A 55,323-nucleotide genomic window follows, 5' to 3' on the forward strand; every position below is an offset into this window, starting at 1 on the left:
GGAAACGGCCCATGCGCTGAAGGAAATCGGCGAGCGGCTGAACGTCGGCATCATCTACAAGACCAGTTTCGACAAGGCGAACCGCACCAGCGCCAGCGCCGCCCGCGGCATCGGCCTGAAGGACGCCATGCCGATCTTCGCCGAGATCCGCGAAACCGTCGGCCTGCCGACCCTGACCGACGTCCACTCCGAGGCCCAGTGCGGCCCGGTGGGCGAGGTGGTCGACGTGCTGCAGATCCCGGCCTTCCTGAGCCGCCAGACCGACCTGTTGCTGGCCGCCGCCGCGACCGGCAAGGCGATCAATATCAAGAAGGGTCAGTTCCTGGCCCCCTGGGACATGAAGAACGTCATCGCCAAGGTGGTCGGGGCCGGCAATCCGAACGTCATGGCCTGCGAGCGTGGCGCCAGCTTCGGCTACAACACCCTGGTCAGTGATATGCGCGCCCTGCCGGTGCTGCGCGAGATCGGCTGCCCGGTCGTGTTCGACGCGACCCACAGCGTGCAGCAGCCGGGCGGGCAGGGCACGTCATCGGGCGGTCAGCGCGAGTTCGTGCCGGTTCTGGCCCGCGCCGCCGTCTCGGTCGGCGTGGATGCGGTCTTCATGGAGACCCACCCGGACCCCGACAACGCCCCGTCGGACGGCCCGAACATGGTGCCTCTGGACCAGTTCGAGGCCCTGGCCGCGCAGCTGATCGCCTTCGACGACCTGGCCATCAAGATCGGGGCCAAGGCGCCGGTGGCGCAGGCGGCCTGAATCCTCTAGGTCGGGCGCATGTCTGACACCCTCGATCTGGGCGCCCTGCAGAAGCTGCTGGAGCGCGTGCGCGGCCTGAAGACGGCCTGCGTCGGCGACCTGATGCTGGACCGCTACGTCTATGGCGAGGTCAACCGTATCTCGCCCGAGGCGCCGATCCCGGTGCTGCGCACCCGCCGCACGACCGCCATGCCCGGCGGCGTGGGCAATGTGGCGCGCAATGTCGCGGCCCTGGGCGGGGTGGCGCATCTGGGCGCCGTGACGGGCGAGGATGCGGCCGGAGCGGAATTGCGCGACCTGATCGCCGCAGAGGACCGGGTCGTCGACTTCATCGCCAGGCCGGCCGGCGCCGCAACCATCGTCAAGACGCGGTTCGTGGCCGCGGGGCAGCAGCTGCTTCGCCTGGACGAGGAGGCGGCTGCTGCACCTCTAGATGAAAGTGACGCGTTTTCCGACGTCTCCGCCATTCTTCTATCTGACTACGCCAAAGGCGTGGTCGGCGACGCCCTGATCGCCTCGGCCCTGAAAGCCGCGCGCGAGACCGGCGCGCCGGTCATTGTCGATCCCAAGGGGCGGGATTTCGCCCGCTATGGTGCGGTGGACGTCATCAAGCCGAACGCGTCGGAACTGGCCGGGGCCACGGGCCTGCCGGTCGAGACCGACGCCGAGGTCGAGGCGGCGCTGGCGGCCCTGCTGGCGGCGACGACGGCGAAGGCCATCATCGTCACCCGCGCCGGCAAGGGCATGAGCCTGGCGCGGCGCGACGGGCCGGTGCGGCATTTTCCCGGCCGGGCCCGCGAAGTGTTCGACGTGTCCGGGGCCGGGGACACGGTGCTGGCTTCGCTGGGCCTGGCCCTGGGCGCCGGGGCCTCGCTGGAGACGGCGGTGCAGTTCGCCATCCTGGCTTCGGGCGTGGTGGTCGGAAAGGCCGGGACGGCCGTGGTCACGCCCGCCGAGCTGATCGAGGCGGAGCTGAGCCAGCACGCCGTCGCGGCCCAGGCCAAGGTGACGCCGCTGGACGAACTGGCGACCGAGGTCGAGGCCTGGCGGCGGCAGGGTCTGAAGGTCGGCTTCACCAACGGCTGTTTCGACATCCTGCACCGGGGCCATGTCGCCTATCTGGCCCAGGCGCGGTCGTGGTGCGACCGGCTGGTGGTGGCGCTGAACACCGACGCCTCGGTCAGGCGGCTGAAGGGCGAGGGGCGGCCGGTCAATGACCTGGACAGCCGCGCCGTCGTGATCGGCGGCCTGAGCAGCGTGGATCGGGTGACCAGTTTCGACGATCCCACCCCCATCGCCCTGATCGAGCGGCTGCGGCCCGACGTGCTGATCAAGGGCTCGGACTATACCCGCGAGGGCGTGGTGGGCGGCGACCTGGTGGAGAGCTGGGGCGGCGTGGTCCGTCTGGCGGAATTCAAGGATGGGTATTCGACGACCCGGACGATCGAAAAGATGACGGGAAGCACGCAATGACGCCCAGAATGATTGTTGTGACGGGCGGGGCCGGCTTCATCGGCTCCAATATCGTGGCGCGGCTGACGGCCGAGACGGCCTATGACGTGGTGGTCTGCGACCGGCTGGAGACCGCCGACCTGGCCAAGTGGAAGAACCTGGCCAAACATTCCATCGCCGACTTCTGGGCGCCGGAAGAACTGTTCGAACAGCTGGAGCGTCATGCGGAGCGGATCGAGGCGGTGGTGCACATGGGCGCCATTTCGTCCACGACCGAGCCGGATGCGGACCTGATCCTGCGCACCAACTTCACCCTGTCGCGCGACCTGTGGGACTGGTGCGCGATCCGGGACGCCCGGATGATCTACGCCTCGTCGGCGGCGACCTACGGCGACGGCGAGACGGGGTTCAAGGACGACGATGATGCGGAGTCGCTATCGAAGCTGAGGCCGCTAAACGCCTATGGCTATTCGAAAATGCTGTTCGACCAGTATGCGGTGCGCCAGTCGGATCGCGGCCAGGCGCCGCCCCAGTGGGCGGGGCTGAAGTTCTTCAACGTCTATGGGCCGAACGAGGGGCACAAGGGCGGGATGAAGTCGGTCGTGGCCCAGATCTGGCCCAAGGTCGCGGCGGGCGAGACCGTCAGCCTGTTCCGGTCGCACAATCCCAACTATGCCGACGGCGGCCAGTTGCGCGACTTCGTCTATGTGGACGATGTGGTCGATATCATCGAATTCCTTCTGCAGTCGCCGGAGGTCTCGGGGATCTTCAACGCCGGGTCCGGCCAGGCGCGGTCGTTCGACGATCTGGCCAAGGCCACCTTCGCCGCGGCCGGCAAGGCGCCGTCGATCGAGTATGTCGACATGCCCGAGGCGATCCGCGACCGGTACCAGTATTTCACCCAGGCCCGGATGGACCGGATCCGCGCCGCCGGGTTCGAGGGCCAGTCCACGCCTTTGGAAGAGGGCGTGCGTCGCTACGTCCAGAACTTCCTGGCCCAGCCAGATAAGTACAGATGAGAGGCCTGACGACCCGGCAATGGATCGGCTACATCGGGTTCGTCCTGGTGTTCCTGCTGACCGCTGCGGTCGCGGTTTGGCGCGGGGACATTCTGCGCGCCGGTCTGGATCCCCAGGTGCCGTTCCAGACCTACAAGCCCCCGCCGGCGCCCGATTACGCCGATCCGCGCGCCTGGGCTCTGCTGGACGCGCGGGCGCCGGGGGCGGGCGGGGCCAACGTCTTCTTCGTTCATTCGACCACCTTCAACGGCGGGCGCGACTGGAACGGGGCCATCGGCGACCCCAAGGCCGACGCCTATCTGTACCGGGTGGTCCTGCCCAACTACGCCGGACCCTTCGCACGGGCGGGCGCGGTCAGCGCGCCGCGCTATCGGCAGGCCAGCCTTTATACGCGCCTGACCCTGCGCGACGATGCGCGTGAGGCCCGGGCCTTCGCCTATGGGGACGTCCTGGCGGCCTTTGACGCCTGGCTGGCGCGCCATCCCACAGGCCCCATCGTCCTGGCGGGGGTGGAGCAGGGCGCCGATCTGCTGGACCGGCTGATCCGCGAACGGATCGCACGGGATGCGGCGGTCCGGGACCGTCTGGTGGCGGCCTATCTGATGGACACGATCATCGCCGCCGAGAATCTGCCGGACTCCATTCCGGCCTGCGCCGATCGGCGCCAGATCCATTGCGTGATCGCCTGGTCGCAGGTCGGCGACCGCGACGACTCGGCCGCCCGTCGGCGACTGCGGCGGGCGACCGTCTGGGATGCGCGGGGGCATCTGGTCGATCTGGCGGGGCGGCCGGCGGTCTGTGTGAACCCGGTGACGGGGGGCACGGGCGAAGAGCCCGTTCCCGCGCGCCTGCACCGGGGCGCCACCAATGCGACGGGGCTGGAATGGGGGGCGCGTCCGGCGCTGATGGCGCGCGAGGTTGCGACCCAGTGCCGCGAAGGTCTGCTGCGCCACACCTGGCCCGATCTTGAATCCTTCCGGGAGACCGGCAACTGGGCCGACCGGAGAAAAGCGCGGCCTTACAACCTGTTCTACGGCGATCTGGAAGCAGATGTGGCGGAACGGCTTGCAACCTACGCTCGGCAGACCGGTTGAAAATCGGACGAAGGTCGTCCGGTTTCGGTGGCGCGGCTCGCGTCCCGCGCGTAACCTCCTCGCATACGGAGGATACACATGGACGTTCTCACCATCTTCGCCGGCGTTCTGCTGCTGCTTGCGATCGCGCTCCTGTTCAGCGTCATCAAGATCGTGCCGCAAGGCCGTGAATTCACGGTCGAACGGTTCGGCAAATACACCAAGACCCTGAGCCCCGGCATCGGCTTCCTGACCCCGTTCGTGGAACGGGTCGGCAAGCGGATGAACATGATGGAGCAGGTTCTTGATGTTCCGACTCAGGAAGTCATCACCAAGGACAACGCCATGGTCCGGGTGGACGGCATCGTCTTCATCCAGGTGATGGACGCCGCCCGCGCCGCCTATCGGGTCGATGATCTGCCCTACGCCATTTCGCAACTGTGCATGACCAATCTGCGGACCGTGGTCGGCTCCATGGAGCTGGACGAGGTGCTGAGCCAGCGCGACAGCATCAACACCCGCCTGCTGCACGTCATCGACGCGGCGACCGAGCCCTGGGGCGTCAAGGTCAACCGCATCGAGATCAAGGACCTGACCCCGCCGACCGACGTCACCAACGCCATGGCCCGCCAGATGAAGGCCGAACGCGAACGCCGCGCCGTGGTCACCGAGGCGGACGGCGAGAAACAGGCCGCCATCACCCGCGCCGAGGGCGCCAAACAGGCGGCCATCCTGGAATCCGAAGGCCGCAAGGAGGCCGCCTTCCGCGACGCCGAGGCGCGCGAGCGGGAAGCCGAGGCCGAGGCCCGCGCCACCACCATGGTGTCGGAAGCCATCGCCCGGGGCGACGTCAACGCCATCAACTATTTCGTGGCGCAGAAATATGTCGAGGCCTTCGCCGAACTGGCCCGCAGCCCGCAGCAACGGACCGTCATCGTGCCCGCTGAAATGGGGGCCCTGGTCGGCACCATCGCCGGCATCGGCGAGATGGTGAACCTGGCCAAGGGGCAGCAGCAGCAGGCGACCCCGGTCAAGCCCGCCGCCGCCCCGCGTCGTCCCTCCGTTCCGCCCACCGCCTGATCCGGGAGCCCAGGTCATGACCGTCGTCGCCGATCTGTACGCCGCCCAGCCGTTCTGGATCTGGCTGGCCGTCGGGGTGTTGTTGCTGGCCGTCGAGTCGATGTTCTCGACCGAATGGCTGTTGTGGCCGGCGGTTTCGGCCGGGCTGGTGGCGGTCATGACGGCGGTCGGGGTGCGGTTGGGCCTGCCCGGCGAAGTGGCGGTCTTCGCCGTGCTGACGGTCGTCGCCACCCTGTTGTCGCGACGCCTGATCCAGAAGGCCAATCCGGACGGGGTCGACATCAACGACCGGAACAGTCGTCTGATCGACCAGCGCGCCCGGGTGGTGGAGGCCTTCGTCGGCGGTCGAGGCCGGGTGTTCGTCTCCGGCGCCGAATGGTCGGCCGTCATCGACGGGGCCGCGCCCGAAACGGGGCAGCCTGAGGTCGGGCAGGATGTCGTGGTGAACGGGGTCAGCGGCTCGCTGCTGACGGTGCGCGCCGCGACCTGAGCCGTCCCGCGCAACCTTTGCCGTGGGACGACGTTCGACGCTGATGTCAGACAGCCGTATCGCCTCCGTCGTCCCGGCCCAGGATGGACTGCCGGTTCCGAGGCGCTACTGGGCCATCGTCTCCATCGGCCTGGGCATCACCCTCGCCGTGCTGGACGGCGCCATCGCCAATGTCGCGCTTCCGTCCATCGCCCGGGATCTGCAGGCGTCGGAGGCTGCGTCCATCTGGATCGTCAACGCCTATCAGATCGCCATCGTCGTCGCGCTTCTGCCGCTGGCGTCGCTGGGCGAGATCGTCGGCTATCGTCGGGTGTCGCAGGTGGGGCTGGCGGTCTTCACCCTGGCCTCCCTGGCCTGCGCCCTGTCCGATTCGATCCTGACCCTGAGCCTAGCGCGGGTGCTGCAGGGGTTCGGGGCGGCGGGGATCATGAGCGTCAACGGCGCCCTGGTGCGCTTCACCTATCCGCAGCGGATGCTGGGCCGGGCGGTCGGGATCAACGCGGTGATTGTCTCCATGGCCGCCGCCGCCGGCCCGACCATCGCCAGCGCCGTGCTGAGCCTCGGCGAATGGCGCTGGCTGTTCGCCCTGAACATTCCGCTGGGGGTTCTGGCGGTGTCGATGGCGGGCTTCACCCTGCCGCACAACCCGTTGCAGAAGCGCAGGCTGAACCTGACCGGGGCGGCGCTGAGCGCGGCGGCCTTCGGCCTCGTCATCACCGGCATGCAGGCCCTGGCCCACGGCGAGGCTTCGATCCTGGGCTTCGGCCTGACGGGGCTCGGGCTGGCGGCCGGGGTGCTGCTGGTGCGGCATGAGAGGCCCAGCAAGACGCCGCTGATCCCGCTGGACCTGCTGGCGCGGCCGATGTTCGCCCTGTCGGTCGCCACCTCCATCATCTCCTTCACCGCCCAGATGATGGCCTTCATCTCCCTGCCGTTCTTCCTGCAGGGCTCGCTGGGGCTGAGCGCGGTGGAGACCGGGCTGCTGATGACGCCCTGGCCGCTGGCGACCATGTTCGCCGCCCCGCTGGCCGGGTGGTTGTCGGACCGGTACTCGGCCGGGATACTGGGCGCCGTCGGCTTGAGCCTGTTCGCCTGCGGTCTGATGGCGCTGAGCTTCCTCGACGGGGATTCGTCGCGGTTCGACATCATCTGGCGCATGGCCCTGTGCGGGGCCGGGTTCGGCTTCTTCCAGTCGCCCAACAATCGCGCCCTGCTGTCCGAAGCCCCGCGCGAGCGGGCCGGGGCGGCGGGCGGGGCCCTGGGCACGGCGCGGGTGCTGGGTCAGTCGATGGGGGCGGTCGTGGTCGCCTTCCTGCTGTCGGCGGCCCCGGTCACGGGCGTGCGTCACGGCTTCGAGCTGGCCGCCGTCGCGGCCCTGTTCGGCGCGGTGATGAGCGGAGCGCGCATCCGACGCCGCATCGCCGAGCCGGAGAAGGAGGTCGAGGCGGTCTAGACGCGCCTGAGGTCGGCGACACCGCGATTCGCCAGCTGGTCGGCGCGTTCGTTCAGTTCGTGCCCGGCGTGGCCCTTGACCCAGCGCCATTTGACGTCGTGCTTCAGCCGGGCGGCGTCCAGACGCTGCCACAGGTCGGCGTTCTTGACCGGCTTCTTGTCGGCCGTCAGCCAGCCGCGCGCCTTCCAGCCGCGCATCCATTCGGTGATGCCCTGCATGACGTATTTGCTGTCGGTGTGAAGCTCGACCCTGCACGGCCGTTTCAGCGCCTCCAGCGCCATGATGGCGGCCATCAGTTCCATGCGGTTGTTGGTCGTGTTGGGCTCGCCGCCCCACAATTCCTTTTCGTGGCCCCCCCCGGTCTGGAGCAGGGCGCCCCAGCCGCCGGGGCCGGGATTGCCCTTGCAGGCGCCGTCGGTGTGGATGATGACGTGATCGGTGGGACTCATGGTCGCGAAGACCTACAGCCTCCCTTGGCGCGGGGCCATCACTGCGCCTATATGCGCTGAAGATAAGTGACGGGATCGATGATCGGTCCGCGTGAGGAGAACGAGCCATGGGCTCCATGAGCATCTGGCACTGGGCCATCGTCATTGTCGTCGTCGCCGTCCTGTTCGGTGGACGCGGCAAGCTGTCCGGCATCATGGGCGACGCCGCCAAGGGCATCCGCGCCTTCAAGGACGGCCTGAAGGACGACGACAAGAAGGACGGCCCGCACGACGGCGTCAGCTCGCTGCCCCGCACCGATGCGGAAAAGGAAGAGCTGAAGCGCTAGTCGTCGTCTGTAAGGGCTGACGCATGGGCGGGCTCGGCCCCGGTATCGGGGGCTTCGAATTAGTGGTGATCGGCCTGGTGGCCCTGCTTGTGGTGGGGCCAAAGGATCTGCCTGTTCTGATGCGTCGCGTCGGCCAGATGGTCGCCAAGGCGCGCGCCATGGCCAACGAGTTCCGCTCCAGTTTCGACGAGATGGCGCGTCAGTCCGAACTGGACGACCTGCGCAAGGAGGTCGAGGCGCTGCGGAGCGGGCAGGGGGCCATGTATCCCCTGGGCGCAGACGCCGATGCGGCCTTCAAGGACATCAACGCCGGCCTGACCGGGCCGGGCGCGCCGGCCGCCCTGCCGGCGCCGACCGCCGAGGCGCCGATCATGACGCCCGCAGCCGACGAATGGCCCGATGCCCCGCCGCTCGTTGAGCCGACGCCGACGATTGAGTCCAAGACGAAGCGCGCGACGGCGAAGACCGCCGCCAAGTCCGCCGGATCGGCAACGGCCGAGACTAAGCCCAAGCCGCGACCGAAGGCGAAGCCGAAGGCCGCGTCCACGGCCACGATCCCCGCGACCAAGACGCCCGCCAAGCCCCGGACCCCGCGCAAGAAGGCCGTCGAGCTTTGACTTTTTCCGATCGTGACGAGGCCGAGATCGAGGCGTCGCGCGCGCCGCTGATGGACCACCTGATCGAGCTCCGCAGCCGGTTGCTGATCTGCGTGATCGCCTTCGGCCTGGGCTTCATCCTGTGTTTCGCCTTCGCCAACCAGATCCAGATCGCCCTGATCAAACCCTATCAGGCGGCGGCGGCCATTCATGCGGCGGCCCTGGCGTCCGGCGGACACGCCAACCCGCTCGAGCTGATCGCGACCATGACCGGTCTGCGCCCCTATCCGCCCGGCAGCGCCGCCGTGGTGCAGCTGATCGCCACCGCGCCGCTGGAGCAGCTGTTCACCAAGATGAAGATCGCGGCCTTCGGCGCGGCGGTCCTGACCTTCCCGGTCATCGCCTGGCAGATGTACCGGTTCGTGGCGCCGGGCCTGTACCGAAACGAGCGGGGCGCCTTCCTGCCGTTCCTGATCGCGGCGCCGGTGATGTTCTGCCTGGGCGGGGCGTTGGTCTATTATGTCATGCTGCCCTTCGTCATGCTGTTCTCGCTGGGTCAGCAGGTGGTCAGCGACGGGATTTCCGTGGCCCAGACAACGAAGATTTCGGACTATCTGAGCCTGGTGACCTCGCTGCTGCTCGCCTTTGGCCTGTGCTTCCAGTTGCCGGTCGTGACGACCCTGCTGGGTCTCGCCGGCATGATCAGTTCCAAGGCCATGGCGGCCGGGCGGCGCTATGCGATCGTCGCCGTGGTGGTGGTCGCCGCCGTGGTGACGCCGCCGGACCCCATCAGCCAACTGATGCTCGCCGTGCCCCTGGTCATCCTCTACGAGGTCTCGATCTGGTGCGTGCGGCTGATCGAACTGCGCCGCAGGAAGGCGGATGACGAGGACGGGCTGGCCTCGGCCTGAGCCCCGTCGCTCTAGCCCCGCTTCTTGCCGTCCGCGTGATCGACGGGGCAGACCCGTCGTGAGCCGGTCTGGCGGAAGGGCGACAGTCTGAGCTTGGACTCATGGTCGGCCGGCCCGGCATGGCCCTCCGGATGCAGTCCGCGATAGTAGAGTTTCTGCCATTGATCGGCGGGGGCCGTGGGCTTGGTCTTCTTGACCCACTCCTGGAAGGCCAGCCGCGAGGCTCGCCAGGCGTCGAAGGTCTGCAGCATCTCGGGCTGGTCCTCCATCGGCCGCAACTCCGGCTTCAGCCTGTCCAGCACGCCGCGCGGGGTGGGGAAGAAGAAGCAGAAGGGCTCGTTTTCCTCGAACCGGATCCAGACGTCGGGGCGGGTGAAGCGCCAGTTCATGGTGAAGGTGTAGGGCGACCAGTCCGTCTCGATCACCCCGCCCATCGGGGCGATGCCGTCCTTCATGGCGTTGGGCGGGCCGCCGACCCACAGGTTCCAGCCTTCCGAGGTGCGCATGATGCCGTCGACGTGGAAGGTCAGGGTCCCGCTGCCGAACAGGGAGACCGGACCCCGCTGCGGGTCCGAGCCGGGATCAAGCACGATCTCGACCGAGCTGGCGTCGACGCCGCCATGCCAGCGGGCCTTGAAGCCGCAGGGGCTGAGCATCTCCCAGCCGTGGGTGTTGGCGATGGCGAGGGGCAGGCAGCGATAGGCGAAACTGTCGGGCGTTTCGGTCATCCAGTCGCGCCTGGGCGAGGCCGGCGCCACACGCGGGGCCCAGCCCTCGCGCACATAGCAGACCAGTTCGGTTTCGGCCGCGCGGACCGGGGCGCCCTTGGGACGCGCGGGAACAGACCCCTTGAGACGCTTGACCATTTCGAGCCTCGTATGCCGCCGATGCGGCCTTATGGCATGGGCGCCGGCGGCGTGTAAGCCGGCCGCGTCTGGGCCGGCCGCGTGACGCACGGAAAAGAAAAGCCCCGGACGGCGGACCGTCCGGGGCTTTCCTGAAGTCAGACTGCTGAAGGGATCAGCAGCTGTAGTACATGTCGAATTCGACGGGGTGCGGGTGCAGTTGCAGGCGCATCACCTCTTCCATCTTCAGCTCGATATAGCTGTCGATGAAGTCGTCATCCATGACGCCGCCCTTCTTGAGGAAGGCGCGGTCCTTGTCGAGGTTCTCGAGGGCTTCGCGCAGCGAGCCGGAGACCTCGGGGATCGAGCCGCGCTCTTCCGGCGGCAGGTCGTACAGGTTCTTGTCGGCGGGCGCGCCCGGATCGATGCGGTTCTCGATCCCGTCCAGACCCGCCATCAGCAAGGCGACGAAGGTCAGATAGGGGTTGCCCATCGGGTCGGGGAAGCGGGCTTCCAGACGCTTGGCCTTCGGCGACGACACGTGCGGGATGCGGATCGAGGCCGAACGGTTGCGGGCCGAATAGGCCAGTTTCACCGGGGCTTCGTAGCCGGGGACCAGACGCTTGTAGCTGTTGGTGGTCGAGTTGGCGAAGGCGTTGATGGCCTTGGCGTGCTTGATGATGCCGCCGATGTACCACAGGCATTCCTGCGACAGGCCGGCGTATTTGTCGCCGGCGAACTGGGGCTTGCCGTCCTTCCAGATCGACATGTGGACGTGCATGCCCGAACCGTTGTCGGCGAACATCGGCTTGGCCATGAAGGTCGCCGACTTGCCGTAGGCGGCGGCGACGTTGTGGATCACGTACTTATAGAGCTGCAGCCGGTCGGCCATGGTCAGCAGGTCCGAGAATTTCAGACCCAGTTCGTGCTGGGCCGGGGCCACCTCGTGGTGGTGCTTCTCGGGCTGGAGGCCCAGGTCGCGCATGACGCCCAGCATTTCGCCGCGCAGGTCCTGGCCGGAATCGACCGGGTTGACCGGGAAATAGCCGCCCTTGGGCCCAGGGCGGTGGCCCATGTTGCCCTCGGTGTATTCGGCGCCGGTGTTGGCCGGCAGCTCGGTCGAATCATACGAATAGGAGGTGTTGTGCGGCTGGGTCGACCAGCGCACGTCGTCGAAGATGAAGAACTCGGCTTCCGGGCCGAAATAGACCATGTCGCCCACGCCCGAGGACTGGACATAGGACAGGGCCTTCTTGGCCATCGAGCGGCTGTCGCGGTTGTAGGGTTCGCCGGTGTCCGGGTTCAGCACGTCGCAGAACAGGAACATCGTGGTCTGCTGGTAGAACGGGTCGATATAGGCCGTGGTCAGGTCCGGCTTCAGCAGCATGTCGGACTCGTTGATGGCCTTCCAGCCGGCGATGGACGAGCCGTCGAACATCGTGCCTTCGTTCAGGAAGTCCTCATCGACCAGGTCGATGTCGAAGGTGACGTGCTGCAGCTTGCCGCGGGTGTCGGTGAAGCGAACGTCGACATATTTGACGTCCTTCTCCTTGATCTCCTTGAGGATTTTGCTGGCGCTCATTCTCGGAAGTCCTGTTTCTTGGTCGTTGGGGAGGAACCGATCGATCAGCGCATGGACGCGCCGGCCGCCGGAGGAGGGGTACGCGAACTCAGACGGCCTGGGCCCCGGTCTCGCCGGTGCGGATACGGATCACCTCGGCGACGTCGGACACGAAAATCTTGCCGTCGCCGATCTTGCCGGTGCGGGCCGAGGTCTGAATGGCCTCGACGACCGCAGGGGCGAGATCGTCGGCGACGACCACCTCGATCTTGATCTTGGGCAGGAAGTCGATGACGTATTCGGCGCCGCGATACAGCTCCGAATGACCCTTCTGGCGGCCATATCCCTTGGCCTCCAACACAGTCATGCCTTGCACGCCGACGTCCTGGAGCGCCTCTTTGACGTCATCCAGCTTGAAAGGCTTGATGATGGCTTCAATCTTCTTCATGGCGACCCCTGAGCGGCGTGCGGAATGCAGCGGCGCTCGGGCGGGAATGGGACACATCAAGGCCGTTCAAAGCAAGCGGTTTTCGCAGAAAAGTCACGGATATTCGGAGCCCGGATGATAGAAACCAACGACCCGGCGATCTGGCGCAATTTTCTTCCGTGGCCGGGCGCGGAAACGCACAAGCATGCGCGGGGGCGCCTTGGGGTCGTCTCGGGTCGGGCGCACCAGACCGGGGCGGCGCGGCTGGCGGCGCGGGCCGGACTGCGGATCGGGGCCGGGGTGGTGCGTATCTACTGCCCCCCCGACGCGGTCGCTGTGATCGCCCCCGCCATCGAGGCCGTCATGCTGACCCCCTTCGCCTCGGCCGAGGCCCTGGCGCGCGAGGTCGAGGAGATGGACGCGGTCGTGGTGGGCCCGGCGGCGGGTCTGGACGAGGCGACCGTGGCCAATATCCAGGCCCTGGCGTCCAGCGGCGCCGCCCTGGTGATCGACGCCGACGGCCTGTCGGTGTTCAAGGGGCGCAGCGCCGAACTGTTCGCCCTGCTGGACCGCGATGATGTTCTCACCCCGCACGAGGGTGAGTTCGAACGCCTCTTCCCGGGTCTTCTTCACAGGGGGCGAGTGGCCGCCGCAGCCGAGGCGGCGGAGCGCGCCCAGGCCGTCGTGGTGCTAAAGGGCGCCGAGACCGTCATCGCCGCCCCAGACGGTCGTCTTCGCATCAATCGCAACGGGTCGCCCTGGCTGGCCACAGCAGGAACCGGCGACGTCCTGTCCGGGATGATCGGCGGTCTGATGGCCCAGCGCATGGACAGTTTCGACGCCGCCTGCGCCGCCGTGTGGATCCACGCCGACGCCGCCGACCGATTCGGACCGGGCCTGATCGCCGAGGACCTGAGCGAGACCTCGCCGGTCTCGCTCAGGGCGTTGTGGATGGCTGTTCGCCAAGGGTAAGGGCGTCGCGGACGTCCTGCCCCTGACGAATTCTGAAAACCCCTGCGATCCCATTGTGGAACGCGCATCTGGAGCCTGCGCGACCGCCAGGCCTGGACTGCGGGCTGTTTCAAAACGGGACTATCGGAAGACGCCTGCAGCGCCTATTGCAGACCCCCTGAGGTGAAAAGGGTCTGTATTACATATGAGTTTTGCCTCGGGGGCGGTCCTGCGGCCCGGCCAGTCGGCGCTCGCTGCGTCGTCGAAGGTCGGGCTGGGCACAGTGTTGCTTCTGGCGTCTGTGCAGTTCGCGGCCTTTGTGGATCGCGCTGTGCCGTCTGTCGTCGCTGGAGCGCTGAAGGGCGAGTTCGACCTGACGGACCGCCAGATCGGCGCTCTGCAGGGCCCGGCCTTCGCCCTGACCTATGCGGCGGCCATGCTGGCGGCGGGGCACTGGGGGCGGCGGATCGAGCCCTTCCGGCTGATGGCGCTTTGCGTGGCCGTCTGGACGGTCGGCGGCGCGGCCTTCGCTCTGGCGTCGAGTTATGAAGCCCTGATGGCGGCGCGGATGGTGCTGGGGGTCGGCCAGGCCGCCTTTGCACCTGCCGCTCTTATGATCCTTGGGTCGTCGAGCGTCGGCATGGGGCGCGCGCGCGCCGTTTCCATGTTCACGAGCGGGTCGGCCGCCGGACGAAGCGGCAGCTTCTTTCTGATGGGCGCAATTCTGTTGCTGGTCGGAGGGCAGACCGTGGCGGGCCTTTCACCCTGGCGCTCGGCCTCCCTGATTCCGATCCTGCTCAACCTCGGCCTGATCGGCGGCCTTCTCTGGAAGGCGCGGGGGCGTCGGATGGTTTCGGCGGAACCGACGCGGGGCCTGCGCACGGCCGTCAGCTGGCTCGCCGGGGACGGACGAGCGGTGTTCGGGCTTATGGGGGCAAGCGCCGGGTGCGTGCTGTCGATTCAGGCGGCGGGCGCCTGGATGCCGTCCATCCTTGCGCGCGCGCATGACCTCAGCAGCGGTCACGCCGCGATCGCGATCGGCGGCGTGGTGCTGGTCGCGGCCCCTGCGGGCCATTTGACGGCCGGATGGCTGTTGGGGCTCGAACGCATGAAGGCGTCGGGACCTGCGCCGGTCATGGCAGGCGCCTTGGCCGTTTCGGTGCTCGCCGCCTTCGGATTGATGACCACGACCTGGCTGCCGATGACGCTTGCATGCCTGAGTCTGCTGGTCGCGAGCAGCGGCATGGCCGCCGCGTCCGCGCTGATCGGATTGCAGCCGCTGACGCCTGATCCGATCCGCAGCGGGGTGAACGCCATCTTTCTGGCCGCCGTGTCCGTTGTCGGCGTCGGACTGGGGCCGTGGGTCACCGGCGTGGTCAGCGACCGGAATATCGATACGCGGTTCGGTCTTGCGACCAGCCTGGCGTGTGTCGTCATGGTTGTAGCTGCGGTCATGATTCCCCTGGCGCTCTGGCAAGGCCGGCGCTGGATTTCCGGCCCAAATGCCCCTGGTTTCGGGTCTGAACCCCCTCGGATGCCGGCGGCGTTTAATTCCCCAATCAGGCGAAATACATAAAAACCCTGAGGAAAATTATATCGTCCACAGCGATATACCCAAATCTGGCGACGCTTAATGTTTTCTTAACTGCAACAGTCCGGTCAGCGAGACGCCCGAACCTAGGGCGCCGCGGGGGGACGGGCATTGCACGCTATCCAGCACGCGAATGTCGGCGGTGAGCCGACGTGGATGCGCCGCCGTGCGCGACACCTAGCCGGTTACGCCGCCCTCGGTCTGGCGATCCTCGCCGTCCTCGCATCCGCAGCGCCTGCCGCCGCGCAGGACGCCGGCGTCGACATCACCGTCTCAGCCGTCATTCCAGGTCGGTGTGGTTTCAGCCGGATTGCGCCGACGCCTCTGCGCGGCGTCACCCCGGATCTTGAGACGGCCCAGACCTTCAGCGTCTCTCTGCCGCTCGACTGCAACACGCCTTTCGCCGTCGGCGTTCGGGGTGAAAAGGGCCGTCTGGTCAACACCACCGGCGCACCCGACGGGTCGGGATACGCCTTCGACAAGAGCTATGGCGTACGGCTGACGCTGGAAACCAGCGACGGCGACGTGCGCAGCGGTCGCTGCCTGTCCGACCAGATCGTGGCCGGTGGAAACTGCGACTTCGCATCGGACCAGCCGGGCAGGGGGTTGGGCTCAGGCTCAGGCATCGCGGCGCCGGGCGGCGTGACCCTGACCATCGACTGGCCGGACCAGTCCACGCTGAACCAGCGCCTCGCCGCGGGCGACTACAGCGACACCATTACTCTGGTCGTCGGAGCGCGCGCCTGATGCGCACGTCCTCGGCCGGATCGGCGCATCGCGCCCTATCGAATTCGTCGACCGCATACCGCGGGCGACGGAGCCCTCGACGGGCCTTCCGCCCGCTCGAAAACACGCCGGGCTTCTCCGGCGCTCAATCCAAGACGGAGACTACCCTATGAAGCGTATCGTTTTCGCGGCCTCGGCCGCTGCTCTCGCCCTGACCGCCGCCGGCGCCGCCTCGGCTCAAGACAGCCAATCCGTCGCGATCAACGCCTCGGTCGCCGCCAAGTGCGGCGTCTCGGCTCAAGCCACCACCGTGACCCTGGCCGGCGACCTGACCGACTCGGAAGCCAAGGTCCGCAGCGGCGTGACCACTGAAATCGCAGACGCCCTGAACGGCGCCCGCATCATCGCCTTCTGCAACGGCGTGAACAACTCGGTCACCGTCGACCGCGCCGTTCTGGCCCGCACTGGCGCCACCGGCAACGGCCTGACCGAGGGCGGCTTCGCCCAGTTCATCCGCTACAACCTGGACACCACGATCAACGGCCTGGCCCTGGACACCACCAGCACCGCCGGCGCCTCGAACGTGGCCCAGCGCTTCGGCGGCCACGTCAGCCTGAGCGACAGCAACACCCACGTTCGTTTCGCCCAAGCGGCGTCGAACGGCGGCGCTGTGGCGACGTCGGGCGGTTCGAGCGACATCGCGACCAACTGGGGTTCCAACACCGACCGTAGGCTGGCCGCTGGCGCCTACACCGGCTCGGTCAATGTGACCGTTGCTCCGGGCGCCTAAGCCCCAATAAGCGCCGACGTTCCCACGGGGCGTCGGCGTCCGTCGGACCGGTCCCCCCGCACAGGGCCGGTCCGACCCCCTTTGGATCCACCAGGTAGTTTCCCATGATGCCCGCCGCCGCCCGACGCCTCGTCGGAGTCCTTCTAACTGCTGCGGCCTTGCTGGCCTCGGGCATTCCCGCCACGGCGTTGAATGTTCAGCCGGTGATCATTGATCTCCTGTCTTCTGGCCGGCGCACCTCGACGGTGCTGACGCTCCAGAATACTTTTTCCACCACAGTTCCCGTCGAACTGACCGCCCGCCGGTTGGACGTCGTCGACGGCGAATTGCGCGAAACCGATGTCGAGGCCGAAGACCTTCTGGTCTTCCCGGCCCAGGCCACCGTGGAGCCGGGCCAGTCCCAGGCGTTCCGGATTCAGTGGGTCGGCGACCCCGAGATCCAGGCCAGCCAGCACTTCTTCGTCACGGTCGCCCAGTTGCCTGTCGTGCTGCCTGAAAATCAGAACGCGATTCAGGTGCTGTATAATTTCAAGGTTCTGGTCAGCGTCGGCGCGCCCGGAGCCGTGTCCGCCCTCGCAGTCCAATCGGTGGCGATCGAGACCGGCGAGGACGGCGTCGGCCGCCCTGTGCTCATGGTCAGCAACTCCGGCAACACCTATGGCTATGTCGGCAAGAACCGTCTGACCCTGGTGCAGCGCGCGCCGAATGGCGACGAGATCCTGCGCGAATCCTGGGAGCCCGAGCAACTGCAGCAACTGATGGGCCTGGGCCTGGTGCCTTCGGGCGCCACGCGCCGGCTGCCGATCAATATTCGCCTGCCGCAGCCGAATGGCGCGGTGACGGTCGAACTGACGCCGGTTCAGGATCGGTGATCGTGTGATCGACGCTCAACCGCCTTCCTATTATTCCGCCGCGTCAGAGGCGGCGTTCGAGGTGATCCAGACCGCACCCCCGTCGCCGGCGCTGAACCCTTCCGGCCGCGACGTCTACCTGGGCGGACCGCTGAAGGACGGCCCTTTCATCTTGGGCGAGATTTCTTACCTGCTGACCGCCGACGCGCGTATCCAGGTGGACCTCGATCCGCTTCTGGACCTGCTTCAGCCCGTGATTTCGCCCGCCTCCTGGCAGGCGCTGGCCAGCGCCTTGGCGGGCCGGCAGCGGGTCTCGACCGTCGAACTGACGGACCTCGGCTTTCCGATCGCCTATGATCCGGCCACCTTCGGTCTGACGCTGTCGATCAGCCCTGATGTGCGGCCCAGAACCAGCCTGAGCATTTCGGGGGGACGTGAACAGTTTCGCGGGCCCGTGGCCAAGCCCGCAAACCTTTCGGCCTATGTGACCACCTATCTGACGACCGACTATGTGCATGTGGGCGAAGACACCGGCTTCGGCACGCCCAGCCTGCTGATCGACAGCGCGGTCCGATTCCGGGGGGTCGTCCTCGAGAACGAAGCGACCCTGGAGGATTCGTTCATCCGCGAGGGTACGCGTCTGGTCTACGACGACGTCGCACGCACCGGGCGCTGGACGGCCGGTGATCTGAGACCCCAGGCGCGGGGTTTTTCGGGAGCCAGCCCTATCGCGGGCCTGTCGCTGGAGCGGGTCTACGCCGATCTCGATCCCCAACGGAACATCCAGCCGAGGGGCCAGCGGTCCTTCACCCTGGTACGGCCTTCGACGGTGGAGGTGTTCATAAACGGCCGCTCGGTTCAGCAGACGCGGCTGAACCCCGGCTCCTACGACGTCAGCGACTTTCCCTTCGCTCAGGGCGGCAATGACGTGCGGCTGGTGATCCGCGACGATGCGGGCGTCGAGAGCGTGTTCTCATTCTCCATCTTCTTCGACCGAAGCCTGCTTGCGGCCGGTTTGACGGAATTCGGCTTCTACGCGGGCACGCGAACCGACTTCGATCAGGGCGGCCGGAAATACTCGGGGGACGCGGCCGGGTCGGGCTTCTATCGGCGCGGCCTGACCGACGATCTGACGGCGGGCGCCAACTTCCAGGCCAGCGCACGCGGCGGCGTGGTGGGCGGTGAAATCGTCTGGGCGGCGCCGATCGGCACGATCGGCATGAATCTGGCTGGATCGTCCATCGCCGATATCGGCGAAGGCTATGCGTTGAACCTCAGCTTCGAACGCGTCTTCGGCGCCGACCGAAGCAGCGCCCGTTCCTTGAACGCCACGGTCCAAACCATCAGCGAATCCTTCGCCACGCCCGGCGTCGAACTGGCGGACAATCCCTTCGCCTATGAGGCCGGGGTCACCTATTCGCAGTCGATCGGCACGACCCAGTATGTGTCGGCGGACGTCTTCTATTCGGTAGGGCGGGGCGCACGAGAAGACCAGGCGTCGGCCCGCGCAAGCTACGGCTGGCGCGCCAGCGGCCGGCTGCTGTTCAACGCCGAGGCGAATTTCGAGAAGCGTCAGAACCGCACCGAGACCGGCATCCGGTTTGGCCTCACCTATCGCATGGGCTCCTACGCCAGCGCGACGGCGGAGGTCGACAGTCGCCGCAATCGGGCGCGTGTCGGGTACCAGACCTCGCGCGGACGGGGCGTCGGCTCCTGGAGCGCGGCGGCGAACCTGGACACGTCCGAAGACGCGGCCGGGGTCAACGGGTCGTTCACAGCCCTGCTGAACCGCGCCGAAATCGGCGGGTCCCATCTGACGTCGTTCAACGCCGACAGCGGCGAAATCTCGGATCAGCGGACTTCATTCCGGGCCGGGGGCGCGCTGGTCTATGCGGACGGCAAGATGGCCGTGTCGCGTCCGATCTACGACAGTTTCGCCCTGTTCGCGCCTCACGCCAGCCTGAACGATTCCCAAGTCTATGTGGAGCCCCGCGAGGGGAACTACACCGCGCGGTCCGGTCGGCTGGGCGGGGCCGTGACGCCTGAACTCAGCGCCTATTCGCCGCGCACGGTGATGTTCGACGTGCCGGACGCGCCCACCGGCTACGACATCGGCGCCGGCTCGGTGCAACTGCTGCCGCCCTACCGTTCCGGCTATCTGATCACCGTCGGTTCGGACTATTCGGTCTCGGCCACCGGCCAGCTTGTCCAGGCGGACGGCGGGCCGCTGAAGCTCCTGGTCGGCACGGCCTATGAGATGGCGCGACCGGATCAACCCGGCGTGCGCATGTTCACGAACAACTCCGGCCGCTTCGCCGTTCAGGGCCTTCGGCCGGGCCGTTGGCGGATCGAGGCCGGGGTCGACGGCGCGCAGACCTATATGATCGTCATTCCCGCTGGCGCGGACGGCCTGGTCCGTCTGGGCGTCATCACACCGGAGCCCCGCCCATGAAGATCGTTTTGCCGACCGGTCTCGCCGCGCTCGCCCTGATGTTCGCGCCCGCCGCCGCACAGGCCGGATGCGCAGGGTTCGAGTCGCAGGGAACGGGCCTGTCCGTTCGCTACGATCCGTTCTCGGGTGCGCCGATCAATCATGCATTCAACATCCGGGTCAGCCGGACCGATCCCTCCGTGACGGCCGTCCGCTTCATCCTGGTCGACCCTGACCCCCGGGGCGGTCGTTCGCAGTTCGGGGCGGGCGGGCCACAGGGTTACGATGTCGAGTGGGCGCGGGACTCTTCCCGGCCGGTGTTTTTCAGCGGCGCAGAACAGCCCAATGCGACCAATGGCGCCGTGGTCAGCTTCAAGGCCGGGCCTGCGGGCGACGTCGTCAACGAGAGTTTCCGGCTGATGGCGCCGGCCGGCCAGTCTGTGGGATCGGGAGACTATTACGAACCGCTCGAGGTTCGTTACGTCTGCTACTCGGGCGAGGAGCGGCTCGACGCGGCGGAGATTCAGCAGGCCGGCCGGGTCGCGCTGGACCTGGAGACGCCGGACATGATTTCGGCCTTTATCGGATCCGCAGGCATGCGACGGGGCGAGATCGACCTGGGCGTCCTGAATCCCGATCAGTCCTCCAGCGGAACCGTGGTCGTGACCGCGCAGTCGACCTCGCCCTACGAGTTGAGCGTGTCGTCGAAATGGGGCGTGCTGCGTCGTGGCGACGCGGATGCCGCCGGCCTTCGCTATTCGATGCGTCTGGGCGGAATTCCGGTCGAGGCGGGGGCGGCTCTGGTGTGCGACCGCACGCCGGCGCCGTCTGGCCGCAGCCATCCGCTGCAGGTCACGGTCAGCGGCGAGGACGTGTCCGCCCAGCCCGCCGGCGCCTACAGCGACGTTGTGACCCTGACCTTTTCTCCGCGGCTCGGGTTGTCGCCCGGCGCCGGCTGTTCGATCTAGAAGATCATGCCCTTGGCTTCGGCCCGGAGGCTCAGGCTCATGGCGTCCTGAGGCGACGACAGGATGATGCCGAGGTCGCGCTGGCGGAACGCCGGCTGATTGCTGTCGATGATGACCGTCTGGGTGGCCGTCGAGGAAAGCGGCACACGCTGGCCGTCGACCACGGCGAAGGCGTCGACCAGGCCGGCGGGATGGTTGAGGATCAGGCGATAACCCTCGACGTTGTTGCAGAGCTCGGTCATTCGGCCCAGGCCGGTTTCGCCGGTTTCGAAGGCGGGGATGACGGCCGCGCCGACCTCGACCCGGCAGATGGTTCGAGCTGTCGCTCGAATGCCGATCGAAACCCCGCCGGCGAGGGCAGGGGCGACGCCCAGCAGGGAGACGGCCGCTGCAAGCGTGGCCGTTTTCAGAATGTCAGAGCGCGAAACCATCAGGCGTCCTTCCAGGAGCGAGGCTTCACTTTTATCCGCTCCGCCTGAAAGTCACTTTAACCGGCGTGGTCAACGCCTGTTTACCTTACCTCGACCATCCAGGACGCCCAGCGCCGTTTGATCGTCTCCAGGCGACGCGTCGGGTCATCGACCATCTGGCGGTAGGCGGCAGGGGATAGGTCGAAGCGGGCGCGGAAACGGCTGCGCATGTCCGCCTCGTTGCGGAAGGCGTATCGGAGCGCCAGTTCGGCGAGCGGCGTGGTGTCGTCCGAGCGATCCAGCGTGGTGCGAACCGCCGCCAGCCGCCGGCTTTGAATGAAACTGTCGACGCCGCCGTGAGGGGCGAGCAGCCGGTATAGCGTGGCCCGGGAAACGCCGGTCTCCCTGGCGATGACGCCTGCATTGAGCCCGGGATCGCTGAGACCTCGCTCGATGATCCTCTGGATGGCCTCGCGGCGATCAAATTCCATCCGCCGTTTCGAAGCCGTGGCGCCGCCGCCTGTCGGGCCGACGGCGAGCCCCAGCAGATCCACAAAGGTCCGGGACACCGTCGGAAGCGCATCATGCTCGAGCGCGCCGGCCCGGCGACACAAGGAAAGAAGATAGTCCCCCAGCAGACCGGCCTGATCGGGGTCCAACACGCGGCCATGCAGGCCGTTGGCGGCGCCGGCCGCAGCCTCGATCAGATCACGGGCCACGCTGACCGTGATCAGACGTCCATCCGGGATCGTGGTTCGGGTCTGTCGGCGAAGATCCTGAAGCACCAGGTCGCCCGGGTGGGCCTGTTCGAAACCGCTGACCTCGCTGCCGACGAGGACGCCCTCGACCACCAGATGAACGACGAAATGGGAAAAGCCGTTGAGACCGACGCGCTGCGCCGGACGGGCGTGCCCGACGCCCGTCAGCCGGCGATCAAACAGGATGAGACGATCCAGGCGATGAGCCGTGACCTCAGCAGACACGGCCTGTCCGCTTGAGACCACGTCCGCGCCGCCGTCATAGAGGTTGCGATAGGTTTCGGCGGCTTCGGGCGGCGTCAGGCCTTGCGTCGAAAAGCTGAAGCTTTCGATCATGATCCGGCGTTGGCCCGTCGGGGGCTCCGCGTGCGGTCTGTCGAGAGCGATACTGTGCGCCCAACGGGCAAGATGAAAAGCGGGGAAATGAATCCCTGTTTGGTACGCGGCACTGACTATCCTGATCTCGGCGAGATGGTGATGCAGGATTGGCGCCATCCTCAGCAGACGAAGCGAATCCGATCCTCCAGTCTCAATCGTGAGATCAAGGGCGCAATACCCACACTTGGGGATGGGGCGTACTTATAGCCAAGCCAGACTATTAATCTCTGGTAAACCATGTCGCTCCCGATGACTTCTCGGCTCGTTGCGCTGGCAGGCGCCACGGGACGGGAGGATGAGGCTCCCTCTCTTCACCTGTCCCGTTGGTTCGCCAACCACGCCATCGCCTGCCTTTTCCTTTCCGCACAGACCCTGGAGGTGCTGGATGCGAACGCCGCAGCCATCCGCCTCGTCGATGCGTCTGATGAACTCGCGCTCAGCGGCGGCAAACTGGTGGTCCGGGGCAAGGCGGCGGCGGAACAGTTCCGCCGGTTCGTCTGCAGTCTCGACGGAGCCCCCGAGATCCACATGGTCGGCGATCACCACAGGCCGCTTCTCATGCGCGTGGAAAGGGTCGACGAGACCGATGTGATCGCCGTTCAGCTTTTCCCGATCGCCCAGGACGAGGATCAAAGCCTGTGGGCGAACATGGGCGTGATCTTCGGCCTGACGCCGTCGGAGGATCGTCTGATCAAGCTTCTGGTCGGCGGCGCCAATATCAAGACCCTGTCCGAAGATCTCGGCATCAGCGTCGAGACCGCACGGACGCACGTCCGGCGTTCCTATCTGAAGATCGGGGTGAGCAATCGCGAGCAATTGTTCGCCGCCGTCGCGCCCTACCGGCTCAAGGGTTGATCGTCGCGCCGCCTTGGAACTGAACGGCGCATCCTCTTGAGCCGGCGCGTGGTGTTGATTGTCACAGTCGAGTTCTAAGCCCGGCGGAAGCAGCGCTGATGACGGCGCTGTCGTCTTCACGCTCGCCTGAACCGCACGTATTTCAAGCAGGCGGGTTCGACCGTTCCAAGTTAAACGGGGATCACCCATGCCCAAGATCGACCGCCGCGGCCTGTTGGCCGGCCTGACCGCCGCCGCCGCCTTTCCCTCGCTGGCGCGGGCCCTGAGCATCGCGCCGAAGGTGCGGACGGGTACGATCCAGGACGTCGAACATGTGGTCATCCTGATGCAGGAGAACCGCTCCTTCGATCATTATTTCGGCACGATGAACGGGGTGCGGGGCTTCTCCGATCCTCATCCGGCCCCTGCGCCCGGCGTCGACGGCCGCGCGCGCGACGTGCTGCTTCAACATGACGGCGGCGGCGAGGGGCCGGCCTGGCTGGCGCCCTTCCCGTTGAACACGCGTCAGACCTTCGCCCATATGCGGGTCGAGGGCACGCCGCACAGTTGGCCCGACGCCCAGGCGGCCTGGGACGACGGGCGGATGGGCCGCTGGCCCGAGGCCAAGCACGCCCATTCGATGGGCTATTATGAGCGCGCCGACATTCCGTTCCAGTACGCCATGGCCGACGCCTTCACCCTGTGCGACGCCTATTTCTGTTCGCTTCAGACCGGCACCAATCCGAACCGCGTCATGCTGTGGTCGGGTTGTAACGACGGGTCGGGTGAGCGCGGCGGTCCCTGTATCGGCAATTCGCACGACACCCTGCCGGGCGAGGGCGAGGCCATGGAGCCCTATCGCTGGACCACCTATGTCGAGCGGCTGCAGGCGGCGGGCATCGACTGGCGCATCTATCAGGACATGGCCGACAACTTCACCGACAACCCCCTGGTCGGGTTCGAGGCCTTCCAGAAGGCGGTCGCCGGGGCGCCGGGGTCCGATCCGGCCCTGGTCGAGCGGGGCCTGACCACGCGGGCGCTGGACGGGCTGAAGGCCGATGTCCTGGCCGGACGTCTCCCCCAGGTCTCCTATGTCATCGCCACCGCCAGCGGCTCGGAACACCCCGGCCCGTCCAGCCCGGCCCAGGGCGCGGACTATACGGCCCAGGTGATCGACGCCCTGACCGCCGACCCCGAGGTCTGGGCGCGCACGGTCCTGCTGGTCAATTTCGACGAGAACGACGGCTTCTTCGACCATGTGCCGCCGCCGGCGCCGCCGTCGCGCGATGCGGCGGGCGGACTGAAGGGCGGCTCGACCGTCGATCTGGCGGGCGAATATCACCTTCAGCCCAGCCCCGCCGACGCGCGTCTGGACCTGCCGGAATACCGCGGCCGTCCCTACGGTCTGGGGCCGCGGGTGCCCATGTATGTGCTGTCGCCCTGGAGCCGGGGCGGTCGGGTCAATTCCGAGGTGTTCGACCACACCTCGGTGATCCGGTTCCTGGAGGCCCGTTTCGGGGTCATGGAGCCCAATATTTCGCCCTGGCGGCGCGCAGTGTGCGGCGACCTGACGTCCTGCCTCGACTTCTCCGGCGTGGACGCCCGGCCCGTGCCTCTGCCGGCGACCCAGGCGGACGCCGCCCGCGCCGCCGCCCTGGACGGCCGCACCACCCCGCCGACCCCCGCCGAACCGTCGCGCCCGCACCAGGTCGCCGGCTTCCGCCCGGCCTGTCCCAGCGTCTACGCCCTGGAATGCGAGCGGGAGACGTCAGGCGACCGGGTGCGGTTGAGCTTCGTCAACACGGGCAACCGCGCGGCGGTCTTTCATGTCTATGATCGGATGAACCTGGAGGCCGGGCCGCGCCGCTACACGGTCGAAGGCGGCCAACGGCTTCAGGACGACTGGAGCACGGCCGGCGGCGTCGATCTGCAGGTCATGGGGCCGGACGGCTTCCACCGACGGTTCGTCGGCGCGGGGGACGAAGCCGTGTCCGCGCGCCTGGACTGGCGCGGCGCGGCGCCCGTTCTGGTCCTGACAGGCAGGGGCGCGGCGGAGGTGACGACCGGCGCAAGCGTTCGATCCCTCGCCGTCGACGGCGAACACCGGATGGATCTCGCCTGGGACGACGCCAACCATCGCTATGATATTGCGGTCGAAGCTGCGGGTTGGCGAAGCGAGTTCGCCGGGCGCGGGTGATCAATACAAAAGAAAAGGGGCGGCGCGCTGATGCGACGCCGCCCCGACACGGTTTCCGCCCGGATCAGAAGCGGTAGGCGACGCCGACCCGCAGGTTGCGACCGGGCAGAGGCGCGATGTCCTTGAGGAAGGACACGTGTTCGCGGGCTTCCTCGTCGGTCAGGTTGCGCGCCTCGGCGAAGACCGTGACGTTTCGATCCGTCAGCGGACGCCAGGCTGCGGCCAGGTTCAGCAGGGTGTAGTCGTCGGTCGGCAGTTCGTATTCGTTCGCGACCCGGTCCTGTTCCCCGACATGGCGCACCTCGACGCTGGCGTCGAACGGCGTGGAGGTCCAGGCGACGCGGCCGGTCAGGGAATAGGGCGGAATACGCGCCGCCGGACCCAGGTCCGTCTGGGCGTGGACAAAGTCGGCGGCGGCTTCCAGCGACAGTTTGCGGTCGCCGTTCTGCCAGGCCGTGTAGGAGCCTTCGGCTTCGAAACCATAGAAGCGGGCGTCGGTCTGGACGAACTGATAGACTGGGAATTCCTCGTTCTCTTCCTCGAACAGGAAGGTTTCGCCGGTGGCCCGCTCGTCGATGAAGCCGTCGTACCAGGAGTGGTAGACGTGCAGGTCGCCTGTGAACCGGCCGCGATCATAGTGCGCGGTGGCTTCGAGCGTATTGACCTTTTCGCTGTTCAGATTGACGTCGCCGGTCTCGTAGGCGGCGGTGGCGATGTGCACCCCGTCGGCGAATAGCTCCACCTCGCTGGGCGCGCGTTCGTTGTGCGCCAGGCTCAGGCCCAGGAACAGGCCGGGCGCGGGCCGCAGGAAGGCGGCGGCCGAGGCCGACCAGTTGTCGAACGTGCGATCCACCTGGCGGTCTTCGCCGATCGGCGTGGCGCTCAGTTCGCGACGATCATAACGCAGGCCGCCCTCGAAGCCGTAACCCTGGCGGTCCAGACGCTGGACCGTGTAGACGCCCAGTTCGTCGATGTCGGTCGTCGGAACGAAGGCTTCCTCGCCGATGGCCTGGAAGTTGCGCGAAAGGGATTGCACCCCGACCGCGCCGTTCCAGTCGCCGCGCGTGCGTTGCACCAGGTCGGCGCGGCCTTCCCAGCCGTCCGAGTTGAAGACCGTGCCGGGCTCGCCGACATCCTCAAACTCGGTGTGGGTGTAGTCCGCGTGGCCGTAGGATCCGCGCAAGGCCGAGAAGGGGCCGTCGTCGAAGCGATATTCGCCCCGAACATCATAGCGTTCCTGGTTCAGCTTGATGAAGACGGTCTCCTCGGCGACCGTGCCGTATTCACTATCGGTATTCTTGTAGGAGGCGCCCAGGAATCCCTTGTCGCCGATATAGGAACCGCCGACGCCCCAGGCCTCCAGATCCGAATAACTGTTGGGCTGGGATCCGCCTTCGCCCCGTTCCACGCCGTCGGCTGCGGCCTTGCGGGCGGACAGGGCCGGGGCGGGAATGTCGTAATCGTCCGACTTGCGCTTCACGCCATCGATGTTGAAGGCGAAATTGCCGCTGCCGAGGGTGACGCGGCCGAACGCGCTGCGGCCGTCGTCGACGCTGGACGCCTGGGTGGAGACGACGCCTGACATCCCGCCCTCGGGAATGGACGTGGGGATGCGTTCGTCGATGACATTGACCACGCCGCCGATGGCCGATCCGCCATACACCAGCGTCGCCGGCCCGCGGATGATTTCGATGCGGCTGGCCTCGGCCGGGTCGGTGGCTACGGCGTGGTCGGGCGAGACCGAGCTGGCGTCGATCAAGCCGATGCCGTTGGTCAACACCTGCACGCGGGGGCCGGAGAGACCGCGAATGACCGGGCGGCTCGCGCCGGGGGCGAAGTCGGTCGAACGGATGCCGGGGCGAGTGCTGACCAGATCGCCCAGAGACACGGCCGGCGCGGTGGCCAGGGTCTGGGCGTCGATCACGTCTGTGGCGATCGTCGTGGCGCGCTGGCTTATGCCATAGGGCGCGCCGGTGACGATGATGTCGTCAAGATCGACGGGCTTGGGGGCGGTCTGGGTGGGGGCGGTCTGGGCCGAAGCGGCGCCCGCGAGCAAGGCGGAGGCGGCGGCTCCAAGCAGCAAGGAGCGGGAGGAGGAAGTCAGACGCATGAGAAATCTTTCACCGGAGGGTGATGTAGTTATGAGATAACATCACACTTGGTCAAGACTGTCGCAGCCCCGCGCGTTTCATCCTCAAGGCCTGTGGCGGATGGGAGACTGTGATCGGTGACCTGGAACGGTCAGGTCCCATGAAGGGTCAGCCCCGCTCGGCCCACTTCAACAGGGGAATGAGCGGCAGGCCCCAGGCTGTGCCGCCGACGCCGAAGAACAGGAAGTCGATCCAGGGGGAGGCTGGCAGAAGCCCGCGCAGGGCGATCAGGCCCCAGACCCAGAAGATCAAAAAAACCAGCACGCCGACCGCCGCGACGAATCGGCGCGCACGGGGCGGCATCAGCGCTTGTTCCGGAACAGGAAGAAGGCGACCAGGCAGACGCCGGAGCCGATCAGGGCCCAGGGCACCCAGGCCCAGCTGTCCATGGTGCTGACGGCGAAAACCCGCACCGCCAGGAACCAGCCGCAGGCCAGGCCCACGCCGGACACCAGGCTGGTTCCGCCAAAGCCACGGCGGCCGGTGAGCAGATCGGCGATCCAGGCCAGCAGAAGTCCGCCCAGCACGGCGGCGACGATGTCGGCGTATTCCAACCCTGATCTCCTGCGGCGTCAGCGCCGTTAACTCAATCCGACTCGATCTTGTCGCGTCGGGCGGGCATACCGCCACGGTCGCGATTTGGTCACGGTCGAGCGCGACACCATATCCGGGTCAGTGTCGGGCGTCGAATGAACCGTTTCGGAAATCCAGATCGCAATCGCGCCGTCGCCGTGTGGCTGTTCGCCACGGCGGCCGTCGTCTTCCTGATGGTGGTGGTCGGCGGCATCACCCGCCTGACCGGATCGGGTCTGTCGATCACGGAATGGCAGCCCATCATGGGCGCGGTTCCGCCGCTGAACGACGCCCAGTGGGCCGAGGCCTTCGACAAGTACAAACAGATTCCCCAGTACGCCCAGATCAACGCCGGCATGAGCCTGGGCGAATTCCAGGGCATCTTCTGGTGGGAATGGCTGCACCGCCTGATCGGGCGTGTGGTCGGCCTGGTGTTCGCCCTGCCGCTGGTCTTCTTCCTGGCGTGCAGGATGTCGCCGCAGCGTTCGGTCCTGCGGCAATGGGCCATGCCCGACCGGCTGATTTGGCGCTGCGTGTTGCTGCTGGCCCTGGGCGGGCTTCAGGGGCTGATCGGCTGGTGGATGGTGTCCAGCGGCCTGTCGGAGCGGGTCAGCGTCGCGCCCGAGCGTCTGGCGACCCACCTGGGCCTGGCCTTCGTTCTGTTCGCCGCCCTGATCTGGACCGGGCTTGAGGCCTGGAACGGCGAGGATCACGGGCGCGCGCCGGGCGGATGGGCGCGCGGTGCCGGGATTCTGCTGGGCGTGGTCTTCGTCCAGTGTCTGCTGGGCGCCCTGGTCGCGGGCGGTCACGCGGGACTGGTCTATACCGACTGGCCGCTGATGGACGGGGCGATCCTGCCGCCGGCCGACTGGAGCCTGGGCGCCGGGGCCTTCCTGCATGACAAGGCCCTGATTCAGTTCAATCACCGGCTTGTGGCCTATGGGCTGCTGATCGCCGTCAGCATCTACGCCTTCCAGGCCTGGCGCTGGCGCGTGGCCGAAGGAATGGGGCTGGCGGCCTTTGTCCTGGCCGCCGTGGTCTGGCTTCAGGCCGTGCTGGGGATCGTCACCCTGATGCACGCCGTGCCGGTATGGCTGGGCGTGCTGCACCAGGCCGGGGCCGCCGTCGTCCTGGCTGTGGCGACGGCGAACCTTTGGCTGGTGCTGCGGGCTCAGCCCCGGATTTTCATGTCCGGACCGAGGACCATGGGCCTCTGATCGCCAGGGTCATGCCCGGGTACATGATGTTGACGAACAGCACCTCGCCGTCGGGCGAGAAACAGGCGCCCGCGAACTCGGAGTTGCCGGTGAAGACGTTGCGCCCGATCGTATAGACCTTGCCGTCCGGGGTGACGCCCTTCAGGTGGTTGCGGACGTCGGTGGAGTAGTTGTCCTCGCACAGGATCAGATGGCCCCACGGCGCGACGGTGATATTGTCGGCCATGTTCATGGTCTTCAGGTCCGTGCTTTCCACGAACAACTGGAGCCTATCCGCGGCGCCGTTCAGGCCCGGAACCAGCCGCATGACCTGGCCGCGATGGATCGGCCCGCCCGAGGTGGCGGTGAAGTACATTTCATTGTCGCCCCACCACACGCCTTCGCCGCGCGCCACCAGGGCCGCGCCCGCGGCGTGGCCGCGTTTGGCCAGGTCGCCGTTCGGGGATTCGACGTCGTCCAGGTCGATCCATTCGATCTCGCGCCAGTCGCCGACCTCCCACGTGCGGGCGTCATGGTTGCGGGTGTCCGCCGCGGGGACGCCCTTCCAGGCCAGGGCCTGAAGCTTGCCGCCCCGGACCAGTTCGCCGGGCGTGTTGGGAATGAAGCGGTAGAAGAGGCCGGTGTGATCGTCCTCGGTCAGATAGACCATGCCGGTGCGCGGATCGATGCAGACGGCCTCGTGATCGAACCGGCCCATGGCCTTCAGCGGCACGGGATCCACCAGGCCGGTGGCTGTCGCCGGCACTTCGAACACCCAGCCGTGGTTCTTGGCCACGTCCGCGTCGGCCGGCGTTTCAAGGGTTTCCTCGCAGCTGAGCCAGCTGCCCCAGGGCGTCGGGCCGCCGCAGCAGTTGGTCGAGGTGCCGGCCAGGGTCAGGTGCTGGCTGACCTTCTGGCGGGTTTGAAGATCATAGATGATTGTGGAGCATCCGCCGGGCAGGGGGCGGCCGTCCTTGTAGGTGTCATAGGCCTTGGCCGCATCCAGCAGACCGAGACGTTCTTCATGCAGACCGCCTGGGCCCAGATTGCGGTGCAGGCCGGAAGAACCCTTCAGCTCGTGATTGACCACCAGGGCGACCCTAGATCCTTCCAGCGGGAAACAGGCCATGCCGTCGGGTTGACCCGGCACGAACAGTCCGTCGTCCATGGTGTCGCCGCCTTGGACCACCACTTGGTAGGAGAAGCCCTCGGGCAGATCGAGCAGTCGGTTCGGATCGGTGATCAGCGGGCCATAGCCGTGAACCTCGTTGACATAGGTTTCTTCGCCGGCGGTCTGGGCGGAGGCGTGGCGGGCCAGTCCTGCAAAGGCGAGGGCGGCGCTCGAGGCGATCAGGCCGCGACGGTGAAGATTCATAAGGAGGCTCCGAAGGGTTTGGTCCCCGATGACTGCAAATGGCTATGGTTTGATGACGAACGCCGTTAATTTGTAACGGAGAGACGGCTCGTTTCGACGGGTATTTTAATACCGTATATAGAATATCGCTTCAAAACAGTAGTTTGCGCCACATGTCGCGCTTTTCGACGCGTTGACGCGGCGTATCGTCTCCTGTATCAGCGCGCCTTCATTCGGTTCCCTCGGGGGCCGGACCCGATTTTCGTCTCCAGGAACCCCCTCAATGCTGAAGAGCACCACGGCTTCGTTGAAGCCGGCCGAGGTCGAGAAGAAATGGATCCACATCGACGCCGAAGGCGTCGTGGTGGGCCGTCTCGCGACCTTCATCGCCAACCGTCTGCGCGGCAAGCACCGCGGCGACTACACCCCGCACGTTGACTGCGGCGACTATGTCGTCGTCACCAACGTCGACAAGGTGGTGTTCACCGGCAAGAAGTCGACCGACAAGGTCTATTATCGCCACACCGGCCACCCGGGCGGCGTCAAGTCGACGACCCCGGAGAAGGTTCTGGGCGGTCGCTTCCCCGAGCGCGTGCTCGAGAAGGCCGTCGAGCGCATGCTGCCGAAGGAAAGCCCGCTGGCCCGCAAGCAGATGACGCACCTGCGCCTGTTCGCCGGCGGCGCGCACGAACATGAAGCCCAGCAACCGGAAACGATCGACTTCAAGTCGGCGTCGCCCAAGAACACCCGGAGCGTCTGAGCATGACCGACGTGACCAACACCGAAGCCGCCACCGGTTTCGACGCCCTGAAGGGCCTGAGCTCTTCGGTCGAGAACGACGCCCCCGTCTATGTCCAGAAGCTGGACGCCCAGGGCCGCGCCTATTCGACCGGCAAGCGCAAGAACGCCATCGCCCGCGTCTGGGTGAAGCCCGGCACCGGCAAGATCACCATCAACGGCAAGGACCAAGAGCAGTATTTCGCTCGTCCCGTGCTGCGCATGATGATCGCCCAGCCGCTGACCGTCTCGGACCGCGCCACCCAGTATGACGTCGTCTGCACCGTCGAAGGTTCGGGCCTGTCCGGCCAGGCCGGCGCCATCCGCCACGGCCTCTCGCACGCCCTGACGCATTTCGAACCGGAACTGCGCAAGGTCCTGAAGCCGCACGGCTTCCTGACCCGCGACAGCCGCGTCGTCGAGCGCAAGAAGTACGGCCGCGCCAAGGCTCGCCGTTCGTTCCAGTTCTCGAAGCGCTAATCGCGTTCACGCGGTTTGGATTTGGGGCGCTTCGGGGAGACCCGGAGCGCCCTTTTTCTTGTCTATCTTCTCCCGCATGGGGGAAGGGTCAGGAGCAGCCTATGACCCACACCATCTTCATCGACGGCGAAGCCGGCACCACGGGCCTCGAAATCCGCGAGCGGCTGGAGGCGCGCTCGGATCTGGAGCTGATCCTGCTGGGCGACCGTCGGCGCGACGTCGAGGCGCGGCGCGAGGCCCTGAACAGCGCCGATGCGGTGATCCTGTGCCTGCCGGACGACGCGGCGCGCGAGGCGGTGGCCATGGTCGAGAACCCGTCGGTCAAGGTGATCGACGCCTCGACCGCCTATCGGGTCGCGCCGGGCTGGGCCTATGGCTTCCCCGAAATGGACGCAGGCCAGCGCGATCTGATCGCGCGGTCGCAATTCGTGTCCAACCCTGGCTGCTATCCGACCGGCTTCATCGGCCTGATGCGGCCGCTGGTGAAGGCGGGCCTGGTTCCGGCCGGCCATCCGGTCACGGTCAATGCGGTCTCGGGCTATTCCGGCGGCGGCAAGGCCATGATCGCCGAATTCGAAGCGGAAGGCGCTGCAACCGCCTATCGCGCCTATGGTCTGTCGCTGAAGCACAAGCATGTGCCGGAGATGACGAAACACACGGGGCTGAGCCGCGAGGTGCTGTTCGCCCCCGCAGTGGGGAATTACCGCCAGGGCATGCTGGTCGAGGTTCCGCTGCACCTGGCCGCCCTCCCGGAAACCCCGTCGGTCGAGCGGATCCACGGCGCCCTGGTCGAGGCTTATGACGGCCAGTATTTCGTCGAGGTGGCCGATCTGGACGAGACCGAGGCCATGACCGGTCTGGAGCCCGAGGGGCTGAACAGCACCAACCGCCTGCGTCTGCATGTGTTCGGCGACCGATCCGGCGAACAGGCGCGTCTGATCGCTCTGCTGGACAACCTGGGCAAGGGGGCCTCGGGCGCGGCGGTGCAGAACCTCAACATCCTGCTGGGCCTGGATGAGGCGACCGGTCTGATCTGAAACCCTGATCGGGAGAAGAAACGAGGCGAGAAACCTTTCCCCTCGTCCCGTCGTACTGGGTGGCATGACCCAGTCCCCGATCCTCCATCGACGCGGCCTTCTGGCAGGCGCCGGCGCGCTGGCCCTGGCCGCCTGTTCGCCCGAACCGTCCCAGGCGGGGCAGGGGGCCTACGCCGCCTCGCTCTATCGTCGCGTGTCGGACGCCGACTGGCGACGGCGGCTCGGCGACGCGGCCTGGCGCGTGATGCGTCACGAGGACACCGAACGCCCCTACACCAGTCCGCTGAACGACGAACATCGCCGTGGGACCTTCGTCTGCAAGGGGTGCGACCTGGCGCTGTTCCGCTCGAACTGGAAGTTTGACTCCCACACCGGCTGGCCCAGCTTCTATCAGGTCATCGCCGCCAACATCGGCCGCAAGCGCGACCTGGCCATCGGCATTCCCCGCACCGAATACCACTGCGCCCGCTGCCTGGGGCATCAGGGGCATGTGTTCAACGACGGACCGCGGCCCACAGGCCTGCGCTATTGCAACAACGGCGTGGCGCTGAAGTTCGTGGCCGCCTAGCCGCGATTGGCGCGTACAGCCGAATCGACCGTCACCCCGAACCAGACCGCCGCAATGATGATCAGCAGGCCGTAGTCGTGGCCCGGCAGGAAGACCGGGGCGACGGCGGCGGCGATGACCAGCGCGGGAAACAGGCCGGCCCAGGCGGCGGTTCCGGGCGAGGCCGCACGGATGACCGGCTGCGGCGTCGGGCGGTTCATCCGGCGGGCCATCCAGCCGTTCAGGGCGACGAACAGGACCGAACAGACGACGGCGCTGATCATATATTTCGCCGTATTGCCCGGCTCGCCGAAGGTGGCCGCCGTCATGATCAGCAGGATCAGGGCGACGCCCGTGCTGACGGCCAGCAGGATATTGGGTTCGATACGGTTCAAGACTTCACTTTCACATACAGACCCGGCGCCGGCGCCAGGGGCGGGAGCGGACCCTTAGCAGGGTCGCGCGCCGGAATCCTGGACCCCGAACGATCATGCAGCCAGCCGGCCCAGTGGTCCCACCAGCTGCCCGGATGTTCGACGGCCCCGGCCTGCCACTCGGCCAGGGTCCCGGGCAGGGCGGGGTTGGTCCAGTGCTGGTATTTCCGCGCCGCCGGGGCGTTGATCACCCCGGCGATATGGCCGGACCCGGCCAGGGTGAAGGTCACGTCCGGGCTGCCGAACAGACGGGCCGAGCGATAGACCGAGTTCATCGGGGCGATGTGATCCTCGCGGCTGGCCTGGAAATACAGGGGGATGGCGACCTTCGACAGGTCCGCCGTCAGGCCGCCGATCTCGAACACGCCGCGCGCCAGGGCGTTGGCGCCGTACATCTGGCGCAGATAGGCCAGGTGCAGGGTCTTGGGCATCCGGGTCTGGTCGGCGTTCCAGAACAGCAGGTCGAAGGCCGGCGGATCCTTGCCCAGCAGATAGTTGCTGATGAAGAAGGACCAGATCAGGTCGTTGGAGCGCAGGGCGTTGAAGGTGTCGGCCATGGCGGCGCCGGGCAGGACCCCGCCGGCGGCGTCCATCTGGCGTTCGATCTCGGCGATCCAGTGTTCGTCGGTGAACAGCAGCAGATCGCCGGCCTCGGCGAAGTCGTGCTGGGCGGCGAAGAAGGTGGCGGCGGCGACGCGCGTGTCGCCCTTCGCCGCCATATGGGCCAGGGCTGCGCCCAGCAGGGTGCCGCCGATGCAATAGCCGACCGCGTTCAGCCGGTCTGCGCCGGTCTGCTCCAGCGTCTTGTCGATGGCGCGATAGACGCCTTTTTCGAGATAGTCGTCGAAGCCGAGGCCCGCCTTGTCGAGGCCCGGATTGACCCAGGAACAGACGAAGACGGTGAAGCCCTGGGCCGACAGCCAGCGGATCATCGAATTGGTCGGCTGGAGGTCGAGAATATAGAATTTGTTGATCCAGGGCGGGAAGATCAGCAGGGGGATCTGATGCTGGGTCTCGGTCGCCGCATCGTACTGGATCAGTTCGAACAGATCGTCGCGCCACACCACCTGGCCCGGCGCGGTGGCGACGTTCTCGCCGACGACGAACTTGCCGTCGTCGGCCTGGCTGATGCGCAGCGAACCGCCGCCGCGTTCCAGATCGGCGGCGAAATTCTGCATCCCCTTCACCAGGGATTCACCGCTGGTCTCGGCCAGGGCCTTCAGGGCCACCGGGTTGGAGGCCAGGAAGTTGGACGGCGAGAAGGCGTCGGTCAGCAGGCGGGTGAAGAACTGGGCGCGCTGCTTGACCGCCGGATCGACGTCCTCGACCCCCGCGATCAGCCCGTTCATCCAGTCCGAGGTCAGCAGATAGGAGCGGCGCATCATGTCGAACATCGGATTGTCCGACCAGGCGGGATCCTTGAACCGCTTGTCGACGGGGGCGGGCGGCATCGGCTCGCCGGCCGCCTGACGCGCCGTGCCGGTCCACAGGTCCATATAGCGGCTGAACAGGTCGGCCTGGGCCTGGAAGAGCTTTTCGGGACGGGAGGCCAGGCTGCTCATGATCGAGGTCATGGCGGGGGCGACATGGAACGGGTCGGGCGACAGGGCGGCGGGGCGGTCCGCCTGGAACAGGGCGGCCTCGGCGAGCGCGCTCTGGGCCATCATGGCCGCCTTGGCCAGGTTCATCGACAGGGTTTCGAGCAGTTGGGCCTGGTCGGCGCCGGGGAAGGGGGCAGGGGCGGGTTCAGCAGGCGTCTCGGCGGAAGGAGCGGCGTCCGACGAGTCGATCCTGGGATCAGGCGCCGGAGTCCTGGCGCGGGGCGGGCGGGGCTTGGCCGAGGTCGGGCGACCGGGCTTGCGCGGCGTCTTGGCGACCGGGGCGTCGTCAAGCGCCATGGGCCCGGGCGTCTTGGCCGCTGCGGGTTTGGACGCCGCCGACTTGGACACCGCTGACTTGGACGCGCCGGGCTTGGCCTTCCGGGCGTCGCCCTTTGGAGCGGGCTGGGACGTCGGGGTCTTGTTCTTCGGAGCTTGGGCCATGAATTTCCTTCGCCTTCCTGGGTGCGGAGGGCCGGTTCGACGCCTCGCCCTTCCGCACGAAGCGATGATGGCATAAGACCGACCCCGACATGAACGCGCACTTTCGAAAAAGAACGGGGCTGACGGCTTCGTTGCTCTGCCTGGCGACGCTGTCGGCGTCTCTGGGGGCCTGTGCGCGCGCGTTTGCGCCGAGCACCGATCCGACGTCGCCGATCGCGCCGCGGGTTCAGGCCCTGGTTGACGCCAATCGCCATTATCCCAGTTGGGAGAACTTCCCCGCCGCGCCGGCCGATCTGCCGCAGGCGGCCCAGGTGGCCGCCCGGGTCCAGGCTCTGGAAGGCCAGGGCGGGGCCTTGGACGGCGAGGTGGCGCGGATCGACTGGACGCTGGGCGACGCCGAAACCCTGGCCGCCGAGACCCGCGCCCAGGTCGGAGCTGTTCCCGTGTCGCCGGATGCGGCCCGCACCGAGGCCGAGATCGACGCCTTCGCCCAAAGCCTGCGGGATCGCGCCAAGGCCCCGCCGCCGATTGATCGGCGTCCGATTGAATGAGCTTGTCGCCGGGGCTCGAGAATCCCCGGATGATGCGACGATGGCGGACGACGGCGGCTTCAAGATCGATAACGCATTTCTGGGTGTGACCCAGTCCCTGTCCGGTCGGGCCTGGCGTCAGCGCCCGGCCGAGGCCGCGACCATCCGCGCCCATATGCAGGGTCTGGGCCTGGAGGAGCCGCTGGCGCGGGCCCTGGCCTCGCGCGGCGTGCGGGCCGACCAGGGCGCCGACTTCCTGACCCCGACCCTGCGCGCCCTGTTTCCCGATCCGTCCAGCTTCATGGACATGGACGCCGCCGCCGAGGCCTTGCTGGATGCGTTCCAGGCCAAGTCTCAGGTTCACATCTTCGCCGACTATGATGTGGACGGCGCCTCCAGCGCGGCCCTGTTGGTGCGCTGGTTCCGGGCCATGGGGGCGGACCTGCCCATCTATGTTCCTGACCGGCTGACCGAGGGCTATGGCCCCAGCGCCAAGGCCTTCGACACCCTGAAGGCGGCCGGCGCCGACCTGGTGGTGACGGTCGATTGCGGCGCGGCGGCGAACGAGGCCCTGGCCCATGCGGCGGCCATCGACTTGAACGTCGTCGTCATCGACCACCATCTGATGCGCAGCGAACCGCCCAGGGCGCTGGCGGTCGTCAATCCGAATCGGCCGGGCTGCAACTCGGGCCAGGGCAATCTGGCGGCGGCCGGGGTGGTCTTTGTTCTATTGGCCGCCCTGAACCGCGAGGCGCGGCGGCGCGGCCTGTTCGCGGACCGGCCCGAGCCCGATATTCGCCAGTGGCTGGATCTGGCCGCCCTGGGCGCTATCTGCGACGTCACGGCCCTGACCGGGTTCAACCGCGCCCTGACGGGGTTGGGACTGAAGGTCATGAGCGACTGGAAGAACCCGGGCCTGCGCGCCCTGCTGGCCGCCGCCGGCGCCGAACAAGGGCCGGCCAAGAGCAACCACGCCGGCTTTATACTGGGGCCACGCATCAACGCCGGCGGGCGGATCGGCCGATCGGACCTGGGCGCGCGGCTATTGTCGACCGACGATCCTGCAGAGGCCCAGGCCCTGGCGCTGGAGCTGGACGCCCTGAACCTGTCGCGCCGCGAGGTCGAACGCGCCGTGACGGAGGCCGCCGTCCGCCGCGTCGAGGCGACCGGCGCCCACGCCGACGAGACGGCCCTGGTCGTCGTGGCGGGCGAGGACTGGCACCCCGGCGTGGTCGGCATCGTCGCCGGGCGCCTGCGCGAACGCTGGCGCAAGCCGGTGATCGTCATCGGGCTGGATCCGGTGACGGGTCTGGGCAAGGGGTCGGGCCGGTCGCAGCCGGGCATGAACCTGGGCCGCGCCATTCAGGCGGCGTGGGAGGCGGGTGTTCTTTTGGCCGGCGGCGGGCACGCCATGGCGGCCGGTCTGACGATGGACGGCGCACGACTGGCTGAACTGACCGACTTCCTGAACGACCGGCTGGCCGGCGAACGGATCGAGGCGGTGGCGATGGATGCGCTGGAGATCGACGCCCTGATCGATCCAGGCGCAGCGACCCGGGCCCTGTTCGAATCGTTCGAGCAACTGGCCCCCTTCGGCCCCTCCAACCCCGAGCCGGTCTTCGCCCTGAACGGGGTTCAGGCGCGCGAACCGGTGCAGATGAACGGCGGCCATGTCCGCTGTCGCCTGGTCGGGCCGGACGGCGCCTCGGTGCGGGCCGTGGCTTGGCGATGCGCCGATCTGCCGACCGGCCAGGCGCTGCTGAGCGGGCAGGGCGGGCTGAATGTCGTCGGCCGTCTGAAGGCGGACGACTGGAACGGCCGTCGCGGCGTGCAGTTCGAGATCGAGGACGTCGCCGATCCGCGCAGGGTTTGAGCGGCGCGGGCACGCCCTGGACCGTCGCAAAAAACTCGAAATCCGCGCTTGCACCCGTCCGAGGGCGCGGCTATATCGCCGGCTCTCCCGCGCAGCGGTCCCTTCGTCTATCGGTTAGGACGTCAGGTTTTCAACCTGAAAAGAGGGGTTCGACTCCCCTAGGGACTGCCACGCGGGATGAATACGGGCCGTGCCGATAGGCCGCCCGAGCGGCGTTCGCCTCTTCATTTGAGTCCTGCACCAACCCCGTCGTCGCCATGGGCGAAAACCATCACGGGTGGTGTCATTCGTGCGACACAACTGGAAGCTTTCCGCCAGAAGGTGCAAGTTTCGGGCGCCTTTCCCCCATTTTGACCTTTCCAAAGATTCGCGGAACAGTGTTAAACGTAATCGTGTCCGTAAGAGGAGCGGACGGGGGTTTGATAATTTGTCTGACTACGATGAGATGGAGACGGCGGAGACCGTTCGTGTCGTCGGGCGCGTGAAGTGGTTCGATCCGGCGAAGGGCTATGGCTTCATCGTGCCGGATGACCCGACGTTGACCGAGCTACGGGATGTTCTTCTGCACATCAGCAGTCTGCGCGACACCGGCCGCGAAACGGCAGATGAAGGCGCGCCTATTGTCTGCGATTGTGTTCGGCGATCCAAAGGCTGGCAGGCCGTCGAGATCCATGACCTGGGAGCGGGCGAGGCGAGCGTCATCGTGCGTCGTTCGGCGCCCATGGCCGAGGCTATCGCGACGTCGCCCGAAATCGATGCGGTCCTGGAGCCGGCCGTGGTCAAATGGTTCAATCGGACCAAGGGCTATGGATTCGTGGTGCGTGATCGCGAACCGGGCGATATCTTCGTCCACATCGAAACCCTGCGGCGCTGCGGCCTGGACGATCTGGTGCCAGGCGACACGGTGCAGGTGCGATTCGCCAGCGGTCCCAAGGGGCTGGTGGTGGCTGAAATCAGACCGGGCGGCTGATCGGTCGCTCCAGGAGGGGCGCATGATCGACGCGACGAGACGTTTTGTTGTGGCCGGCCTGATGGCGCTCGCCGTCGCCGGATGCGCCGCCAAAGCGCCGGCCGGGCCGAATGGCGAGCCCCTGCAGAAGCTGGCCGTGGTGACGGCGTCCGGCGAGCACCCGTTCTGGGTCGAAATCGCCGACGAAGAGCCTGAACGTCAGCGGGGCCTGATGTTCCGCCCGCCGCTGGGCGATGATCGCGGCATGCTGTTCCAGTGGCCCGGAGAGGCGCCGCGGGAACAGAGCTTCTGGATGCGCAATACGCCCAGTTCTCTGGACATTCTCTATATCGATCCGAAAGGCCGGATCGTCTCGATCGCCTCCCACGCCACGCCCTTTTCCGAGGTTCCGATACCGTCGAACGGGGCCGCGAACGGCGTGCTGGAGCTTCGCGCGGGTCGCGCGGCCGAGATCGGCGCCAAGCCCGGCGACAGGATTTTGCATCCTTATTTCAAGCCTTGATTGCGGATCGCGCGACGAAGTGCCAATAGAGCGCTCCGTTCGGTCCGGGGTGTAGCGCAGCCTGGTAGCGCATCTGGTTTGGGACCAGAGGGTCGGAGGTTCGAATCCTCTCGCCCCGACCAATGGACGGCCGCTGGATTCCGTGTCCCGCGCGCGTTATGGCAGGTCCACTGGACCTGCCGATCACTAGGGATTTCGCCATGCTCGCCCGCATCTACCGCCCAGCCAAGACCGCTATGCAGTCCGGCAAGGCCAAGAGCCGCGACTGGCGTCTGGAGTTTGAACCGGCCTCGGCCCGCAGCCTCGATCCGCTGATGGGCTGGACCAGTTCGTCGGACATGAACGGTCAGGTGCGTCTCGCCTTTGATTCGAAGGAAGAAGCCGTCGCCTATGCCGAACGCCACGGCATTCCGTTCCGCCTGCACGAGCCGAACGAGCCCCCGACGATCCTGAAGGCCTACGCCGACAATTTCGCCCCCAATCGCAAACAGCCCTGGACGCATTGACGCCCGGCTCGCTGCCGAGCGCCCTTAGCTCAACCGGATAGAGCACCCGCCTTCTAAGCGGACGGTTGCAGGTTCGAGTCCTGCAGGGCGCGCCACTCTCGCGACGGCGCCGCTGAAAGCCACGCCATGACCGACTCAAAATCCCTGAACCCCGGCGAGATTCGCGTCGCCGCCCTGTATCGATTCGCCGCGATCAAGGACGTCGAGGCGGTGCAGGCGCGGCTGCATAGCGTGTGCGAAGCCGGCGCGGTCAAAGGCACGCTGCTGGTTGCGACCGAGGGGCTGAACGGCACGATCGCCGGTCCTGAATCGGGTATTGAAGCGGTGTTGGCCGACATCCGCGCCATTCCGGGCTTCGCCGATCTGGAGGTCAAATACGCCTGGACCGGCGACATGCCGTTTCTGCGGCTGAAGGTCCGGATCAAGCGCGAGATCGTGACCATGGGTCAGCCGGACCTGGATCCGGCGCGACAGGCCGGAGTCTATGTCGCGCCTCAGGACTGGAACGCCCTGATCGCCGATCCGACCACCCTGGTGATCGACACCCGCAACGACTACGAGGGCGAAATCGGCTCCTTCGAGCGGGCGGTGCAGCCGAACACCCGCAGCTTCCGCGACTTTCCCGACTGGTTCCGCACGGATGGCCGCGCCTTGATGGACCAGATGAAGCCGCAGCGGGTGGCCATGTACTGCACCGGCGGCATCCGCTGCGAAAAATCGACCGCCTTCCTGAAGGCCGAGGGAGTCGAGAACGTCCACCATCTGGAAGGCGGGATCCTGCGCTATCTGGAAGAGGTCGAACCGGCCGACAGCCTGTGGCGCGGCGACTGTTTCGTCTTCGACGAGCGGGTCTCGGTCGGTCATGGCCTGGTGCAGGGCGATCACACCCTGTGCCGGGGGTGCCGTATGCCCCTGGACGCCGAAGGCCGGGCGTCGCCCCATTTCATCGAGGGCGTCTGCTGCAAACGCTGCCGGGATACGCGCGACGACGCGCAGAGGCTGCGCTACGCCGAACGTCAGAGACAGATCGAGCTCGCCCGTCTGCGCGGGACGGAACATCTGGGGCGACGCGAAGACGGGTGACCGTCAGGCCCAGGCGCGACGATGAGGGGGAGAAGAGAACCGGTCAGGGCGTCGCCAACGAATGGGCGGTCTTTGCTAAACCCGCCGATTTTCAGGCCAAAACAGCGCTGGCGGCGAGATGTCTGATGCCGACAGTCTTAGCCCCGAGTGGCTCCGCGGGTAGGATTCGAACCTACGACCAGCCGATTAACAGTCGGCTGCTCTACCACTGAGCTACCGCGGAACTGCTCGGGAGGCGGGCCTATAGCAGCGGCCATTCGATTCGTGCAATGGGAAAAACGACGAATGCGCACGATCTCCATCAATGACCCCGATGACGCCCGGATCTCCGGCTTTCGCGATATTCGCGAACGCGACCTGACGGGCCGCGAGGGCCTGTTCGTGGCCGAAGGCGAGGTGGTGGTGCGGGTGCTGGCCTCGACCGCCTCACGATGCCGACCCCGCGCCCTGCTGCTGACGGAGAAACGGGTCGCGGCCCTGAGCGACGTCATCGCGGCGCTTGCGCCGTCGGTTCCCGTCTATGTCGCCGGCCAGACCGTTCTGGACCGGATCGCCGGATTTCCGCTGCACCGGGGCATCCTGGCCCTGGGTGATGGGGTGGACGCCCCCCGACGGCATCTATGTGCCAGAGTGAGGTGTTGAACAGCACTCGAAGGAGGCGTCCGTGGAACAAGTTAGCACTGTCGGTCTGGATCTCGCCAAGAACATCTTTCAAGCGCATGGCGCTGATGCCTCGGGCGAGGTGGTGTTTCGCAAGAAGTTGGGTCGAGGCCGATTGCTGGCGTTCTTCGCTGGCCTGTCGCCCTGCGTGGTGGCGATGGAGGCCTGCGCCGGCGCCCATTACTGGGGGCGTGAGCTGGCCCGCCAGGGTCATACGATCCGATTGATCCCGCCCATCTATGTAAAGCCGTTCGTGAAGCGTCAGAAGAACGATGCGGCCGATGCCGAAGCCATCTGTGAGGCGGCGCAGCGCCCCAGTATGAGGTTCGTGCCGCTGAAGGAGGAGGAGCAGCAGGCCAGCAGCGTGGTCTTTCGGGCCCGCGACCTTCTGGTCCGGCAGCGAACCCAGACGATCAACGCCCTGCGCGGTCACCTGGCCGAATACGGCTGGATTGTTCCCAAGGGCGTTCCGCACGTCGATAGGTTGATCGCGCGCGTCGAAGATCCGGCAGAGGCGCTTCCAACCGCCGCGCGGACGATTCTTCTCGTCCTGGTCTCGACCCTCCGATCGCTGGACCAGCAGATCGCCGTGCTCGATGCGGAGATTGCTTCCCGGGCCAAGAACGATCCGGTTGCGCGTCGACTGATGACCATTCCCGGGATCGGTCCCATCACAGCTACAGCCTTGGTCGCACTGGCCCCGTCACCCGAAGCCTTCAAGAGCGGTCGGCACTTCGCCGCCTGGCTGGGACTGACGCCGCGACAACGATCCACCGGCGGTCAGCAGAAGCTCGGCGCGATCACCAAGATGGGCGAGCGAACGCTTCGACGGCTGCTGACCATCGGGGCCAGCGCGGTGATCAAACAGGCCGTCATTCGGGGCGCGCCAGCAGGTTCCTGGCTGAGCCAGATGCTGGAGAGAAAGCCCAAGATGTTGGTCATCGTCGCCTTGGCGAACAAGAACGCCCGCATAGTCTGGGCGCTCTTGGCCAAGGGCGATGTCTACCGAGCTCCGGTCGTGTCGGCCTAGCCAGCACGACCGCGAGACGTCGAAGCGTAGGGATGAGCGAAGGAGCGTATGGCGCAACAGTCGGCGAGACGGGATCAGGAAAACCAGGGCTTTCCACTGTGCTTCGAGCACGCCGTGGGTGATTTGGACCGGATCCGCGAACTCCCATACAGGCCAGCGGTCTTTGAGCGACCGCATCAACAGGCCGGACAGATGGCAGCATCCGACTACGTGTCAGAAATTCCCGAAAATCACTCTTGCGCTGAAGGGGGCGTCCACAGATGAGAAGCCCGTCGCGCCGCCGGTCGAGCACCTGTTGGCGGCCGTCGCCGACGAGGATGTGTTCGTGATCGCCAGCGGCATCGGCAATCACGACAATATGGGCGGCGTGTTCCGCAATGCGGCGGCCTTCGGGGCGCGGGCCGTCTTGCTGGACGAGACCTGCTGCGACCCCTTCTATCGCAAGGCTATCCGGGTTTCGGTCGGGGCCGTGCTGAGGAGCCCGTTCACGGTCGGCGGATCGGCCGAGGATCTGGTGGCGGCGATGCAGACGGCGGGGGTGGAGGTGCTGGCCCTGACCCCGTCGGCGACGCTGAGGCTGGCGGACTACCGGCCCCAGGGCCCCGTCGCCCTGATGGTGGGGTCGGAGGGGCCGGGTCTGCCCCGTGTCGTGATTGATCGGTGCCGCGCCGTCGGCGTGCCCATGGCGGGGGGCTTTGATTCGTTGAATGTCGCCGTGACCAGCGCCCTGGCGCTTCATCATGTGACCAGCGGGCGGCCCGCAGGCTGACGCCGGCGTTCACCAGGATTTTAGGTCGTTAAGGTTTTGTACACCTTGCGCGGCGACCGAAACTGTGGCGACCATCGTTCTCGTTGGTGTGGGGGCGCGCAATGAACATTCTGTATTTTCTGAACCGAAACGTCCGGGCGGCGATCTTCATCGCCGCCGGGGTCGCCGGTCTGGGCGCGGCGGGCCTGATCGGCTGGGTGACTGCGCCGATCAGCTGATCGTTCAGGGGGCGATAGAGACGAAAAAGGCGCGGATCCCGGGATCCGCGCCTTTTGTTCGTTTGTCGCGATGGAGGCCTGACCGGGAATCGAACCCGGGTGCAAGGATTTGCAGTCCTCTGCGTCACCACTCCGCCATCAGGCCGCCTTGTCCCCGATTTCTCGGGGGCGGTCATCGCGAGGGGCGTTCGCTATCAGATCGGATTGTCCGCTGCAACGCGCGGAACTATAAGCGCGCAAGATTTCCTCCCTGACTACCGATTGAAGGCTGCCCAAAGATGGATTTCACCGCCGAGCGCAAGGCCATGGTCGACTCGCAGGTCCGCGTGAACGATGTGACCAATCACGAGATCCACATGGCCATGATGGCGGTTCCGCGTGAACGCTACTGTGCGCCGGACCGCATCTTCGCCGCCTATTCGGACGCATCGGTCGAGATTGCGGGCGACCGCAAGCTGATGCCGGCGCGCGACGTCTCCAAGCTGTTGCAGGCCGCCGATGCGCGGGAAGGGGAGAAGGCCCTGGCCATCGCCGCCCCCTATGCCGCTGCGGTGCTGGCGCGCATGGGTCTGACGGTCACGGCGCAAGAGTCTGACGCGGCCGTGTTCGAGGTCGTGGGCGAGGCCCTGGCGGAGGATGGGGTGACGACGGCGGTCGCGCCTCTGGATGCGCCGGTGGGCGAGGGCTGGGACCTGATCGTCTGCGAAGGCGGCGTGGCGGCCTTGCCGGAAGCCTGGGGGCAGGCCCTGCGGGCCGGCGGCCGTCTGGTTGTGGTCGAGCGGCGTGGCGCCATCGGCAAGGCCGCCCTCTATGTTAAGGGCCGCGAAGGCCTGTCGCGTCGCGAACTGTTCGATTCATCCCCGGCCCTTCTCGCAGAACTGACGCCGGCGCCTACATTCGCATTCTGACGTAGTCGGCAGCGCTCGCGGGAAGCGTGAAAAAAACTTAACTGGCGTCAGGTCGACTGAGGCCGCAGTTACGCTTGATGACATTCGGGCGCTCCTCGGGGGCGTCAGGCAAGGACGGACAATGTTGAAACGCTCGCGTGTGCTGGCTTCGGCCGCTGTGGTGGCTCTCGTGACAGGGCTTGGCGCGCCCGCCTGGGCCGAGACGCTGCAGGAAGCGATCGCCCTGGCCTATCAGACCAATCCCAGCCTGCTGGCTCAGCGGGCGAATCAGCGCGCGCTGGACGAAACCGTGGTCCAGGCGCGATCGGGCCTGCGCCCGACGCTGAGCGCCTCGGCCGGGGTCGACTACACCCGCAACGATTTCCCGACCGTCACCCAGTTCGTCGACACGAACAACGACGGCGTGCCGGACACCCAGGTTTCCAGTTCATCGTCCGAGAGCGACGGCGCCACCCTGGGCGTCAGCTTGTCGCAGAACATCTGGACCGCCGGCCGCACCACCCTGGCCATCGACCAGGCCCGGGCCGGCGTGATGGCGGGGCGTGAGAACCTGCGCGAGATCGAACAGTCGGTCATGCTGTCGGTCATCCAGGCCTATGTGAACGTCACCCGCGACATGGAAATCCTGCGCATCCGCCAGGAAAACCTCGCCGTGCTGCAACGCCAGCTGGAAGAGACCAGCGCCCGATTCGAGGTCGGCGAGATCACTCGGACCGACGTGGCCCAGGCCGAGGCCTCCTTGGCCCAGTCCGAAGCCGATCTGGCCAACGCCCAGGCCCAGCTGTCGACCACCCGCGCCGCCTATGCCGCCGTCGTGGGCCAGTCGCCCAGCGACCTTGAGGCGGCCCCGGTCCTGCCGACCGTTCCGAACGATTTCGACGCCGCCATGGAAGTCGCCCTGGCGCGGAATCCGGGCGTGCTTTCGGCGACCTATTCCTTGCAGGCCGCCGAGGCCGCCGTCGCCGCCGCGCGGGCCGAATATCTGCCTTCCGTTCGCGCCACCGCCTCCTACGGCGGCACGGCGAACGATCTGGGCAATCTGAGTGAACTGGCCGACCGCCGCAGCTTCACCGCCGGCGCCACGCTGTCGGTGCCGCTGTTCACTGGCGGCCTGAACCGGTCGCGCGTCGCCCAGGCCCTGGAACGGGCCAACGCCGCCCAGATCGCCGTCGAGGGCGAGCGCCGCACTGTGCTGCAGAACGTCAGCTCGGCCTATGCCCAGGTCCTGTCGACCCGGTCGAACGTCGCCGCCGGCGAAGAGGCCGTGCGCGCCGCCTCGGTGGCCGCCGAGGGCGTGCGGCAGGAGGCGCAGGTCGGCCTGCGCACGACGCTGGACGTGCTGAACCAGGAAGTGACCCTGCGGGCGTCGCAGACCTCGCTGGCCGCCGCCCGCGCCGCCGAATATGTGGCCCGCGCCTCGCTGCTGTCGGCCATGGGCCAGCTCGAAGGGCCGAACCTGAACGCCAATCTGGACGTCTATGACGCCAAGACCAACTATGACCGCGTTCGCAATCGCGGCGGCCTGCCCTGGGACGGCGTGATCGAGGCCCTGGACCGGGTCGCCTCGCCGCCGGTCGTCGACGCCGACGACGCGCGGGATGCGCCGATCGACACTCAACTCAAGGGCGATGTGATCCGCACTGCGCCCGGCGCATGACGTCGGCCTGACGAACGAGGGGCAAAACGCCCGTTGATTCCGGCGGGCGTTGATGCGACGACAATATCCTGGGGTCGGGAAGGCTAGGTCTTCCGGTCCCGGACCCGTGCATGGCGTTTGGGGGCGACCTCCACGCCCCCAGTTTCATTCCAGGCCTCTCCCAGGGTTAATTCATGACCGACCAGTCCGCCCCGGAACCCACCATGGAGGAGATCCTGGCGTCGATTCGCCGGATCATTTCCGAAGACGACGCGCCCGCCGAGACGCCGCCGGTTGCGGCCGCGCCCGAGCCGGCTCCCGCGCCGGAGCCAGCGCCCGAACCCACGCCGGAGCCTGAGCCTGAGCCAGAGCCTGCGGCGGCCGAGAGTATTTTCGCCGCGCCCGCCGAGCCGGAGCCGCAGCCGGAACCCGAGGTCGCCGATGACGATGTCCTCGAGCTGACCGAACTCTATGAAGCGCCCGCATCGGAAACCATCGGCGATCTGGACATCGTCGAGGCCGCGCCCGAGCCGGTCGTTTCCGCGCCCGAGCCGGCCGAAACGCCCGCCCCGGCCTATGATGCGCTGGTCGGCGAAAGCGCCGCCGCCAGCGCCGCTTCGGCTTTCGCCGGTCTGGCCGCCTCGTTCAAGAAGCCTGAGCCTGCTGCGGCCTCTTCGACGGAGATGCCCTTCGTCAGCGGCAACACCGTCGAGGCCATGGTCGCCGAGATGCTGCGTCCGATGCTGAAGGACTGGTTGGACAACAACCTGCCCGCCATCGTCGAGGCGGCGGTCCAAAGGGAAGTCGAACGCATCGCGCGCAGCGCCTAGCCCTTCGCTTCACCGCAGACTAATCGAGGGGCGGCTCCTGCAGGGGCCGCCCTTTGTCATTCCAGGCCGCCGTTCGGCCGCACGACAACGATCAAAGAAGTCCCATGCTCGAGAAGACCTTCGAACCCCAGGCCGCCGAACCCCGCCTGTACGCCCAGTGGGAAGAGAGCGGCCTGTTCGCGCCCCGCACGGAAGGGGCGCAGGGCGCCTATTCGATCGTCATCCCGCCGCCGAACGTGACGGGCAGCCTGCACATCGGCCATGCCCTGAACAACACCCTTCAGGACATCCTGGCCCGCTATCACCGGATGAAGGGCAAGGCGGTGCTGTGGCTGCCGGGTACGGACCACGCAGGCATCGCCACCCAGATGGTGGTCGAGCGTCAGCTGGCCGCCGCCGGCAATGTCGGGCGGCGCGACATGGGCCGCGAGGCTTTCATCGACAAGGTCTGGGAATGGAAGGCAGAAAGCGGCGGGACCATCGTGCGCCAGCTGCGTCGCCTGGGCGCGTCCTGCGACTGGTCGCGCGAACGGTTCACACTGGACGAGGGGCTGAACGCCGCCGTCCGCAAGGTCTTCGTGCAACTGCACAAGGAAGGTCTGATCTATCGCGACAAGCGGCTGGTGAACTGGGACCCGCATTTCCAGACCGCCATCTCGGACCTGGAGGTCGAGCAGCGCGAGGTGGACGGCGCCTATTGGCATTTCGCCTATCCGCTGGCGGACGGCGTGACCTACGAACACCCGGTCGCCTTTGACGACGAGGGCAAGGCGACCGAGTTCGAGACGCGCGACTTCATCGTGGTCGCCACGACGCGGCCTGAGACCATGCTGGGCGACACCGGCGTGGCCGTGCATCCGGAGGATGAGCGGTATAAGGGGCTGGTCGGCAAGTTCGTGACCCTGCCCATCGTGGGACGTCGCATCCCGATTGTCGCCGACGACTACGCCGATCCGACCAAGGGGTCGGGCGCGGTCAAGATCACGCCGGCGCACGACTTCAACGACTTCGGCGTGGGCAAGCGGGCGAGCCTGCCGTCGCTGAACATCCTCGACGCCTTCGGCCGCATCACCGACGTGGATACGCCGGACGTGCCGTCGGAATACGTCGGCGTCGACCGCTTCGCCGCGCGCAAGGCCATCGTCGCCCGGGCCGAGGAAGAGGGCTGGCTGCGCGAGATCGAGAAGACCAAGCACGTCGTCCCGCACGGCGATCGCTCGGGCGTGGTCATCGAGCCGTGGCTGACGGACCAGTGGTACGTCGACGCCAAGGTCCTGGCCCAGCCGGCGCTGAAGGCGGTGGAGCAGGGCGACACGGTGTTTGAGCCGAAGTCGTACGAGAAGATCTATTTCGAATGGCTGCGCAACATCGAACCCTGGTGCATCAGCCGCCAGCTGTGGTGGGGGCACCGCATCCCGGCCTGGTACGGACCGGGCGGCGAGATCTATGTCGCGGAGACGGAAGAGGACGCCCGCGAACTGGCGATGGCGGATTATGATTCCGAAGTGGCCCTGACCCAGGACGAAGACGTCCTCGACACCTGGTTCAGCTCGGCCCTGTGGCCGTTCTCGACCATGGGCTGGCCCGAGAAGACCGAGGATCTGGAGCGGTTCTATCCGACCAGCGACCTGGTCACGGCGGCGGACATCATCTTCTTCTGGGTCGCCCGGATGATGATGATGGGCCTGCATTTCATGGACGAGGTTCCGTTCAAACGGGTCATCATCAACGGCCTGGTCCGCGACGAGAAGGGTCAGAAGATGAGCAAGTCCAAGGGGAACGTCATCGATCCCCTGGGCATCATCGACGAGCTGGGCGCCGATCCGCTGCGCTTCACCATGGCCATCCTGTCGGGCACGCGCGACATCAAGCTGTCGAAGCAGCGGATCGAAGGATACCGCAACTTCGGCACCAAGCTGTGGAACGCCGCCCGATTCAGCCAGATGAACGAGGCGCGCCGCGTCGAGGGCTTCGATCCCGCGACGGTCGAACAGACGATCAACTGCTGGATCCGGGGCGAACTGACCAAGGCCGAGCGCGCCGTGTCCGAGGCCATCGAGGGCGGGCGGTTCGATGATGCGGCGGGCGCGCTGTATCGGTTCGTCTGGAACGTCTTCTGCGACTGGTACCTGGAACTGGCGAAGCCGGTGTTCAACGGCGCCGATGAAGCCGCCAAGGCCGAGACGCGGGCCATGACCGCCTGGACCCTGGACCAGACGCTGAAGCTGCTGCACCCGGTCATGCCCTTCATCACCGAAGAGCTGTGGGCCGAACTGGGCAAGGAAGGGCCGGCGCGGGAAGGCCTGCTGATCGGCGCGGAATGGCCGGTGCTGCCGGACGGCTTCATCGACGCTTCGGCCGAGGCCGAGATCGGCTGGCTGATCGACCTGGTCGGCGAAATCCGGGGCCTGCGGGCCGAGATGAATGTGCCGCCCGCGGCCAAGCCGCCTCTGGCTTTCGTTGCGCCGGACGCCGTCACGGGCGAGCGGATCGCGCGCCATCGCGACCTGATCCTGACCCTGGGCCGAGTGTCCGAGGTCGGATCGGCGGACGCTGCGCCGACCGGGGCCGTGACCTTCGTCTCGGGCGGATCGACGGTCGCGCTTTCGCTGACGGGCATCATTGATCTGACGGCCGAACGGGCGCGGCTGGAGAAGGAGATCGCCGTCTTCGAAAGCGATATCGGCCATGTGAACAAGAAGCTGGGCAATCCCAACTTCGTGTCGCGGGCCGCGCCGGAAGTCGTGGAAGAACAGCGGGCCAAACTGGCCGAGGCCGAGGCCGGCAAGGCCAAGCTGCAGGCGGCGCTGGCGCGGCTGAGCGAGATCGGATGAGGCTGGACCAGCTTCTGGTCACGCGCGGCCTGGCGGAAAGCCGGGCCAGGGCGAAGGCGGCCATCGAGGCCGGCGGCGTCACCGTGGACGGCACGCCGGCCAAGTCCGGCTCCCAGACCGTTGGTGCGAACGCCGAGATCGGCTATGTCGACGCCCATCGCTGGGTCGGGCGCGGGGCGCTGAAGCTGGATCACGCCCTGACCGTCTGGCCGGTGGCGATCGACGGGCGGGTGGTGCTGGATGTCGGCGCGTCGACCGGCGGCTTCACCGAGGTCTGTCTGGATCGCGGGGCGGCCAGGGTGTTCGCGGTCGATGTCGGCTTCGGCCAGATGCACGAGCGGGTGGCGGCCGATCCGCGGGTGGTCGGTCTGGAGCGGACCGATGCGCGCGACCTGACGCCGGACCTGATCCCGGAGCCGCCCTCGCTGATCGTGTGCGACGCCAGCTTCATCAGCCTGATCAAGGTCCTGCCGGTTGCGCTTGATCTGGCGGCCGATGAGGCGGACCTGATCACCCTGGTCAAGCCGCAGTTCGAGGCTGACGGGCCCGGCGGGGTCGGCAAGAAGGGGGTGGTCAAGGATCCCGTGGCCCATGCCTCCGCCGTGGCGCGTGTCGCCGACTGGCTGGAAGCCTTGGGTTGGGCGGTGCAGGCGACGACCGAGAGCCCCATCACCGGCGGAGACGGCAATATCGAGTTCCTGCTGTGGGCCAGGCGGGTCTGAGCCGGCAATCCCTCCACCACGCTTCGCGCGATCCCCCTCCCTACAAGTGGGGAGGAGACGGGCTCAAGCAGGCCGAAGGCCGATAGCCCCCTTAAAAATAAGAAGCCGCCGGAGGATTTCTCCTCCGGCGGCTTCCGTCACGTCGTCGATCGACAGGGGGGCTGAAAATTAATCGACGACGCGATAGCGGCCGTACTGGTCGGGGCAGGTGCGGACGTAACGGGTGTCCGTGCGACCATCGGGCAGACGGATCTGGCTTTCGGCCAGACGGCATCCATCTGAATTCTGATAGGAATCGACCGGGCGCGACCGGTCGTCGTAGTAGCCGCGATCCTGGACATAGTCGCCGCGACGGTCATAATCGTCGTAGCGATAGCCCTGATCGCCGCTGTAGCGGTCGTCGTAATAGCTCGGCTGGCTGTAGCCGTTCTGGGCATAGCCGTTCTGGTTGTAGTAGCCCTGCTGACCGTAGCTGCTCTGGTACGAGCGGCAGGCGTCGGAGCTGGAGCGGCCGACCTGAGACCCGATCACGGCGCCCAGAACCCCGCCCAGGATGCTGCCCTCGGTACGGCGGCCGCGCGCGGCCAGCTGCGAACCGATGACCGCGCCAGCGCCGCCGCCGACGACGGCTCCGGCGCCCGTGCGGCCCTGACGCTCACGGGCGCAGGGGTCGTATTGCCGTTGCTGGTAGCCATTGCCGTAGGCGTATGAGGGAGCGTAGGCGCCCGTGCCGTAGTTCTGGCTGTAGCCGTAACTCTGGGCCGAGGCGGCCATGGGCGCGGCGACGGCGCCGAGGGTGAAGGCCGCGACGGCGGCGAGGGACTTGGTGGAGAGACGCATCTTCAACCCCTTATGGTCGGACGTTCAGTGACGAGGGCTGAACGGGTGGACCGGCTGTCTGTTGCATTGGGGTTTAAGGGAGTGAAGCTGAACGGCTTTTGAGCGATCCGTTCATTTTCGTTCATGTTTCGTGGGCCTATCGCGCTTCGCGCTACTTGAGGCCGTCGGTTGGGGTTACCGCGTGTCGCGCGACTTGAGCCGAGCTGGTGTCCGGTCTCTTCTGTCCGCGTGCTTGGCGAAGAGGGGCGTCGCGGCTAGAAGCCCGGCGATGCAGACCTTTACGATCAGCCGCGTCGGCGGACAGGGCGACGGCGTCGCCGAGACGCCGCAGGGGCCGGTCTTCGCCGGCCTGACCCTTCCGGGGGAGACGGTGCGGGGCGAGGTCGTGGACGGGCGGCTGGAGCAGGTCGAGATCATGACCCCCAGTCCGGACCGGATCGCGCCGGTGTCGCCCCAGTACGGCGACTGCGGCGGGTGTTCGCTGCAACACTGGGCGGACAAGCCTTATCTGGAGTGGAAGCGCGAGCAGGTGCGGCTGGCCCTGGCGCGCGAGGGAATCGAGACCGAGGTCGAGGCGACGGTGGCGAGCCCGGCCGGGACGCGGCGGCGCGCAGCCCTGCACGCACGCCGGACCCAGGACGGCCGGGTGGTTCTGGGCTTCAAGGCGCGGCGGTCGTGGCGTCTGGTCGAGGTGCGGGAGTGCCCGGTGGCCGATCCCCGGATCATCCGCGCCATACCGGCCCTGACCGAGGTGGCGGCGGCCTTTCTGGAGCATCCCAAGTCGGCGCCGACCCTGCACGTGACCTGGACCCTGTCGGGGCTGGACGTGGATGTGACGGGCGTCGAGCGGCGCTCGGGCGGCGGGCTGTCGGCCGACGCCCAGATGCGGGCCATTGCGGCGGCGCACCGGGCGGATCTGGCGCGGCTGAGCCTGGCCGGCGACACCCTGGTGATGGCGCGCCAGCCGAAGATCGGCTTCGGCCCCGCCACCGTGCCCCTGCCGGCGGGGGGCTTCCTGCAGGCCGTGCCCCAGGCCGAGGCGGCCATGGTCGAGCGGGCCGTGGCGGCGGTGAAGGGGGCCAGGAAGATCGCCGACCTGTTCTGCGGCGCCGGGACCTTCACCTTCCCGCTGGCGACGGTGGCGCCGGTGATCGCAGCCGATGCGTCCAAGGCGGGGATCGAGGCGCTGAAGGCGGGCGTGGGCTCGGCCAAGGGGATGAAGGCGATCACGGCCGAGGCGCGCGACCTGTTCCGGCGGCCCCTGACCCCCTATGACCTGAAGGGGTGCGACGCCATCGTGTTCGACCCGCCGCGCGCCGGGGCCATCGACCAGACGGCCCAGATCGCCGGGACCAAGGCCGGGGTGGTGGTCGGGGTGTCGTGCAACCCCCAGACCTTTGCGCGGGATGCGCGGGTGCTGATCGACGCCGGGTTCCGGCTGGAGCGGGTCACGCCGGTGGACCAGTTCCTGTGGTCGGCCCATGTCGAACTGGTCAGTGTTTTCAAGCGGTAGGCCGTGAATATGGACGACGATCTGCAAGACGGGCTTGAAGACGACGGCGGCGGGTTCGACGCCGACGACTGGAGCCGACTGAAGCCCTTTGTCGGGGCGGTGGCGACGCTGGACGACGTCCAGGCGCGCCGGGCCGTCTTCGCCCTGGGCGAGACCGACGATCCACGCCCCATCGCCATGGACCTGCCCCAGCCGGTGATCTGGTGGGAGGAGGACGGCGAACAGGCGGCGGTCGCGGTCCAGGCCGAGAGCCATCTGGGGCCGGACGGCGAGGAGATGGAGATCCTGGGCCTGATCCTGCCGGACGGGGAGGGGGCGGTGGCCCTGATGGAGGACGTCGATCTGGTCGACGACACGGACCCGACCTGGCGCGATCTGGTGACGCGGGCCGTCGATCCCTCGGCGGCGGACGCCGATTAACCGAACAGCTCCAACTGTGGCCGGGCGTCGGCGGGGACGCGGAACTGGGTTTCGTCCAGCAGTCGCAGCGGCGTATCCAGGCCGTAGCGTTTGACGGCGGCCTTGAAGCGGGCGCCGATCAGTTCGGCGACGGGGCCGGTTCCCTTCATCCGCTGGGACCAGTCGGCGTCATAGTCCTTGCCCCCGCGGGTCTGGCGAATCAGCGACATGACGCGGGCGGCGCGATCGGGGCGGGCGTCGGCCAGCCATTCGCGAAACAGATCCTTGATCTCCAGCGGCAGGCGCAGGGTGACATACATGGCCCGCGTGGCCCCGGCCTTGGCCGCCGCCTCAAGCACGGATTCCAGTTCGTGGTCGTTCAGGCCGGGAATGACCGGCGCGAATCCGACGCCGACCGGACAGCCCGCATCGGCGAGGCGGCTGATCGCCTCCAGCCGTTTGGCCGGCGTCGAGGCGCGGGGCTCCATGGCGCGGGCCAGGCCCCGGTCCAGGGTGGTGATGGAGACGAAGGCCGAGGCCAGGCCGGCCTGGCCCATCGGCCCCAGTATGTCGGCGTCGCGCGCGATCAGCACCGACTTGGTGATGATGCTGAAGGGGTGGTTGAACCGGCGCATGACCTCGAGGATCGAGCGGGTCGATTTCAGTTCGCGTTCGACCGGCTGATAGGGGTCGGTATTGCCGCCTATGTGGATGCGCTTGCACCGGTATCGGGGGGCGAGGAAGGCCTGTTCCAGCAGACGTGCGCCCTCGGGCTTGAAGAAGATCCGGCTCTCGAAATCCAGGCCCGGGGATAGGCCCATCCAGGCATGGGACGGACGGGCGTAGCAGTAGATACAGCCATGTTCGCAACCTTTGTACGGGTTGATGGAGCGGTCGAAGCCGATGTCGGGACTGTCGTTCCGGGCGATGATGGTGCGGGCGTGTTCGGGCGTGAGGGTGGTGCGCAGCGGCGCGGCCTCTGCGTCGTCGTTCGTCCAGCCGTCGTCGAACGACTCATGCTGCTCGGGCTCGTAACGGCCTGTGGCATTCGAACGCGCGCCTCTTCCCTTGGCGGATTTCATGAGACGGAGGATGGATCAGAAAAGAGAACAAAGCAAGAACATTTGTTCTGCATGTCGTTCGCAACAAGCCAAACATAAGACACAGTTTCAGTTGCTGTATGGATATGGCGCCGCTAATGGCGAACCTTAGTCGAGGAGTTTCGCATGACGATCAGACATCTGGCGGCCCTGTCCCTTTTGGCCCTGCTGGCCGCCTGCAACCGTCCGGGCGAGGCGCCGGTCACGGCGCCTGCCGCCGAGGCCGAAGCCGCCGTGGCGCTGAAGGCGCCCGCCGGCGTCTATGCGCTGGATCCGACCCATGCGACGCTGCAATGGTCGGTGCTGCACAACACCATCTCGAACTACACCGCACGTTTCGACAAGCTTGAGGCGACGCTGACGCTGGATCCGGCCAATCTCGGGAACTCCCGGATCACGGCGACCATCGATCCGACCTCGGTCGACGCCGCCTATCCCGCCGACTACGAGGCCTCGCACGCGGGAACCGGTTTCCACAGCTGGAACGAT

55 protein-coding genes and 5 tRNA genes (2 of these 60 only partly in view) are annotated in these 55,323 nt (G+C 67.1%); 44 read left to right on the plus strand and 16 right to left on the minus strand.

Annotated elements, in window-relative coordinates; genetic code table 11:
* The 7 genes from kdsA to GYM46_RS15420 all read left to right on the plus strand — a co-directional run.
* Positions 1-754, plus strand: partial view of a 3-deoxy-8-phosphooctulonate synthase gene (gene kdsA / locus GYM46_RS15390; protein ID WP_369733378.1) — the 3' portion only. 125 nt of this gene lie to the left of the window's left edge; only the last 754 of its 879 coding nucleotides appear in the window; its start codon lies off the left edge, out of view; the stop codon is at positions 752-754.
* 18 nt (positions 755-772) lie between these two features.
* Positions 773-2,227 carry a D-glycero-beta-D-manno-heptose 1-phosphate adenylyltransferase gene (gene rfaE2 / locus GYM46_RS15395; RefSeq protein WP_008259755.1) on the plus strand — a complete coding sequence of 485 codons (1,455 nt, stop codon included), beginning with the start codon at positions 773-775 and terminating at the stop codon, positions 2,225-2,227.
* Complete coding sequence (gene rfaD / locus GYM46_RS15400) at positions 2,224-3,225, plus strand: ADP-glyceromanno-heptose 6-epimerase (protein WP_040349572.1); 1,002 nt, start codon at positions 2,224-2,226, stop codon at positions 3,223-3,225. The genes rfaE2 and rfaD overlap by 4 nt, the downstream gene beginning before the upstream one ends.
* The gene (locus tag GYM46_RS15405; protein ID WP_008260674.1) at positions 3,222-4,319 is read left to right on the plus strand and encodes a DUF3089 domain-containing protein; all 1,098 of its coding nucleotides are present in this window, start codon (positions 3,222-3,224) and stop codon (positions 4,317-4,319) included. Before rfaD ends, GYM46_RS15405 begins: the two co-directional genes overlap by 4 nt.
* Before the next feature lie 78 nt (positions 4,320-4,397).
* Positions 4,398-5,378 carry an SPFH domain-containing protein gene (locus tag GYM46_RS15410; RefSeq protein WP_008263714.1) on the plus strand — a complete coding sequence of 327 codons (981 nt, stop codon included), beginning with the start codon at positions 4,398-4,400 and terminating at the stop codon, positions 5,376-5,378.
* A 16-nt stretch (positions 5,379-5,394) separates the two neighbouring features.
* Complete coding sequence (locus tag GYM46_RS15415; RefSeq protein ID WP_008261062.1) at positions 5,395-5,868, plus strand: NfeD family protein; 474 nt, start codon at positions 5,395-5,397, stop codon at positions 5,866-5,868.
* Positions 5,869-5,911: 43 nt separating this feature from the next.
* Positions 5,912-7,321: an MFS transporter gene (locus GYM46_RS15420; protein ID WP_008260107.1), complete on the plus strand. Its 1,410-nt coding sequence runs from the start codon at positions 5,912-5,914 to the stop codon at positions 7,319-7,321.
* On the opposite strand, the gene rnhA is transcribed toward GYM46_RS15420, so the two are convergent.
* Positions 7,318-7,770 carry a ribonuclease HI gene (gene rnhA, locus GYM46_RS15425; RefSeq protein ID WP_008263255.1) on the minus strand — a complete coding sequence of 151 codons (453 nt, stop codon included), beginning with the start codon at positions 7,768-7,770 and terminating at the stop codon, positions 7,318-7,320. The genes GYM46_RS15420 and rnhA overlap by 4 nt on opposite strands.
* A gap of 107 nt (positions 7,771-7,877) precedes the next feature.
* Between rnhA and GYM46_RS15430 the strand changes: the two genes are divergently transcribed.
* From GYM46_RS15430 to tatC, 3 genes are read left to right on the plus strand one after another with little or no spacing between them, the layout of a single operon-like run.
* Complete coding sequence (locus GYM46_RS15430) at positions 7,878-8,096, plus strand: twin-arginine translocase TatA/TatE family subunit (RefSeq protein WP_008260124.1); 219 nt, start codon at positions 7,878-7,880, stop codon at positions 8,094-8,096.
* Positions 8,097-8,119: 23 nt separating this feature from the next.
* Positions 8,120-8,713: a Sec-independent protein translocase protein TatB gene (gene tatB, locus GYM46_RS15435; RefSeq protein WP_040349571.1), complete on the plus strand. Its 594-nt coding sequence runs from the start codon at positions 8,120-8,122 to the stop codon at positions 8,711-8,713.
* On the plus strand, positions 8,710-9,603 hold the full coding sequence (gene tatC / locus GYM46_RS15440; RefSeq protein WP_008258703.1) for a twin-arginine translocase subunit TatC: 894 nt from the start codon (positions 8,710-8,712) through the stop codon (positions 9,601-9,603). The genes tatB and tatC overlap by 4 nt, the downstream gene beginning before the upstream one ends.
* Before the next feature lie 11 nt (positions 9,604-9,614).
* Here tatC and GYM46_RS15445 read toward each other — a convergent pair whose 3' ends face one another.
* From GYM46_RS15445 to GYM46_RS15455, 3 genes are all read right to left on the minus strand, one after another.
* The gene (locus tag GYM46_RS15445; protein ID WP_008259569.1) at positions 9,615-10,469 is read right to left on the minus strand and encodes a DUF6065 family protein; all 855 of its coding nucleotides are present in this window, start codon (positions 10,467-10,469) and stop codon (positions 9,615-9,617) included.
* Between the two features lie 154 nt (positions 10,470-10,623).
* On the minus strand, positions 10,624-12,030 hold the full coding sequence (gene glnA / locus GYM46_RS15450; protein WP_008258959.1) for a type I glutamate--ammonia ligase: 1,407 nt from the start codon (positions 12,028-12,030) through the stop codon (positions 10,624-10,626).
* 88 nt (positions 12,031-12,118) lie between these two features.
* Positions 12,119-12,457: a P-II family nitrogen regulator gene (locus tag GYM46_RS15455; RefSeq protein WP_008261682.1), complete on the minus strand. Its 339-nt coding sequence runs from the start codon at positions 12,455-12,457 to the stop codon at positions 12,119-12,121.
* Positions 12,458-12,571: 114 nt separating this feature from the next.
* On the opposite strand from GYM46_RS15455, the gene GYM46_RS15460 reads away from it, so the two are divergent.
* The 7 genes from GYM46_RS15460 (at position 12,572) to GYM46_RS15490 (ending at position 20,744) form a co-directional block, all read left to right on the plus strand.
* Positions 12,572-13,408, plus strand: a complete 837-nt coding sequence (locus GYM46_RS15460; protein WP_008263982.1) for an NAD(P)H-hydrate dehydratase — start codon at positions 12,572-12,574, stop codon at positions 13,406-13,408.
* 280 nt (positions 13,409-13,688) lie between these two features.
* A complete protein-coding gene (locus tag GYM46_RS15465) occupies positions 13,689-14,963 on the plus strand; it encodes an MFS transporter (RefSeq protein WP_008261689.1) in 1,275 nt (424 codons plus the stop codon).
* Positions 14,964-15,134: 171 nt separating this feature from the next.
* Complete coding sequence (locus GYM46_RS15470) at positions 15,135-15,725, plus strand: hypothetical protein (RefSeq protein WP_008261880.1); 591 nt, start codon at positions 15,135-15,137, stop codon at positions 15,723-15,725.
* Between the two features lie 148 nt (positions 15,726-15,873).
* Entirely contained in the window at positions 15,874-16,494 is a 621-nt protein-coding gene (locus tag GYM46_RS15475) for a hypothetical protein (RefSeq protein WP_008263118.1), read from the plus strand.
* 104 nt (positions 16,495-16,598) lie between these two features.
* Positions 16,599-17,366, plus strand: a complete 768-nt coding sequence (locus tag GYM46_RS15480) for a fimbria/pilus periplasmic chaperone (protein ID WP_008260166.1) — start codon at positions 16,599-16,601, stop codon at positions 17,364-17,366.
* A gap of 4 nt (positions 17,367-17,370) precedes the next feature.
* Complete coding sequence (locus GYM46_RS15485; protein WP_008264092.1) at positions 17,371-19,797, plus strand: fimbria/pilus outer membrane usher protein; 2,427 nt, start codon at positions 17,371-17,373, stop codon at positions 19,795-19,797.
* Positions 19,794-20,744, plus strand: a complete 951-nt coding sequence (locus tag GYM46_RS15490) for a hypothetical protein (protein WP_008261057.1) — start codon at positions 19,794-19,796, stop codon at positions 20,742-20,744. Before GYM46_RS15485 ends, GYM46_RS15490 begins: the two co-directional genes overlap by 4 nt.
* Here the strand turns inward: GYM46_RS15490 and GYM46_RS15495 are convergent.
* Both GYM46_RS15495 and GYM46_RS15500 read right to left on the minus strand, forming a co-directional pair.
* Entirely contained in the window at positions 20,741-21,175 is a 435-nt protein-coding gene (locus tag GYM46_RS15495) for a hypothetical protein (RefSeq protein WP_008259387.1), read from the minus strand. The genes GYM46_RS15490 and GYM46_RS15495 overlap by 4 nt on opposite strands.
* A gap of 80 nt (positions 21,176-21,255) precedes the next feature.
* Entirely contained in the window at positions 21,256-22,248 is a 993-nt protein-coding gene (locus GYM46_RS15500; RefSeq protein WP_008263159.1) for a helix-turn-helix domain-containing protein, read from the minus strand.
* A 291-nt stretch (positions 22,249-22,539) separates the two neighbouring features.
* On the opposite strand from GYM46_RS15500, the gene GYM46_RS15505 reads away from it, so the two are divergent.
* Positions 22,540-23,145 (plus strand): helix-turn-helix transcriptional regulator, encoded by a 606-nt coding sequence (locus GYM46_RS15505; RefSeq protein ID WP_040349567.1) that lies wholly within the window; start codon positions 22,540-22,542, stop codon positions 23,143-23,145.
* A 187-nt stretch (positions 23,146-23,332) separates the two neighbouring features.
* A complete protein-coding gene (locus GYM46_RS15510) occupies positions 23,333-25,321 on the plus strand; it encodes a phosphocholine-specific phospholipase C (RefSeq protein WP_008260369.1) in 1,989 nt (662 codons plus the stop codon).
* 64 nt (positions 25,322-25,385) lie between these two features.
* Here GYM46_RS15510 and GYM46_RS15515 read toward each other — a convergent pair whose 3' ends face one another.
* The 3 genes from GYM46_RS15515 to GYM46_RS15525 form a co-directional block, all read right to left on the minus strand.
* Positions 25,386-27,431 (minus strand): TonB-dependent receptor, encoded by a 2,046-nt coding sequence (locus tag GYM46_RS15515; protein ID WP_040349564.1) that lies wholly within the window; start codon positions 27,429-27,431, stop codon positions 25,386-25,388.
* A gap of 148 nt (positions 27,432-27,579) precedes the next feature.
* A complete protein-coding gene (locus GYM46_RS15520; RefSeq protein ID WP_008261676.1) occupies positions 27,580-27,774 on the minus strand; it encodes a DUF2842 domain-containing protein in 195 nt (64 codons plus the stop codon).
* The gene (locus GYM46_RS15525) at positions 27,774-28,025 is read right to left on the minus strand and encodes a hypothetical protein (protein WP_008260584.1); all 252 of its coding nucleotides are present in this window, start codon (positions 28,023-28,025) and stop codon (positions 27,774-27,776) included. Before GYM46_RS15525 ends, GYM46_RS15520 begins: the two co-directional genes overlap by 1 nt.
* Before the next feature lie 135 nt (positions 28,026-28,160).
* Between GYM46_RS15525 and GYM46_RS15530 the strand changes: the two genes are divergently transcribed.
* On the plus strand, positions 28,161-29,261 hold the full coding sequence (locus GYM46_RS15530; RefSeq protein WP_008259416.1) for a COX15/CtaA family protein: 1,101 nt from the start codon (positions 28,161-28,163) through the stop codon (positions 29,259-29,261).
* On the opposite strand, the gene GYM46_RS15535 is transcribed toward GYM46_RS15530, so the two are convergent.
* The gene (locus GYM46_RS15535; protein WP_008264151.1) at positions 29,230-30,615 is read right to left on the minus strand and encodes an alkaline phosphatase PhoX; all 1,386 of its coding nucleotides are present in this window, start codon (positions 30,613-30,615) and stop codon (positions 29,230-29,232) included. The genes GYM46_RS15530 and GYM46_RS15535 overlap by 32 nt on opposite strands.
* A 265-nt stretch (positions 30,616-30,880) precedes the next feature.
* Between GYM46_RS15535 and rplM the strand changes: the two genes are divergently transcribed.
* From rplM to msrB, 4 genes are all read left to right on the plus strand, one after another.
* The gene (rplM, locus tag GYM46_RS15540) at positions 30,881-31,354 is read left to right on the plus strand and encodes a 50S ribosomal protein L13 (protein ID WP_183196355.1); all 474 of its coding nucleotides are present in this window, start codon (positions 30,881-30,883) and stop codon (positions 31,352-31,354) included.
* 2 nt (positions 31,355-31,356) lie between these two features.
* Entirely contained in the window at positions 31,357-31,851 is a 495-nt protein-coding gene (gene rpsI / locus GYM46_RS15545) for a 30S ribosomal protein S9 (RefSeq protein WP_008260755.1), read from the plus strand.
* Between the two features lie 101 nt (positions 31,852-31,952).
* The gene (gene argC, locus GYM46_RS15550) at positions 31,953-32,888 is read left to right on the plus strand and encodes an N-acetyl-gamma-glutamyl-phosphate reductase (RefSeq protein WP_008261009.1); all 936 of its coding nucleotides are present in this window, start codon (positions 31,953-31,955) and stop codon (positions 32,886-32,888) included.
* Positions 32,889-32,952: 64 nt separating this feature from the next.
* On the plus strand, positions 32,953-33,456 hold the full coding sequence (gene msrB, locus GYM46_RS15555; RefSeq protein WP_008263426.1) for a peptide-methionine (R)-S-oxide reductase MsrB: 504 nt from the start codon (positions 32,953-32,955) through the stop codon (positions 33,454-33,456).
* Here the strand turns inward: msrB and GYM46_RS15560 are convergent.
* Positions 33,453-33,830 carry a hypothetical protein gene (locus GYM46_RS15560; RefSeq protein WP_008261673.1) on the minus strand — a complete coding sequence of 126 codons (378 nt, stop codon included), beginning with the start codon at positions 33,828-33,830 and terminating at the stop codon, positions 33,453-33,455. The two genes, msrB and GYM46_RS15560, sit on opposite strands and share 4 nt — an antisense overlap.
* Positions 33,827-35,911 (minus strand): class I poly(R)-hydroxyalkanoic acid synthase, encoded by a 2,085-nt coding sequence (gene phaC, locus GYM46_RS15565; RefSeq protein ID WP_008259816.1) that lies wholly within the window; start codon positions 35,909-35,911, stop codon positions 33,827-33,829. The genes GYM46_RS15560 and phaC overlap by 4 nt, the downstream gene beginning before the upstream one ends.
* An 89-nt stretch (positions 35,912-36,000) precedes the next feature.
* Between phaC and GYM46_RS15570 the strand changes: the two genes are divergently transcribed.
* From GYM46_RS15570 to GYM46_RS15610, 9 genes are all read left to right on the plus strand, one after another.
* Positions 36,001-36,462, plus strand: a complete 462-nt coding sequence (locus GYM46_RS15570) for a hypothetical protein (RefSeq protein ID WP_040349558.1) — start codon at positions 36,001-36,003, stop codon at positions 36,460-36,462.
* Between the two features lie 40 nt (positions 36,463-36,502).
* Positions 36,503-38,314, plus strand: coding sequence for a single-stranded-DNA-specific exonuclease RecJ (recJ, locus tag GYM46_RS15575; protein ID WP_008261905.1), 1,812 nt, complete (start codon positions 36,503-36,505; stop codon positions 38,312-38,314).
* A gap of 96 nt (positions 38,315-38,410) precedes the next feature.
* A tRNA-Glu gene (locus GYM46_RS15580) sits at positions 38,411-38,485 on the plus strand.
* 274 nt (positions 38,486-38,759) lie between these two features.
* Positions 38,760-39,284, plus strand: a complete 525-nt coding sequence (locus GYM46_RS15585) for a cold-shock protein (protein WP_008264262.1) — start codon at positions 38,760-38,762, stop codon at positions 39,282-39,284.
* 22 nt (positions 39,285-39,306) lie between these two features.
* Positions 39,307-39,786: a DUF192 domain-containing protein gene (locus GYM46_RS15590; protein ID WP_008262859.1), complete on the plus strand. Its 480-nt coding sequence runs from the start codon at positions 39,307-39,309 to the stop codon at positions 39,784-39,786.
* A 45-nt stretch (positions 39,787-39,831) separates the two neighbouring features.
* A tRNA-Pro gene (locus tag GYM46_RS15595) sits at positions 39,832-39,908 on the plus strand.
* A 78-nt stretch (positions 39,909-39,986) separates the two neighbouring features.
* Entirely contained in the window at positions 39,987-40,292 is a 306-nt protein-coding gene (locus GYM46_RS15600) for an ETC complex I subunit (protein ID WP_008258669.1), read from the plus strand.
* 18 nt (positions 40,293-40,310) lie between these two features.
* Positions 40,311-40,387 (plus strand) — tRNA-Arg (locus tag GYM46_RS15605).
* A gap of 31 nt (positions 40,388-40,418) precedes the next feature.
* Entirely contained in the window at positions 40,419-41,375 is a 957-nt protein-coding gene (locus GYM46_RS15610) for a rhodanese-related sulfurtransferase (protein WP_008261535.1), read from the plus strand.
* Between the two features lie 148 nt (positions 41,376-41,523).
* Here the strand turns inward: GYM46_RS15610 and GYM46_RS15615 are convergent.
* Positions 41,524-41,598: transfer RNA gene (locus tag GYM46_RS15615), tRNA-Asn, on the minus strand.
* Positions 41,599-41,660: 62 nt separating this feature from the next.
* Between GYM46_RS15615 and GYM46_RS15620 the strand changes: the two genes are divergently transcribed.
* The 3 genes from GYM46_RS15620 (at position 41,661) to GYM46_RS16900 (ending at position 43,834) form a co-directional block, all read left to right on the plus strand.
* Positions 41,661-42,017: a hypothetical protein gene (locus GYM46_RS15620; protein WP_208861702.1), complete on the plus strand. Its 357-nt coding sequence runs from the start codon at positions 41,661-41,663 to the stop codon at positions 42,015-42,017.
* Positions 42,018-42,039: 22 nt separating this feature from the next.
* Complete coding sequence (locus tag GYM46_RS15625) at positions 42,040-43,065, plus strand: IS110 family transposase (protein WP_008258776.1); 1,026 nt, start codon at positions 42,040-42,042, stop codon at positions 43,063-43,065.
* Positions 43,066-43,360: 295 nt separating this feature from the next.
* Positions 43,361-43,834, plus strand: a complete 474-nt coding sequence (locus GYM46_RS16900) for a TrmH family RNA methyltransferase (protein WP_244304265.1) — start codon at positions 43,361-43,363, stop codon at positions 43,832-43,834.
* Positions 43,835-44,123: 289 nt separating this feature from the next.
* On the opposite strand, the gene GYM46_RS15635 is transcribed toward GYM46_RS16900, so the two are convergent.
* Positions 44,124-44,197: transfer RNA gene (locus GYM46_RS15635), tRNA-Cys, on the minus strand.
* Positions 44,198-44,330: 133 nt separating this feature from the next.
* On the opposite strand from GYM46_RS15635, the gene GYM46_RS15640 reads away from it, so the two are divergent.
* The 5 genes from GYM46_RS15640 to GYM46_RS15660 all read left to right on the plus strand — a co-directional run bounded on the left by GYM46_RS15640 (position 44,331) and on the right by GYM46_RS15660 (position 50,982).
* The gene (locus tag GYM46_RS15640; RefSeq protein ID WP_164952716.1) at positions 44,331-44,960 is read left to right on the plus strand and encodes a protein-L-isoaspartate O-methyltransferase family protein; all 630 of its coding nucleotides are present in this window, start codon (positions 44,331-44,333) and stop codon (positions 44,958-44,960) included.
* 121 nt (positions 44,961-45,081) lie between these two features.
* A complete protein-coding gene (locus tag GYM46_RS15645; RefSeq protein WP_008264135.1) occupies positions 45,082-46,617 on the plus strand; it encodes a TolC family outer membrane protein in 1,536 nt (511 codons plus the stop codon).
* A 173-nt stretch (positions 46,618-46,790) separates the two neighbouring features.
* Positions 46,791-47,426: a DUF2497 domain-containing protein gene (locus GYM46_RS15650; protein WP_008261383.1), complete on the plus strand. Its 636-nt coding sequence runs from the start codon at positions 46,791-46,793 to the stop codon at positions 47,424-47,426.
* A gap of 104 nt (positions 47,427-47,530) precedes the next feature.
* Entirely contained in the window at positions 47,531-50,260 is a 2,730-nt protein-coding gene (locus GYM46_RS15655; RefSeq protein ID WP_008263866.1) for a valine--tRNA ligase, read from the plus strand.
* The gene (locus tag GYM46_RS15660; RefSeq protein ID WP_008259589.1) at positions 50,257-50,982 is read left to right on the plus strand and encodes a TlyA family RNA methyltransferase; all 726 of its coding nucleotides are present in this window, start codon (positions 50,257-50,259) and stop codon (positions 50,980-50,982) included. The genes GYM46_RS15655 and GYM46_RS15660 overlap by 4 nt, the downstream gene beginning before the upstream one ends.
* 168 nt (positions 50,983-51,150) lie before the next feature.
* On the opposite strand, the gene GYM46_RS15665 is transcribed toward GYM46_RS15660, so the two are convergent.
* The gene (locus tag GYM46_RS15665; RefSeq protein WP_008262332.1) at positions 51,151-51,822 is read right to left on the minus strand and encodes a glycine zipper 2TM domain-containing protein; all 672 of its coding nucleotides are present in this window, start codon (positions 51,820-51,822) and stop codon (positions 51,151-51,153) included.
* 268 nt (positions 51,823-52,090) lie between these two features.
* Here GYM46_RS15665 and GYM46_RS15670 point away from each other — a divergent pair, with 268 nt between their 5' ends.
* Positions 52,091-53,335 (plus strand): class I SAM-dependent RNA methyltransferase, encoded by a 1,245-nt coding sequence (locus GYM46_RS15670; protein WP_008260947.1) that lies wholly within the window; start codon positions 52,091-52,093, stop codon positions 53,333-53,335.
* Between the two features lie 9 nt (positions 53,336-53,344).
* Complete coding sequence (locus GYM46_RS15675; RefSeq protein ID WP_035308614.1) at positions 53,345-53,755, plus strand: hypothetical protein; 411 nt, start codon at positions 53,345-53,347, stop codon at positions 53,753-53,755.
* Here the strand turns inward: GYM46_RS15675 and GYM46_RS15680 are convergent.
* Positions 53,752-54,816 (minus strand): PA0069 family radical SAM protein, encoded by a 1,065-nt coding sequence (locus GYM46_RS15680; protein WP_008260690.1) that lies wholly within the window; start codon positions 54,814-54,816, stop codon positions 53,752-53,754. The genes GYM46_RS15675 and GYM46_RS15680 overlap by 4 nt on opposite strands.
* Before the next feature lie 144 nt (positions 54,817-54,960).
* Here GYM46_RS15680 and GYM46_RS15685 point away from each other — a divergent pair, with 144 nt between their 5' ends.
* On the plus strand, positions 54,961-55,323 hold the 5' portion of the coding sequence (locus GYM46_RS15685; RefSeq protein WP_008260338.1) for a YceI family protein. 336 nt of this gene lie beyond the right edge of the window; only the first 363 of its 699 coding nucleotides appear in the window; it begins with the start codon at positions 54,961-54,963; its stop codon lies off the right edge, out of view.

This window comes from Brevundimonas mediterranea, from assembly GCF_011064825.1.
GTDB lineage: Bacteria > Pseudomonadota > Alphaproteobacteria > Caulobacterales > Caulobacteraceae > Brevundimonas > Brevundimonas mediterranea_A.

Bases quoted from the DNA above. Each gene is read 5' to 3' on its own strand.
- GYM46_RS15675 (WP_035308614.1), top strand. From the start codon at position 53,345: ATGGACGACGATCTGCAAGACGGGCTTGAAGACGACGGCGGCGGGTTC.
- GYM46_RS15620 (WP_208861702.1), top strand. From the start codon at position 41,661: ATGCGCACGATCTCCATCAATGACCCCGATGACGCCCGGATCTCCGGC.
- GYM46_RS15445 (WP_008259569.1), bottom strand. From the start codon at position 10,469: ATGGTCAAGCGTCTCAAGGGGTCTGTTCCCGCGCGTCCCAAGGGCGCC.
- GYM46_RS15670 (WP_008260947.1), top strand. From the start codon at position 52,091: ATGCAGACCTTTACGATCAGCCGCGTCGGCGGACAGGGCGACGGCGTC.
- GYM46_RS15405 (WP_008260674.1), top strand. From the start codon at position 3,222: ATGAGAGGCCTGACGACCCGGCAATGGATCGGCTACATCGGGTTCGTC.
- GYM46_RS15480 (WP_008260166.1), top strand. From the start codon at position 16,599: ATGATGCCCGCCGCCGCCCGACGCCTCGTCGGAGTCCTTCTAACTGCT.
- GYM46_RS15415 (WP_008261062.1), top strand. From the start codon at position 5,395: ATGACCGTCGTCGCCGATCTGTACGCCGCCCAGCCGTTCTGGATCTGG.
- GYM46_RS15590 (WP_008262859.1), top strand. From the start codon at position 39,307: ATGATCGACGCGACGAGACGTTTTGTTGTGGCCGGCCTGATGGCGCTC.
- GYM46_RS15510 (WP_008260369.1), top strand. From the start codon at position 23,333: ATGCCCAAGATCGACCGCCGCGGCCTGTTGGCCGGCCTGACCGCCGCC.
- GYM46_RS15515 (WP_040349564.1), bottom strand. From the start codon at position 27,431: ATGCGTCTGACTTCCTCCTCCCGCTCCTTGCTGCTTGGAGCCGCCGCC.
- GYM46_RS15640 (WP_164952716.1), top strand. From the start codon at position 44,331: ATGGATTTCACCGCCGAGCGCAAGGCCATGGTCGACTCGCAGGTCCGC.
- rfaD (WP_040349572.1), top strand. From the start codon at position 2,224: ATGACGCCCAGAATGATTGTTGTGACGGGCGGGGCCGGCTTCATCGGC.
- GYM46_RS15455 (WP_008261682.1), bottom strand. From the start codon at position 12,457: ATGAAGAAGATTGAAGCCATCATCAAGCCTTTCAAGCTGGATGACGTC.
- rpsI (WP_008260755.1), top strand. From the start codon at position 31,357: ATGACCGACGTGACCAACACCGAAGCCGCCACCGGTTTCGACGCCCTG.
- GYM46_RS15600 (WP_008258669.1), top strand. From the start codon at position 39,987: ATGCTCGCCCGCATCTACCGCCCAGCCAAGACCGCTATGCAGTCCGGC.
- GYM46_RS15420 (WP_008260107.1), top strand. From the start codon at position 5,912: ATGTCAGACAGCCGTATCGCCTCCGTCGTCCCGGCCCAGGATGGACTG.
- GYM46_RS15535 (WP_008264151.1), bottom strand. From the start codon at position 30,615: ATGAATCTTCACCGTCGCGGCCTGATCGCCTCGAGCGCCGCCCTCGCC.
- rfaE2 (WP_008259755.1), top strand. From the start codon at position 773: ATGTCTGACACCCTCGATCTGGGCGCCCTGCAGAAGCTGCTGGAGCGC.
- GYM46_RS15665 (WP_008262332.1), bottom strand. From the start codon at position 51,822: ATGCGTCTCTCCACCAAGTCCCTCGCCGCCGTCGCGGCCTTCACCCTC.
- GYM46_RS15585 (WP_008264262.1), top strand. From the start codon at position 38,760: ATGGAGACGGCGGAGACCGTTCGTGTCGTCGGGCGCGTGAAGTGGTTC.
- tatB (WP_040349571.1), top strand. From the start codon at position 8,120: ATGGGCGGGCTCGGCCCCGGTATCGGGGGCTTCGAATTAGTGGTGATC.
- GYM46_RS15430 (WP_008260124.1), top strand. From the start codon at position 7,878: ATGGGCTCCATGAGCATCTGGCACTGGGCCATCGTCATTGTCGTCGTC.
- GYM46_RS15660 (WP_008259589.1), top strand. From the start codon at position 50,257: ATGAGGCTGGACCAGCTTCTGGTCACGCGCGGCCTGGCGGAAAGCCGG.
- GYM46_RS15530 (WP_008259416.1), top strand. From the start codon at position 28,161: ATGAACCGTTTCGGAAATCCAGATCGCAATCGCGCCGTCGCCGTGTGG.
- GYM46_RS15650 (WP_008261383.1), top strand. From the start codon at position 46,791: ATGACCGACCAGTCCGCCCCGGAACCCACCATGGAGGAGATCCTGGCG.
- GYM46_RS15655 (WP_008263866.1), top strand. From the start codon at position 47,531: ATGCTCGAGAAGACCTTCGAACCCCAGGCCGCCGAACCCCGCCTGTAC.
- GYM46_RS15495 (WP_008259387.1), bottom strand. From the start codon at position 21,175: ATGGTTTCGCGCTCTGACATTCTGAAAACGGCCACGCTTGCAGCGGCC.
- GYM46_RS15645 (WP_008264135.1), top strand. From the start codon at position 45,082: ATGTTGAAACGCTCGCGTGTGCTGGCTTCGGCCGCTGTGGTGGCTCTC.
- GYM46_RS15475 (WP_008263118.1), top strand. From the start codon at position 15,874: ATGAAGCGTATCGTTTTCGCGGCCTCGGCCGCTGCTCTCGCCCTGACC.
- argC (WP_008261009.1), top strand. From the start codon at position 31,953: ATGACCCACACCATCTTCATCGACGGCGAAGCCGGCACCACGGGCCTC.
- GYM46_RS15610 (WP_008261535.1), top strand. From the start codon at position 40,419: ATGACCGACTCAAAATCCCTGAACCCCGGCGAGATTCGCGTCGCCGCC.
- GYM46_RS15500 (WP_008263159.1), bottom strand. From the start codon at position 22,248: ATGATCGAAAGCTTCAGCTTTTCGACGCAAGGCCTGACGCCGCCCGAA.
- glnA (WP_008258959.1), bottom strand. From the start codon at position 12,030: ATGAGCGCCAGCAAAATCCTCAAGGAGATCAAGGAGAAGGACGTCAAA.
- GYM46_RS15490 (WP_008261057.1), top strand. From the start codon at position 19,794: ATGAAGATCGTTTTGCCGACCGGTCTCGCCGCGCTCGCCCTGATGTTC.
- GYM46_RS15680 (WP_008260690.1), bottom strand. From the start codon at position 54,816: ATGAAATCCGCCAAGGGAAGAGGCGCGCGTTCGAATGCCACAGGCCGT.
- recJ (WP_008261905.1), top strand. From the start codon at position 36,503: ATGGCGGACGACGGCGGCTTCAAGATCGATAACGCATTTCTGGGTGTG.
- GYM46_RS15570 (WP_040349558.1), top strand. From the start codon at position 36,001: ATGAACGCGCACTTTCGAAAAAGAACGGGGCTGACGGCTTCGTTGCTC.
- msrB (WP_008263426.1), top strand. From the start codon at position 32,953: ATGACCCAGTCCCCGATCCTCCATCGACGCGGCCTTCTGGCAGGCGCC.
- GYM46_RS15470 (WP_008261880.1), top strand. From the start codon at position 15,135: ATGCGCCGCCGTGCGCGACACCTAGCCGGTTACGCCGCCCTCGGTCTG.
- rnhA (WP_008263255.1), bottom strand. From the start codon at position 7,770: ATGAGTCCCACCGATCACGTCATCATCCACACCGACGGCGCCTGCAAG.
- phaC (WP_008259816.1), bottom strand. From the start codon at position 35,911: ATGGCCCAAGCTCCGAAGAACAAGACCCCGACGTCCCAGCCCGCTCCA.
- GYM46_RS15520 (WP_008261676.1), bottom strand. From the start codon at position 27,774: ATGCCGCCCCGTGCGCGCCGATTCGTCGCGGCGGTCGGCGTGCTGGTT.
- GYM46_RS15460 (WP_008263982.1), top strand. From the start codon at position 12,572: ATGATAGAAACCAACGACCCGGCGATCTGGCGCAATTTTCTTCCGTGG.
- GYM46_RS15410 (WP_008263714.1), top strand. From the start codon at position 4,398: ATGGACGTTCTCACCATCTTCGCCGGCGTTCTGCTGCTGCTTGCGATC.
- GYM46_RS15505 (WP_040349567.1), top strand. From the start codon at position 22,540: ATGACTTCTCGGCTCGTTGCGCTGGCAGGCGCCACGGGACGGGAGGAT.